This window comes from Bordetella ansorpii, assembly GCF_900078705.1.
In the GTDB taxonomy this organism is placed as follows: Bacteria; Pseudomonadota; Gammaproteobacteria; order Burkholderiales; family Burkholderiaceae_B; genus Bordetella; species Bordetella ansorpii_A.
Genome location: NZ_FKIF01000001.1, coordinates 461373 through 517624, shown reverse-complemented (window position 1 = coordinate 517624; position 56252 = coordinate 461373). Strand labels below are relative to the sequence as shown.

The 56252-nt window shown below is 68.2% G+C and carries 51 protein-coding genes and 1 tRNA gene (2 of these 52 cut by a window edge); 33 read left to right on the top strand and 19 right to left on the bottom strand.

All coding sequences use genetic code 11. From position 1 onward, the window contains the following. Together A6745_RS02090 and A6745_RS02085 are read left to right on the top strand one after the other, a co-directional pair. Positions 1 to 1547: the 3' portion of an MHYT domain-containing protein gene (locus tag A6745_RS02090; RefSeq protein ID WP_082852851.1), read on the top strand. Its footprint begins 1429 nt before the window's first position; 1547 of the gene's 2976 nt are visible here — the last part of the coding sequence; the start codon falls outside the window, past its left edge; its stop codon occupies positions 1545 to 1547. Beyond that, positions 1544 to 2563, top strand: a complete 1020-nt coding sequence (locus A6745_RS02085; protein WP_066122953.1) for a response regulator — start codon at positions 1544 to 1546, stop codon at positions 2561 to 2563. Before A6745_RS02090 ends, A6745_RS02085 begins: the two co-directional genes overlap by 4 nt. Here A6745_RS02085 and A6745_RS02080 read toward each other — a convergent pair. The 5 genes from A6745_RS02080 to A6745_RS02060 form a co-directional block, all read right to left on the bottom strand. After that, a complete protein-coding gene (locus A6745_RS02080; protein ID WP_066122951.1) occupies positions 2480 to 4018 on the bottom strand; it encodes a diguanylate cyclase in 1539 nt (512 codons plus the stop codon). The genes A6745_RS02085 and A6745_RS02080 overlap by 84 nt on opposite strands. Before the next feature lie 172 nt (positions 4019 to 4190). Then, positions 4191 to 4832 carry a glutathione transferase gene (yfcF, locus tag A6745_RS02075; RefSeq protein WP_082852849.1) on the bottom strand — a complete coding sequence of 214 codons (642 nt, stop codon included), beginning with the start codon at positions 4830 to 4832 and terminating at the stop codon, positions 4191 to 4193. Between the two features lie 146 nt (positions 4833 to 4978). Beyond that, complete coding sequence (locus A6745_RS02070) at positions 4979 to 5308, bottom strand: DHCW motif cupin fold protein (RefSeq protein ID WP_066122949.1); 330 nt, start codon at positions 5306 to 5308, stop codon at positions 4979 to 4981. A gap of 24 nt (positions 5309 to 5332) precedes the next feature. Continuing rightward, positions 5333 to 5623, bottom strand: coding sequence for a DinB family protein (locus tag A6745_RS29180; protein WP_066122948.1), 291 nt, complete (start codon positions 5621 to 5623; stop codon positions 5333 to 5335). 10 nt (positions 5624 to 5633) lie between these two features. Continuing rightward, positions 5634 to 6119, bottom strand: coding sequence for a GNAT family N-acetyltransferase (locus tag A6745_RS02060; RefSeq protein ID WP_066122946.1), 486 nt, complete (start codon positions 6117 to 6119; stop codon positions 5634 to 5636). 209 nt (positions 6120 to 6328) lie between these two features. Between A6745_RS02060 and A6745_RS02055 the strand changes: the two genes are divergently transcribed. Continuing rightward, positions 6329 to 7246 carry a DnaJ C-terminal domain-containing protein gene (locus A6745_RS02055; protein ID WP_066122944.1) on the top strand — a complete coding sequence of 306 codons (918 nt, stop codon included), beginning with the start codon at positions 6329 to 6331 and terminating at the stop codon, positions 7244 to 7246. Positions 7247 to 7263: 17 nt separating this feature from the next. Here A6745_RS02055 and A6745_RS02050 read toward each other — a convergent pair whose 3' ends face one another. Both A6745_RS02050 and A6745_RS02045 read right to left on the bottom strand, forming a co-directional pair. Continuing rightward, positions 7264 to 9186, bottom strand: a complete 1923-nt coding sequence (locus A6745_RS02050; protein ID WP_066123735.1) for a PhoX family protein — start codon at positions 9184 to 9186, stop codon at positions 7264 to 7266. A gap of 221 nt (positions 9187 to 9407) precedes the next feature. After that, positions 9408 to 11381, bottom strand: a complete 1974-nt coding sequence (locus tag A6745_RS02045; RefSeq protein WP_066122942.1) for a PhoX family protein — start codon at positions 11379 to 11381, stop codon at positions 9408 to 9410. A 313-nt stretch (positions 11382 to 11694) separates the two neighbouring features. Here A6745_RS02045 and mog point away from each other — a divergent pair, with 313 nt between their 5' ends. From mog to A6745_RS02030, 3 genes are all read left to right on the top strand, one after another. Continuing rightward, positions 11695 to 12327: a molybdopterin adenylyltransferase gene (gene mog / locus A6745_RS02040; protein WP_066122940.1), complete on the top strand. Its 633-nt coding sequence runs from the start codon at positions 11695 to 11697 to the stop codon at positions 12325 to 12327. 79 nt (positions 12328 to 12406) lie between these two features. Beyond that, positions 12407 to 12745, top strand: a complete 339-nt coding sequence (locus A6745_RS02035; protein WP_066122935.1) for a hypothetical protein — start codon at positions 12407 to 12409, stop codon at positions 12743 to 12745. Positions 12746 to 12771: 26 nt separating this feature from the next. Beyond that, on the top strand, positions 12772 to 13626 hold the full coding sequence (locus tag A6745_RS02030; protein WP_066123734.1) for a M23 family metallopeptidase: 855 nt from the start codon (positions 12772 to 12774) through the stop codon (positions 13624 to 13626). An 18-nt stretch (positions 13627 to 13644) separates the two neighbouring features. Here the strand turns inward: A6745_RS02030 and A6745_RS02025 are convergent, their stop codons facing one another. The 3 genes from A6745_RS02025 to A6745_RS02015 form a co-directional block, all read right to left on the bottom strand. Continuing rightward, a complete protein-coding gene (locus A6745_RS02025; RefSeq protein ID WP_066122933.1) occupies positions 13645 to 13932 on the bottom strand; it encodes a hypothetical protein in 288 nt (95 codons plus the stop codon). A gap of 85 nt (positions 13933 to 14017) precedes the next feature. Further along, complete coding sequence (gene infA / locus A6745_RS02020; RefSeq protein WP_066122931.1) at positions 14018 to 14284, bottom strand: translation initiation factor IF-1; 267 nt, start codon at positions 14282 to 14284, stop codon at positions 14018 to 14020. Positions 14285 to 14769: 485 nt separating this feature from the next. Beyond that, positions 14770 to 15177, bottom strand: a complete 408-nt coding sequence (locus tag A6745_RS02015) for a GFA family protein (protein WP_066122929.1) — start codon at positions 15175 to 15177, stop codon at positions 14770 to 14772. A gap of 257 nt (positions 15178 to 15434) precedes the next feature. Here A6745_RS02015 and A6745_RS02010 point away from each other — a divergent pair, with 257 nt between their 5' ends. From A6745_RS02010 to A6745_RS01990, 5 genes are all read left to right on the top strand, one after another. Next, positions 15435 to 17495, top strand: a complete 2061-nt coding sequence (locus A6745_RS02010; protein WP_066122927.1) for a putative bifunctional diguanylate cyclase/phosphodiesterase — start codon at positions 15435 to 15437, stop codon at positions 17493 to 17495. Positions 17496 to 17632: 137 nt separating this feature from the next. Next, on the top strand, positions 17633 to 18697 hold the full coding sequence (fba, locus tag A6745_RS02005; RefSeq protein WP_066122925.1) for a class II fructose-bisphosphate aldolase: 1065 nt from the start codon (positions 17633 to 17635) through the stop codon (positions 18695 to 18697). 304 nt (positions 18698 to 19001) lie between these two features. After that, positions 19002 to 19883 (top strand): phosphoribosylaminoimidazolesuccinocarboxamide synthase, encoded by an 882-nt coding sequence (locus A6745_RS02000; protein ID WP_066122921.1) that lies wholly within the window; start codon positions 19002 to 19004, stop codon positions 19881 to 19883. Between the two features lie 196 nt (positions 19884 to 20079). Beyond that, positions 20080 to 20238, top strand: coding sequence for a hypothetical protein (locus A6745_RS28915; RefSeq protein WP_197488076.1), 159 nt, complete (start codon positions 20080 to 20082; stop codon positions 20236 to 20238). Between the two features lie 10 nt (positions 20239 to 20248). Continuing rightward, complete coding sequence (locus A6745_RS01990) at positions 20249 to 20797, top strand: disulfide bond formation protein B (RefSeq protein WP_066122919.1); 549 nt, start codon at positions 20249 to 20251, stop codon at positions 20795 to 20797. Positions 20798 to 20825: 28 nt separating this feature from the next. Here A6745_RS01990 and A6745_RS01985 read toward each other — a convergent pair whose 3' ends face one another. The 3 genes from A6745_RS01985 to A6745_RS01975 are packed head-to-tail and all read right to left on the bottom strand — an operon-like array spanning position 20826 to position 25346. After that, complete coding sequence (locus A6745_RS01985) at positions 20826 to 22238, bottom strand: efflux transporter outer membrane subunit (RefSeq protein ID WP_066122918.1); 1413 nt, start codon at positions 22236 to 22238, stop codon at positions 20826 to 20828. Further along, a complete protein-coding gene (locus tag A6745_RS01980) occupies positions 22235 to 24184 on the bottom strand; it encodes a MacB family efflux pump subunit (RefSeq protein ID WP_066122916.1) in 1950 nt (649 codons plus the stop codon). Before A6745_RS01980 ends, A6745_RS01985 begins: the two co-directional genes overlap by 4 nt. A 1-nt stretch (position 24185) precedes the next feature. Beyond that, a complete protein-coding gene (locus tag A6745_RS01975; RefSeq protein ID WP_066122915.1) occupies positions 24186 to 25346 on the bottom strand; it encodes an efflux RND transporter periplasmic adaptor subunit in 1161 nt (386 codons plus the stop codon). Between the two features lie 262 nt (positions 25347 to 25608). Between A6745_RS01975 and A6745_RS01970 the strand changes: the two genes are divergently transcribed. The 6 genes from A6745_RS01970 to A6745_RS01945 all read left to right on the top strand — a co-directional run bounded on the left by A6745_RS01970 (position 25609) and on the right by A6745_RS01945 (position 32175). Next, the gene (locus A6745_RS01970) at positions 25609 to 26340 is read left to right on the top strand and encodes a response regulator (RefSeq protein ID WP_066122913.1); all 732 of its coding nucleotides are present in this window, start codon (positions 25609 to 25611) and stop codon (positions 26338 to 26340) included. 5 nt (positions 26341 to 26345) lie between these two features. Next, positions 26346 to 27734: an ATP-binding protein gene (locus A6745_RS01965; protein WP_197488074.1), complete on the top strand. Its 1389-nt coding sequence runs from the start codon at positions 26346 to 26348 to the stop codon at positions 27732 to 27734. A gap of 190 nt (positions 27735 to 27924) precedes the next feature. Continuing rightward, positions 27925 to 28440, top strand: coding sequence for a 5-(carboxyamino)imidazole ribonucleotide mutase (gene purE / locus A6745_RS01960; protein ID WP_407922712.1), 516 nt, complete (start codon positions 27925 to 27927; stop codon positions 28438 to 28440). Further along, on the top strand, positions 28437 to 29636 hold the full coding sequence (locus A6745_RS01955; RefSeq protein ID WP_066122906.1) for a 5-(carboxyamino)imidazole ribonucleotide synthase: 1200 nt from the start codon (positions 28437 to 28439) through the stop codon (positions 29634 to 29636). The genes purE and A6745_RS01955 overlap by 4 nt, the downstream gene beginning before the upstream one ends. A 16-nt stretch (positions 29637 to 29652) precedes the next feature. Then, entirely contained in the window at positions 29653 to 30729 is a 1077-nt protein-coding gene (locus A6745_RS01950) for an L-threonylcarbamoyladenylate synthase (RefSeq protein ID WP_066122905.1), read from the top strand. 54 nt (positions 30730 to 30783) lie between these two features. Next, positions 30784 to 32175: a GntP family permease gene (locus tag A6745_RS01945; protein WP_066122898.1), complete on the top strand. Its 1392-nt coding sequence runs from the start codon at positions 30784 to 30786 to the stop codon at positions 32173 to 32175. Positions 32176 to 32263: 88 nt separating this feature from the next. Here the strand turns inward: A6745_RS01945 and A6745_RS01940 are convergent, their stop codons facing one another. Beyond that, the gene (locus tag A6745_RS01940; protein WP_066122895.1) at positions 32264 to 33466 is read right to left on the bottom strand and encodes a GAF domain-containing sensor histidine kinase; all 1203 of its coding nucleotides are present in this window, start codon (positions 33464 to 33466) and stop codon (positions 32264 to 32266) included. A 277-nt stretch (positions 33467 to 33743) separates the two neighbouring features. Here A6745_RS01940 and A6745_RS01935 point away from each other — a divergent pair, with 277 nt between their 5' ends. The 3 genes from A6745_RS01935 to A6745_RS01925 all read left to right on the top strand — a co-directional run bounded on the left by A6745_RS01935 (position 33744) and on the right by A6745_RS01925 (position 37135). Further along, positions 33744 to 34766: an amino acid ABC transporter substrate-binding protein gene (locus A6745_RS01935; RefSeq protein ID WP_066122893.1), complete on the top strand. Its 1023-nt coding sequence runs from the start codon at positions 33744 to 33746 to the stop codon at positions 34764 to 34766. Between the two features lie 183 nt (positions 34767 to 34949). Next, positions 34950 to 36512, top strand: a complete 1563-nt coding sequence (locus A6745_RS01930; protein ID WP_066122891.1) for an acetolactate synthase large subunit — start codon at positions 34950 to 34952, stop codon at positions 36510 to 36512. Between the two features lie 179 nt (positions 36513 to 36691). After that, on the top strand, positions 36692 to 37135 hold the full coding sequence (locus A6745_RS01925) for a MaoC family dehydratase (RefSeq protein WP_066122887.1): 444 nt from the start codon (positions 36692 to 36694) through the stop codon (positions 37133 to 37135). 325 nt (positions 37136 to 37460) lie between these two features. On the opposite strand, the gene A6745_RS01915 is transcribed toward A6745_RS01925, so the two are convergent. Next, complete coding sequence (locus A6745_RS01915; RefSeq protein WP_066122881.1) at positions 37461 to 38654, bottom strand: acyl-CoA dehydrogenase; 1194 nt, start codon at positions 38652 to 38654, stop codon at positions 37461 to 37463. A gap of 113 nt (positions 38655 to 38767) precedes the next feature. Next, entirely contained in the window at positions 38768 to 40468 is a 1701-nt protein-coding gene (locus A6745_RS01910) for a thiamine pyrophosphate-binding protein (RefSeq protein WP_066122879.1), read from the bottom strand. Between the two features lie 135 nt (positions 40469 to 40603). On the opposite strand from A6745_RS01910, the gene A6745_RS01905 reads away from it, so the two are divergent. From A6745_RS01905 to A6745_RS01885, 5 genes are all read left to right on the top strand, one after another. Continuing rightward, a complete protein-coding gene (locus A6745_RS01905; RefSeq protein ID WP_066123733.1) occupies positions 40604 to 41494 on the top strand; it encodes a LysR substrate-binding domain-containing protein in 891 nt (296 codons plus the stop codon). Between the two features lie 78 nt (positions 41495 to 41572). Next, positions 41573 to 42502 (top strand): site-specific tyrosine recombinase XerD, encoded by a 930-nt coding sequence (gene xerD / locus A6745_RS01900; protein ID WP_066122877.1) that lies wholly within the window; start codon positions 41573 to 41575, stop codon positions 42500 to 42502. A gap of 91 nt (positions 42503 to 42593) precedes the next feature. After that, positions 42594 to 43082: a Cys-tRNA(Pro) deacylase gene (gene ybaK / locus A6745_RS01895; protein WP_066122876.1), complete on the top strand. Its 489-nt coding sequence runs from the start codon at positions 42594 to 42596 to the stop codon at positions 43080 to 43082. 312 nt (positions 43083 to 43394) lie between these two features. Continuing rightward, positions 43395 to 43973: a DJ-1/PfpI family protein gene (locus A6745_RS01890; RefSeq protein ID WP_066122874.1), complete on the top strand. Its 579-nt coding sequence runs from the start codon at positions 43395 to 43397 to the stop codon at positions 43971 to 43973. Between the two features lie 90 nt (positions 43974 to 44063). Continuing rightward, positions 44064 to 44444 (top strand): ribbon-helix-helix domain-containing protein, encoded by a 381-nt coding sequence (locus A6745_RS01885; protein WP_066122873.1) that lies wholly within the window; start codon positions 44064 to 44066, stop codon positions 44442 to 44444. 63 nt (positions 44445 to 44507) lie between these two features. On the opposite strand, the gene A6745_RS01880 is transcribed toward A6745_RS01885, so the two are convergent. Continuing rightward, positions 44508 to 45392, bottom strand: a complete 885-nt coding sequence (locus A6745_RS01880) for a LysR family transcriptional regulator (protein ID WP_066122871.1) — start codon at positions 45390 to 45392, stop codon at positions 44508 to 44510. A 121-nt stretch (positions 45393 to 45513) separates the two neighbouring features. Between A6745_RS01880 and A6745_RS01875 the strand changes: the two genes are divergently transcribed. The 4 genes from A6745_RS01875 to A6745_RS01860 all read left to right on the top strand — a co-directional run bounded on the left by A6745_RS01875 (position 45514) and on the right by A6745_RS01860 (position 48449). Beyond that, positions 45514 to 46146 carry a glutathione S-transferase family protein gene (locus A6745_RS01875; RefSeq protein WP_066122870.1) on the top strand — a complete coding sequence of 211 codons (633 nt, stop codon included), beginning with the start codon at positions 45514 to 45516 and terminating at the stop codon, positions 46144 to 46146. Positions 46147 to 46178: 32 nt separating this feature from the next. Beyond that, a complete protein-coding gene (locus A6745_RS01870; protein WP_066122868.1) occupies positions 46179 to 46949 on the top strand; it encodes an enoyl-CoA hydratase/isomerase family protein in 771 nt (256 codons plus the stop codon). A gap of 72 nt (positions 46950 to 47021) precedes the next feature. After that, positions 47022 to 47687, top strand: a complete 666-nt coding sequence (locus A6745_RS01865; protein ID WP_066122866.1) for a peroxiredoxin-like family protein — start codon at positions 47022 to 47024, stop codon at positions 47685 to 47687. A 45-nt stretch (positions 47688 to 47732) separates the two neighbouring features. After that, a complete protein-coding gene (locus tag A6745_RS01860) occupies positions 47733 to 48449 on the top strand; it encodes an SDR family oxidoreductase (protein WP_066122865.1) in 717 nt (238 codons plus the stop codon). A gap of 113 nt (positions 48450 to 48562) precedes the next feature. On the opposite strand, the gene pbpG is transcribed toward A6745_RS01860, so the two are convergent. Together pbpG and A6745_RS01845 are read right to left on the bottom strand one after the other, a co-directional pair. Continuing rightward, on the bottom strand, positions 48563 to 49855 hold the full coding sequence (pbpG, locus tag A6745_RS29175) for a D-alanyl-D-alanine endopeptidase (RefSeq protein WP_407922715.1): 1293 nt from the start codon (positions 49853 to 49855) through the stop codon (positions 48563 to 48565). 305 nt (positions 49856 to 50160) lie between these two features. Beyond that, positions 50161 to 50235 (bottom strand) — tRNA-Arg (locus A6745_RS01845). A gap of 200 nt (positions 50236 to 50435) precedes the next feature. Here A6745_RS01845 and A6745_RS01840 point away from each other — a divergent pair. From A6745_RS01840 to A6745_RS01830, 4 genes are all read left to right on the top strand, one after another. After that, positions 50436 to 51641 carry an MFS transporter gene (locus tag A6745_RS01840; RefSeq protein WP_066122863.1) on the top strand — a complete coding sequence of 402 codons (1206 nt, stop codon included), beginning with the start codon at positions 50436 to 50438 and terminating at the stop codon, positions 51639 to 51641. A gap of 4 nt (positions 51642 to 51645) precedes the next feature. Beyond that, positions 51646 to 51777 (top strand): hypothetical protein, encoded by a 132-nt coding sequence (locus A6745_RS29495; protein WP_269148878.1) that lies wholly within the window; start codon positions 51646 to 51648, stop codon positions 51775 to 51777. 153 nt (positions 51778 to 51930) lie between these two features. Next, positions 51931 to 54612, top strand: a complete 2682-nt coding sequence (locus A6745_RS01835) for a PD-(D/E)XK nuclease family protein (RefSeq protein ID WP_066122861.1) — start codon at positions 51931 to 51933, stop codon at positions 54610 to 54612. Positions 54613 to 54640: 28 nt separating this feature from the next. Continuing rightward, positions 54641 to 56252, top strand: the start of a protein-coding gene (locus tag A6745_RS01830) for a UvrD-helicase domain-containing protein (protein WP_066122859.1). The gene runs 1838 nt beyond the window's last position; 1612 of the gene's 3450 nt are visible here — the first part of the coding sequence; the start codon lies at positions 54641 to 54643; its stop codon lies beyond the right edge, outside the window.

Below are 56252 nucleotides of genomic sequence, written 5' to 3'. Positions count from 1 at the left end.
TCGATTTCTCGCTGAAAGACCTGGCCGGCCACATCGAGGCCTCGCTGTCGCTCAGCGCGAACTCCAAGGGCCTGATGCTGCAGACCGACTACCCCGACGACATGCCGCAGTATTTCAAGGGCGATCCGCTGCGCATCCAGCAGGTGCTGACCAACCTGATCGGCAACGCCATCAAGTTCACCGAGCAGGGCTACGTCGAGGTCATGTTCCGGCTGGACGGCGAGCGCGTGCACATCCAGGTGCGCGACAGCGGCATCGGCATGAGCAGCGAGCAGCTGGACACCATCTTCGCGCCCTTCTCGCAGGCCGATGCGTCCATCAGCCGGCGTTTCGGCGGCTCGGGGCTGGGCACCACGATCGCGCGCCAGCTGGTCGAACTGATGGGCGGCACGATCGACGTGCAGAGCACGCTGGGGGTGGGCAGCGTCTTCCACGTGTATCTGCCGCTGGCGCCGGGCAACAAGCCCGGGGCGCCCGTGCCCGAAGTGGGGGCCGCCTCGCTGCCGCGGCTGAACGTGCTGGTGGCCGACGACGTGCCCCAGAACGTCGAGTTGCTGGCCCTGACGCTGGAAGAGCGCGGCCACCGGATCATGGTGGCCAACGATGGCGACGAGGCCATCGCGCTGTTCATGGCGCATTCCTTCGACCTGGTGCTGATGGATATGCACATGCCGCGCACCGACGGCCTGCAGGCCACGCGCCGCATCCGCCAGTACGAACAGGCCAGCGGGCTGCCGGCCACGCCGGTCATCGCCCTGACGGCCAGCGTGATGGAGTCCGACCGGCGCGCCGCGCGCGACGCGGGCATGAGCGGATTCGCCACCAAGCCGCTGGATACGCCGCGCCTGATGAACGAGATCGCGCGCGTGCTGGGCCACAACTCGACCGTTGCCTATGGGTCACGCCAGGCCGCGGGCAAGGTCGAGAGCCACCGCACCCTGATCGACTGGACGTCGGGCATTGCGCTGTGGGGCAACAAGGGCCGGCTGGCGCAGGCCCTGCAGACCTTCCTGGCCGAGGCCATGATGCGCCATCCCTTGCCCGCCGAGGATGTCGCCGAGATCGACTGGGATGCCACGCTGTTCAGCCTGCACGGCTTGCGCGGCGCCGCGGGCAATCTGGCGCTGCCCAAGGTGACCGAGCTGGCGGGGGGGCTGGAAGAGCGCATCAAGGGCGGCGCGCGCGACGACATCCGTCCGCAACTGGCCGAACTGCGCCAGTTGCTGGCCAGCGCCGCCGAAGAGCTGCGCCAGTTCAATGCCGCGGCGCCCGCGCCTGCCCCCGCGCCTGCCCCCGCGCCGGCGGCGCCCGTGGCGCCGCCCCAGAACCTGCAGCCGCACCTGAGCGAGCTGCTGGACGGCCTGCAGCGCAGCGAACTGCCGGCCACCGCCCTTGACGTGGTCAGCCAGCACCTGCGCGCCCAGGGCCAGAAAGACCTGCACGATGCGCTGCACGAGGCCATCGATGCGTTCGATTTCCAACAGGCCCGCCTGCTGCTGAGGCAATGGCAGCCCGGCATGCTCGCCGATACCGGCACCGAGAAATGAAAAAGCCTATCGACCCCCGTCCCACCTTGCTGCTGGTGGACGATGAGCCCACCAACCTCCAGGTGCTGAGGCACACGCTGCAGGACGACTACCGCCTGTTCTTCGCGCGCGATGGCCGCAAGGGCATCGAACTGGCCCGCATGGAGCACCCCGACCTGATCCTGCTGGACATCATGATGCCGGACATATCGGGTTACGAGGTCTGCGCCGCGCTGAAGCAGGACGAGGCCCTGCAGACCACGCCGATCATCTTCATCACCGCGCTGGCCAGTTCGATGGACGAGCAGTACGGCTTCGACATGGGCGCGGTGGACTACATCACCAAGCCGTTCAGCCCGGCCATCGTCCGCGCGCGCGTGCGCAACCACCTGTCGCTGGTGCAGGTGCAGGCCCTGCGCGACACGCGCCTGCAGATCATCCAGCGCCTGGGTGCGGCGGCCGAGTACAAGGACAACGAGACCGGCCTGCACGTCATCCGCATGAGCCACTATGCCAAGGTGCTGGCGCTGGCGGCGGGTTACTCGCAGACCGCTGCCGAAGAGGTCCTGCACGCCTCGCCGATGCACGACATCGGCAAGATCGGCATCCCCGACGCGATCCTGAAGAAGCCCGGCAAGCTGACCGACGAAGAATGGGCGGTGATGCGCCGCCATCCCATCATCGGCGGCAAGATCATCGGCGACCACCGTTCGGGCCTGCTGCGCATGGCGCGCATCATCGCCGAAGGCCACCACGAGAAATGGGACGGCACCGGCTATCCACGCGGACTGAAGGGCGAGCAGATTCCCCACGTGGCGCGCATCGTGGCGCTGGTGGACGTGTTCGACGCGCTGACCAGCGAACGGCCGTACAAGTCCGCCTGGCCGGTGGACGAGGCGGTGGACTACATCGTCCAGGCCAGCGGGACCCACTTCGATCCCGAACTGGTGCCGCTATTCGTGGAGTGCCTGCCCGAGCTGCTGGCGATCCGCGACCAGTGGGGCGACACCGCCAACAACCGCATGCAGCTCTTCTGAGGGCGCGCCTTCGCGGTGGTGGGGCAGCCACAGGTTCAGCAGCCAGCCGTTTGCCATCAGGGTTTCTTCCACGCGGTACACGTTGCCGTCGTGCATGGGCTGCAGGAAACTGCGGTGCGGCTGGCGGCGGCGCTGCGTATCGGCGATGGACAGCCAGGTGCGCAGGCTTTGCGTCTCGATGCGCGGGCCGCAGCGCAGCCGATGGCAGTGGTGGATGATGTCGGCGAAGGTGCGCGCCTTGGGCGGCACGCAGTACAGTCGGCGGAAGGCTTCGTTGGCCCACGCCATGCGGTCTGAAGGATCGAAGATGGCGGCCGCGATATTGCCCAGTTCCAGCCCGACCATCAGCCGCCGTTCCAGCGGCAGCAGCGGTTGAGACGCGCCGCGCGGCGGCTCGGGCAACTGCGGCTCGGGCGCGTCCTCGCCCGCGATCACCACGCAGTTGCGGCCCTGGTCCTTGGCGCGATAGAGCATGGCATCGGCCTGTTTCAGCCAGGCGCCGTGGCTCTCGAGTTCGGGCGACAGGGCAGAGATGCCGATGCTGATGGTCACCGGCCGTTCATCGATCAGGGGCTCGTCACGGATGCTCTGCTGCAGGCGGCGCATGAACAGGCCGGCGTTGCGGGCCGACGTGTGCGGCATCAGCACCACGAATTCTTCACCGCCGTATCGGCCGGGGGTGTCCGAGCTGCGCAGGCTGAGCTGCAGGCGCTTGGCGAACTGGCGGATGGCCTTGTCGCCCACCGGGTGCCCCAGGTCGTCGTTGATGCGCTTGAAATGGTCGAAGTCGATCAGCACCAGGGCAGCCGGTTCGGCGTGGCGGCGGTAGCGCTGGAATTCGGATTGGATGACCGCATCCATGTGCCGTCGGTTGTGCAGGCCGGACAGGGCGTCGTGCAGGCTCAGTTGCGACAGGTCTTCGCGCTGCTCGCGCAGCTCGTTCAGCGCCAGATAGGCGATGCGCCCGGCCACGGCCGGGTAGATCAGCAGCAGGGGCAGGCAGGCCAAGATCTCTTCCGGGGTCGGGACGGGCCGCCAGTCGATGCCGAACGCCAGCAGGCCGATGACGACGCCCGCGAGGTGGGCGCCGATGCCACGCAGGAACTGCCGCCAGCCGCCCGCGATCATGCTGTCCATCAGCAGCAGCGCCAGCATCGCGATGCTGAGCAGGGCGTTGAAGGCGATGCCCGCTGCCCAGCAGCCGGCCGCGAAATGGTCGATCAGCAGGTTGCGGCGGTTGGCTGCCGTGGGCTGGTCCGTGTGAGCCGACAGGCGCCAGGCGGCGTAGGGCCACGCGAAGGCGTGCGCCGCGTAGAGCAGCCATTGCCACCCGGGGGCGTCCAGTTGCCTAAGGATGGGGACGACCGCCAGGAACGTCAGGCCCAGCGCGAGCGCCCGCGATGGGTAACTGCCGCGCACGAAGCTTGCCCAGGCTTTGCTGGTCAAGACCGGCACGCGGACCTCGTCGTCACGCGCGAGGGGTGGGGGAATGCCTGGTGGCGGACATCGGAGCGCATCTGGTGAGGAACGCCGTGGTAATCCCGTTGTTGTTCTACGATGACTTCCGCGGATTATAGACGCGGATAGCGGCCCGGCAGAATGGGAATCAGACCGATTCGGCGGGGGATCAGCCGCGGGCGTGGGCGTGGTGCCGCACCCAGAGCTGGATGGAGGCGCGTTGCCATTGCGCGTCGGCATAGCTGCGCAGTTCGGCGGGCAATTCGTCGCCGTTGCGTGCCAGGCGCTGCAGCATCATCGCCAGATCGGTGTCCGCGATGCACCAGTCGCCGAACAGGTTTGGTCCGCCGTGCGCCAGCAGGGCCTGTGCGACCCGCACCAGCCTGGCCGCCGCGGCGTGGCCGGCATCGCTGAGCGGGGCGTGCGTGGGGTGTTCGAAGACGGCTTCGGTGGGACGGTCGGCGCGCAGCGCCTGCAGGTCCGAGCGCAGCCAGGCCTGCATTTGCCGGGCCTGCGCGCGGCTGCGCAGATCGGGAGGATACAGGGCCGGATACCTGGGGGCGGGAAAGGCTTCCTCCAGGTACTGCGAGATGGCACACGATTCCGCCAGATGGAACTCTTCGTGCGTCAGCGCCGGCACTCGGCCGGTGAGCGAGCGCGCCAGGTAGGGCCGCATGCGTTGCTCGCCACAGCCCAGGTCGACGGGACGCAACTGCATGGGCAGGCCTTTCTCGGTCAGCGCCACGAAGGCCGACATGGCGTAGGGGCTGAGAAAGGCGGCGTCGACGTAAAGGGTGAGGGGGGCAACCACGAAGCATCTCCGGCAATGCCGCGAAGGCGGGCAGTCCCCCCACGCTCCGGCAAGGGTACCAGCAATTGCCGGGCGGCGCGGCGGGGCGCCCGCGTGGTGTCGCGGGAACGACACGCGGGCGGGACCAGGGGCGCCCAGACGGCCGGTCAGTCCACGATGAAGAGTTTCGCGCCTGTGCGGGTGCTGGAGCGGTGCGGTTCCGCGCCGTCGGCCACCTGGTAGCTCATGCCGGGGCGCAGCACGAAGGTGCGGCCGTCTTCCAGTTCGGTGTGCAGTTCGCCTTCCAGGCAGAGCAGGATGTGGCCCTTGGTGCACCAGTGGTCCGCCAGGTAGCCGGGCGTGTATTCCACCATCCGCGCGCGGATCGACCCGAACTGGCGGGTGCGCCAGTAGGCCCGGCCGGTATCGCCGGGGTGTTCGGTGGCGGGGATTTCGGACCAGTCGGTGGTGCCGAAGGGAATGTCCTGCATCTGCATGGCTTGCTCCTGGGGGGCGGCGCGTCAGTCGGGCCGCGAGGTGTCGGGAATGCGCACCAGCAGGCCGGTCACGCCGGTGTCCACGCCGGCTTGCGTCAGCAGCGTGGAGGCCTGGCCGCGATGGTGCGTCTGGTGATTGAAGAAATGCAGCAGCAGGCTGCCGAAATGGCGTTCGGACACGATGCCCAGCCGGTTGGCGTAGCGCGGCACGTGGTCCAGTTCGGCCTCGGACAGCTGGGCGGCGGCCGCGCACAGTTGCCCGTTCATCCAGGCGCTGTAGCCGGCCATCAGGCGGATGTCGCGGCAGTCGGGCATGGCGGTGCGCTCAGTCGGCCAGTTTCTTGTGCCAGAAGACGGCCCGGCCGTTGGCATCCTGCAATTGATAGGCCTCGTAGCCCATCTTGCGGTACAGCGCCTGGGCGGGGAGGTTGCCTTCGAGCACCTCGAGCGTGATCTTGCAACAGCCCAGCCGGCGGGCCGAGGCGTCGAGGGCATCGAGCAATTGCCGGGCGATGCCCTGGCCGCGAAAAGGCGCGGACACCATGAAATCGTGCAAATTCACCAGCGGCCGGCAGGCGAAGGTGGAGAAGCCTTCGAAGTAGACGGCCAGGCCCGCGGGTTTGCCATCGGCGTAGGCCAGCAGCGCGTGCGCCCAGGGCCGCGCCGCCAGGGCCGCCGGCAACTCGCGGCAAGCCCGTGCGGGCAGGGTTTCGCCACTGCCCATGTCGCCGCTGGCGTACTCGTTCAGCAGCGCGATCAGGTCGCGCGCGTGGTCGGGGTTGGCGAAATCGACGTCGATGATGTCCGGCATGGCGCGGGTGGGGGGATGGCGGGAAACGGGAGGGGCCGGGCACGGTTTCCTTCGGGATGCGTGGCGGCTTCATGCCGCAGCAGTATAGAAGAGCCGACCGGCGCGGCATTGAATATCCGCTGGCCCGCCCCCATCTGCAATCCATCCCCGGGATGCCGCCGCGTCCGTCGCCCGCGTGCCTCCCCCCACTTTCTGAAAGCGAGCCGTTCATGGAGTTCAAGGACTACTACGGCATCCTCGGCGTGGCGCGCACGGCTTCCAACGAAGACATCCGGCGCGCCTACCGCAAGCTTGCCCGCAAATATCATCCCGACGTCAGCAAGGAGCCCGACGCCGACGCGCGCATGCGCGACATCAACGAAGCCAATGAAGTGCTGGGCGACGCCGAGAAGCGCGCCGCCTACGACCAGGTGCTGGACGGCGGCCATCGCCAGCCGCCGCCCGGTTGGGAGCGCGACTTCGCCTTTCGCGGCGAGCAAGGCGGCGCGGATGAATTCAGCGAATTCTTCTCGTCGTTGTTCGGCGCGGGCCAGGCCGGCTCGCGCGCGTTCCGGGCGCGTGGCGAGGACCACCATGCCGTCATCGACGTCGATCTGGACGACGCCCTGCACGGCGCCACGCGCGAAGTCAGCCTGCGCGCCGTCGAGGCCGATGCCCAGGGACGGCAGCAGATCCGTACCCGCACGCTCAGCGTACGCATCCCGCCCGGCGTGCGTGAAGGCCAGCAGATCCGCCTGGCCGGGCAGGGCATGCCCGGCATGGGCGGCGCGGGCAATGGCGACCTGCTGCTAGAGGTACGTTTCCGGCCGCACCGGCTGTACCGCGCCGAGGGGCGCGATCTGCACATGACCGTGCCTGTCACCCCCTGGGAGGCCGCGCTGGGCGCGTCGGTGCGGGTGCCCACGCCCGGCGGCGCGGTCGAGATCACGGTGCCGCCCGGTTCCAATGCCGGCCGCAAGCTGCGCCTGAAGGGACGCGGCCTGCCCGGCAAGCCCGCCGGCGATCTGTATCTGTCGCTCGAGGTGGTCCTGCCGCCAGCCGACAGCGAACGCGCGCGCGAGCTGTATGAACAGATGGCGCGCGACCTGCCTTTCGATCCTCGCCGCGCCGCGTTCGGTACGGCCTAGGGCCTGTAGAAGCCGAATCAGGTCCCTCTGGCGCGCAGGTCCACCCCCGTGATGTACCCGACGCTGGCGCCGTAGCGGTCCTTGTAGTTGGCCTTCACCAGTGGGTCGAGCTTGTCCTTGACCTTGTCGTGGAAGCCCTTCTTGTCCCAGTCGCCGGCGTGCTGGAAGTTGCTCATGATGTAGGTCCAGCCGTTGATCTCGTCCACGGCGTGCAGGCCGGTGGATTCGGCGCCGGCCGGCGTCGACAGGATGCGCGACAGTTCCTTGGTGTCGACGTTGTAGGCCCACAGGAAGTTGTTGACGTGGTTGCCGCTGTCCTCGCCGATGAACAGGGTGCGCAGCTTTTCCGAGAACTTCAGGTTGTCGGGGCTGGCGATGTGGTCCGGGTGGGCGGTGTTGCCCAGTTCGTCGGCGGCAATGTCCTTGCCCGTCAGCAGGGTGGACGAGACCGTGGGCACCCAGTCGCTGCGGATCGGCTGGCCCTTGGTGTCCTTCTGGCCGCCCTGCATTTTGTGCGCCAGGATGCCGCCGGCCTGCAGTTTCCGGTCCAGCGCGATGCCGCTGCCTTCATACCAGCCGCGCCCGCCCTTGACCATCGAGTCGACCACGTTGGCCAGCGCCGAATAGGCGATCTTGTCCTTGATGTTGACGGTGGTGCCTTCGTTCTTGGTCAGCGCCATGCTGGCGCCCACGCAGGCGGCGTAGCGGTGCGTTTCGAGAAAGGCTGCTGCCTTCTCCATGTTGGGCTTGATGCGGATCCAGTTCGGCTGGCCGTTGTAGTGGATCGCCGTGTAGCTGGCGTCGTTCGGGTCCTGGATGGCGACGTCCATGATGTCGCCGATGGTCAGCTTCGCGGCCAGCGCGCGGATCTCGTCGCTGGTGGCGTGGCCCAGCCGGATCCACTGCATCGTGCCGGCGCCCACGCCCTGCGACGAAGTCTGCGTGTAGCGGGCCACGTACAGCGTGCCGGCTGAAAGATCGGCCGCCTTGTCCGCCACGAACATGAACAGGCCGCCATTGGTGGCGTCGTCGCCCATCAGCGCGGTGCGCTGGTCGGGCATGACCTGGATCAGCTCGTGCGAGATGCGGCCCAGGCAGTAGTGCTTCTCGATGCTGCCGGTGCCGTCGGGATGCACGGTGACTTCGGGCAGGTGGCCGTAGTCGTAGGGATTGGCCGCGTGGTCCGCCGTGCCGTAGAGGTTGGCGCCGAACGCCTTCAACTGGGCGCTGCCGGGTTTGGCGCCATCGGGTTCGTACTCTTCGCTGGACAGGTGGGTGTTCCACGGCGACAGGCTGGCGCCACAGGTGATCCACAGGCCCTTGACCTTGGAGGTGTCCACGTTGTGGTATTTGACCAACGTCAGGGCGCCGGTTTTCGGGTCCTGGTCCAGCGTCAGCACGGCGATGGGCGAGGGCAGGCGGCCGTACATCTCGTCGCCCTTCAGGTTGCGGGTGGTGTATTCGAACTGCACCACCGCGAACACGGTGTTGCCTTTCACGCCTTTCACGGCCGGGCGCGCCAGCCGGATCAGCGACGAGCCATCCGGGCAGTCCGAATAGAACTGGCGCGGCGTGGGGCCCGAGGTGTCCATGATGGGCTTGTTGTGGATGTCGTAGTAGCCGCCGGCCAGCGTCTGGCCGCCATGGCCGTCGGGCACCTGGTCGCCGGTGGTGAAGAAGGACTCGTAGCCCAACTGGTAGGTTTGCTTGCTGCCGTCGCTGTACGCGATTTCCAGGGCGGACCTGACCAGCGTAGTGGCCATTTCCTCGGGCTTGGCCAGCGTCGGGGCGGCCATGGGGACGAAGCGGGCGGAGGTGAGGGTGGCGCCTTTCGGGGCAGCCCAGGCGGGGGCGGCGCCGAAGGCGCCCACGGGCAGGAGCGGCGCGCCGGCCAGCAGTTTCAGGGCGCGGCGGCGCGAGGAAGAGGTCGTCTCAGGCATGTCGAAGTCCGATTGCGAAAGAATGGGGGCGGATCGCTGGCCCACCATGCGCACGACCCGGCAGGCTACGCCATGTTCGGCCTGCGACGTGAAAGCAAAATGACATGAAAAAGCGCGAACACATCGCGCATCGACCTGGAGGAGAGGAGACCGGTCGATGCGCGGCGGTTCGCGCCGTAGCCGTGAGGCGGGCCGTCCGGGGACGGCCGGGGGTTATTGCCTTACTTCTTTTCGCTCATGGTCAGGCCGGTGATGTAGCCGACGGAGGCCGAGAACTTGTCCTTGTAGGCGGCATCGATCAGGGGTTCGATTTCGCTCACCAGGCCGGCGGGCATGGTGCCCAGGAAGTCGCCGGCGTGCTGGAAGTTGCTCATGATGTACGTGAAGCCGTTCAGTTCGTCCACGGCGTGCAGGCCGGTGGATTCGGCGCCGGCCGGCGTCGACAGCAGGCGCGCGAACTCCTTGGTGTCGACGTTGTAGGCCCACAGGAAGTTGTTGACGTGGTTGCCGCTGTCTTCGCCGACGAACAGGGTGCGCAGCTTTTCCGAGAACTTCAGGTTGTCGGGGCTGGCGGGGAGTTCGGGGTCGCAGGTGTTGCCCAGCGAGTCGGCCGAGATGTCGCGGCCCACGAACAGCGTCGTGTAGGTGTGCGGCACCCAGTCGCTGTTGATGGCCACGGCATCGGTGTCGGCCTGGCCGCCGCCCATCGTGCTGGCCATGACGCCGCCCGCATTGATGCGGGTGGTGACGCCGACGCCCGTGCCCGGGTTGGCGGCGTTGCCGGTGAGCATGGAGTCACGGATGTTGGCCAGAGCCGAATACAGCACCTTGTCCTTGATGTTGACCGTGGTGCCTTCGTTCTTGGTCAGCCACATCGTGCCGCCGACCAGCGCGGCGTAGCGGTGTGTTTCCAGGAACGCGGCAGCCTTTTCCATGCCCGGGATCACGCGCACGTACTCGGTTGCGCCGTTGTACTTGATCTGCGTGAAGCCTGCGGCAGCCGTGACGGATTTCTCCATGATGTCGGCGAATTCCAGGCTGCCAGCCAGACCGCGAATTTCTTCGCTGGTGGCGTGGCCCAGGTTGACCCACTTCAGGGTGCCGGCGCCAGCGCCAGTGTTGCCGGTCAGCGTGTACTGGGCGACATACAGCGTGCCCGACGACAGGTCCTTCTCGCGGTCGGCGATGAACATGAACAGGCCGCCGTTGGTGGCGTCATCACCCATCAGCACGGTACGCTGGTCAGGCATGACCTGCACCAGTTCGTGCGAGATGCGGCCCATGCAGTAGTGCTTGACGACCGTGCCCGTGCCGTCCGGGTGGACGGTGACTTCGGGCATGTGGCCGTAGTTGTAGGCGCGCGCACGGGCGCCCGAGTTGGCATACAGGTTGTTGCCGAAGGCGGTCAGTTGGGCATTCGTGGCGGCCGAGGCGTCGGGCTCGTACTCTTCGCTGGACAGGTGGGTATTCCAGGGCGACAGGCTGGCACCGCACGGAATCCAGATGCCGTTGGCGGCAGAAGTGTCGACGTTGTAGTACTTCACCAGCTTCAGTTCGCCGGTCTCCGGATTCTGGTCCAGGGTCAGCACGGCGTAGGGCGAGGGCAAGCGGCCATAGACGCTGTTGCCGGCCAGGTCGAAGTCGGTGTATTCGAACTGCACGACGGCGAACACGGTGTTGCCGGTGACGCCAGCAACCGTGGGGTTGTCCAGTTTCAACAGCGACGTGCCGTCGGGACAGCCGGAAAAGAACTGTCGCTGCGTCGACGTCGAGCGGTCGATGATGGGGTTGTTATTGATGTCGTAGTAACCGCCGGCCAGGATCGTGCCGCCGTTGCCGTCGGGCACCATGTCGCCGGTATTGAAGAAGGTGTTGTAGCCCAGTTGGTACGTCACGGTGGTGCCGTCGTCGTACGTGACTTCCATGGCGGACTTGACCAGGGTGGTGGCCATGTCGGCGGCGGTCGACGGGGCGGCCATCGGCACGAAGCGGGCCGACACGAACTGGGCGCCGGGCGCCGGCGTGGGCTGCCCGGGCGTGCCGGGGTTGTTGGACGTATCGTCGTCATCGTCGTCGCTGCCGCCACAGGCGGCCAGCAGAACGGAGGAGCCCATGGCGGTGCCCAGCGGCAGCAGGGGAGCGCCCGACAGGAACTTGAGGGCGCGGCGGCGGGAGAGTTGGGTCTGGTCGGTCATGGTCTGGTCCGATGGCTGTAGGGAGCTTAAAAAAAGATGTCGCCGGCGTGAGCGGGCGACCGGAGAAGAGCAAAACGAAAGGAAAAAACAAAAATCGGTGCTGCGAAGACAGATAGGGAAATGAAAACTCACGGAATGATGAGACGGAAAGATGAAAGCTAAATGACACCGACCTGTCTGGAGGGTCAAAAGCGACGTCATCATGAGGTAGCATTCAGTGGTTAACCGTGCCTGCGCGGGCGCTTGCCTTTGCTGCCATCTTCCCGCGCATGGCCTCGCACGCCTCCCCTGTCCGCCTCTTTCACACGCCGCCATGACCGACGCTTCGCGCCTAGTCCGCCGCCATCCCGACGAATTGCTCGTCGGCCTGGTTTCCGTTTCCGACCGTGCTTCCACCGGCGTCTATCAGGACCAGGGCCTGCCTGCCCTGCGCGAATGGCTGGACGGTGCCCTGGCTTCGCCATGGCAGGGCGTCGAGCGGCTGATCCCCGACGAGGCGGCCGGCATCAGCGCCGCCTTGGCCGATCTGGTGGACGTGTGCGGTTGCGACCTCGTGCTGACCACGGGCGGCACCGGGCCGGCGCGCCGCGACGTCACGCCCGAGGCCACGCTGGCCGTCGCCACGCGCGAGATGCCGGGTTTCGGCGAACAGATGCGGCAGATCAGCCTGCGTTTCGTGCCGACCGCCATCCTGTCGCGGCAGGTGGCCGTGATCCGCGAGACGGCCGATCACGCGGCGCTGATCATCAATCTGCCGGGGCAGCCCAAGGCTATCCGCGAGACGCTGGAAGGCTTGCGCGGCGCCGACGGCGGGGTGCTCGTGCCGGGCATCTTCGCGGCGGTGCCGTACTGCATCGATCTCATCGGCGGTCCCTACGCCGAGACGCGGCCCGAGGTGGTGCGCGCCTTCCGGCCGAAGTCCGCGCAGCGACCGCCCGCGTCTTGAGGGCGGCGGGGCCGCTGCCGTGGGCCTGCCGCGCGTTGCGCTATAGTGGTCCGCACTTTTACAGAGACGTTTCCTACCCATGAGAATCCGTATCGCCGCCATGTTGGCGCTGGGCCTGGCCGTTGCCGGCTGCGCCAGCGTCGACTCCGTCAGCAGCCTCGATCCCACTTTCTTCGGCAGCACCCCGCGTACCGCCAAGGACTACAGCGAATGCGTGGCCGAAGCCTGGAAAGGCCAGGGCTTCTCCGTGGAAACCACGCCGATCCAGGACGGCTTTCGCGTGGCGGGCAGCAGCAGCATCAGCGTCGAGGGCGTGCTGTCGGTGATCTCTTACCGCGGCAAGACCGACATCAAGATGTCGACCCGGCTGCCCGCGCGCGGCCAGTCGATGATCGAAGCGGCCAACCTGTGCATGTGATGGACGGGGCGAGCACGCGTGCGGCCATGCTGCGCGGCCTGCGGGCCGCGGCATTCGGTTTGGTGGCGCTGGCCGCCGCGGCCACGGCGCAGGCCCAGAGCTACATCAGCCGCAAGCTGAACGCGCCGGTGCCCGGCGGCGTGGCGGTGATCTCGCTGGGCGAGGGCGCGCAGGCGCCGCAGGCCAGCTTCGGCGGGCACCGGGTGCTGGTGGTGCGCGAGGAAGGCAGGCAGTGGATCGCCATCGTCGGCATTCCGCTCAGTGCCACGCCCGGCAAGGCGGCGTTGCAGGTGCGCGACGCCGCCGGCGCGCGCGACGTGCCGTTCTCGGTGGGCAGCAAGGAATACGTGGCGCAGCACATCACGCTGAAGAACAAGCGCCAGGTCTCGCCCAACCCCGATGACCTCAAGCGCATCGAGCGCGAGCTGGACGAGCAGACCTCGGCCTATGCCGTCTACCGTGCCGACGTCACGCCCAGCAATGTGGTGCTCGATCGCCCGGTGGCGGGCGGCCGCCTGTCCAGTCCCTTCGGGCTGCGCCGTTTCTTCAACGGCGAAGCGCGCAATCCGCACTCGGGCCTGGACTTCGCGGTGCCGGCGGGCACGCCGATCAGGGCGCCCGCGGCCGGTCGCGTGGTGCTGGTGGGAGATTATTTCTTCAACGGCAAGACGGTGTTCGTCGACCATGGGCAGGGCATGATCAGCATGTTCTGCCATCTGTCGGCCATCGACGTGAAGGTGGGCGATGAGCTGGCGCGCGGTGCGCCGGTCGGCAAGGTGGGGGCCACCGGCCGCGCCACCGGTCCGCATCTGCACTGGAACGTCAGCCTGAACAACGTGCGCGTCGATCCGGCCATCTTCATCGGGGCGTTCAAGCCCTGATATGGCGCCAAGCCGGCGTCAGGCGTCGGCTTTCTGCAACTGCTGGCACAGCGAGGCGTACGCCCTTTCGGCGTATTGCAACTGGTGCTTTTCCTGCAGGTGGATGCGCTGCTGCTCGTCGATGCAGTTGTCGTATTTCACGCGGGCCTGCGAGTAGGTCAGGCCCGTGTTGCGCAGGCTGTTGATGAACGCCGTGCGCGAGCGGCGCAGCATGAGCAGGCCTTTTTCGCCGCGCTCGAAGGCGCGGCGGGCCTTTTGCAGGCGGTCTGCCGCCTGCCGGAGTGCGTCGCTGCTGTTTTCTGACATGGCCAATCTAAGGAAGGCGGGGTGGACGCCGGACGTAAGGCACTACGGCCGCGGCCGGCGCGGATTTTACCCCGCCCTCGATGGATCAGCGACGATACTGCTGGGGACGGGAGCCCGGTGCGGGGCCGCGTTCGTCCTTGTGGCGGAAGTTGATGCGGCCCTTGGTCAGGTCATAGGGCGACATCTCGAGCGTGACGCGGTCGCCCGCCAGGATGCGGATGCGGTGCTTGCGGATGCGGCCGGAGGCATAGGCGCCCACTTCGATACCATTGTCCAGCTTGACGCGGTAGCGGCTGTCGGGCAGCACTTCGTCGACGATGCCGTCCAGTTCGATCAGTTCTTCTTTCGCCATGATGACTCCTTGATTGTGATGCGCAGGCGCCGCGCGAACGCGGCACGGATGCCGGATGTCCAAGCGGTGGACCGGCCGCGGACGCATAAGCGTGGCGAACCGGCTCGGGTACGGGTCATGGCCCTGGATAGGGATAGGGACGGGTACGCTGGCCGCGAGGGCAGTGTGCGCCAGAGGCGCGGCTTGGTCGCGACGGTTTGCCTGTGCGGGGCAGGCCGCCGGAAGAAGCGTGTTTTTCTTGTTGAACGGAGCCGGGCAGCGCCGGCGGCGGACATGCAAGAGACAAGAAATTCGATACTGCGCGGTACTGCGGGTTTGCCTTGGGCCTGCCTCGGGTTCGCCAGCCCGCCGTTGCCAACCCGCTGTTTGTTGCCAACTTGTTGCCAACCGCTGTTGCCAACCGCTGTTGCCAACCGCTGTTGCCAACATCAATGGCAAAAATTACTCGGGCAGAAAATAACTATAACTTATTACAAGGGTTTTTGCTAGTATCCGGTGTCCTGCCCCTGAGGGTGCCGGGGCAGGTCGTCGGCGATGTCGTGCCAGGGTGCCTTGCTGTCGACGTGTACGTGGCGTTCGGGCTTGATGCCGGGATCGTCATCCAGGGCGCCCAGAGGCAGGCCATACACATCGGGCATCTGGTCGAAGCGGCTCAGCAGCGGGGTACCGCAAGCGCTGCAGAACCCGCGATAATTGCCGGGCGACGAGGCGTACCAGGTGATCTGGTTCTCGCCCTGGGTCCAGGCGAAATCCTTGGCCAGTACCGTGGCGCGAGACCGGAAGGCCGCGCCGTGCGCCTTGCGGCACATGCCGCAATGGCAATTCAACGCATCGGAAAGAGGGCCGTTCACCGTGTATGCGATGCGGCCGCATAGGCAAGAACCGTGAAGCATGGCAGTCCCGAAGTGGCAAGGGTTCTTCAATATATACCTGCCGGCTGTAACGGTTCCCCTTTCCCGGCAACCGCGGCTACAATTGTTCCGCTTTTTTTACATATGGCTACCATAACGGAGCCTTGGCAAGACCGCCCCGGCCCCAATCTTGCCGGGGACCGACTGCTCACGGATGCCATCGCCTCAACGCATTCCGTCTGCAGATTGACGACCCAGAACCGATTCCTAGAGTCGGATACAGGCGGGATGTCGGAACGATGTTGAACGGCAGCTACGAATTGGCAACGGTGGCCGTGTCCATATTGGTCGCGGTCTTCGCCTCTTTGACTTCGTTCGAACTGGCAAGCCGTATCGACAGTGCCCAGGGCGCCGCGGGCCGCTATTGGCTGGCGGGCAGCGGGTTCGTGCTCGGCCTGGGCATCTGGTCCATGCATTTCATCGGCATGCTGGCCTTCAGCCTGCCCATTCCCATCGGCTACGACGTCACCATGACGGCGGTCTCGCTGCTGATCTCGGTGGCCGGGGCCTTGCTCGCCTTGCACTTCGCCGGCCGGCCGCACTTGACGGCGGGCATGCTGGCGCTGGGCGCGCTGCTGATGGGCGGCGCGGTGCTGGGCATGCATTTCATGGGCATGGCCGCGATGCGCATGTCACCCGGCATCATCTACCTGCCCTCGCGCCTGGCCGCCGCCGCGGCCATTTCCATCGGCTGTTCGGCGCTGGCGCTGTGGATGGCCCATTGGGTGCGGCGCCAGGCCCGGCAGAAGCTGCGGTACCGGCTGGCCGCGGCGTCCGTCATGGCGGCCGCGGTGTGCGGCATGCACTACACCGGCATGGCCGCGGCCATGTTCCCGGCCGGCAGCGTCTGCCTGGCGGCGGTCGATGGGCTGTCGGCGCAATGGCTGGCGGCGGCGGTGGCGGTGGTCACCTCGTGCATTTTCGCCATGGCGCTGGTGGTGGCCGTGCTGGATGCCCGGCTCGAGTCGCGCACGGCCGTGCTGGCCCGGTCGCTGGCGGGCGCCAACGAAGAACTGCTGCGGCTGGCCCTGCACGACAACCTGACCAAGCTGCCCAACCGCATCCTGCTCGAACAGCAGGTCAAGCAGGCCATCGAGACCGCGCGCCGCGCCAACGGCACCTTCGCGCTGCTGTTCCTCGACCTGGACGGGTTCAAGTCGGTCAACGATGCCTACGGACACCATACCGGCGATGCCCTGCTGGTGGAACTGGCCGGCCGCATCCGCCGCCAACTGCGCGGCGCGGACACGGCGGCCCGGCTGGGCGGCGACGAGTTCGTCGTGCTCAGCGAGGTGACCGAGCCCAATGATGCGGCGTCCGTGGCGTCGCGGCTGATCAAGGTGCTGTCGCGGCCCGTCACCGTGATGGGCCACCGCGTGGCTGTCTCCGCCAGTTGCGGCATCGCCCTGTATCCCGCCAATGGCGACAGCGCCCGCACGCTGATGCGCAACGCCGATGCCGCCATGTACCACGCCAAGCGCATGGGCCGGGCGCGCTTCAGCTATTTCGAACCCTCCATGAACAGCAATGCGCAGGAACAGTTGCGCATGCTGCAGGACCTGCGCCAGGCGCGCGCGCGCAAGCAACTGGTGCTGCACTACCAGCCCAAGTTCCGGCCCGACGGCGAGATCATGGGCGCCGAGGCGCTGATCCGCTGGCTGCATCCCGAGAAGGGCCTCATCCCGCCCGACCGCTTCATTCCGCTGGCCGAGCGCTCGCGGCTGATCGTATCCATCGGGGAATGGGTGCTGGACGAGGCCTGCCGCCAGTTGCATCTGTGGCATCAGGCCGGCCACCAGGGCTGGACCATGTCGGTCAACCTGTCCACCGCGCAGTTCGTGCATGAAGGCCTGTATGACCTGGTGCAGCAGGCCCTGGAGCGCCATTCGCTGCCGCCGCGCAGCCTGATCCTGGAGATCACCGAGTCCACGGCCATGCGCGACGCCGAGATCACACTGGCGCTGCTGCGCCGCCTGGTCGACCTGGGCGTGCGCATTTCCATCGACGATTTCGGCAGCGGCTATTCCAGCCTGCTGTACCTCAAGCGCCTGCCCGCCACGGAACTGAAGATCGGGCGCGGTTTCGTGCGCCAGTTGCAGGGCGATACGGAAGACGCCGCCGTGGTGTCCGCCATCGTGGCGCTGGGGCAGAAGCTCAAGTTGAAGGTGGCGGCCGAGGGCGTCGAGACCGCCGAACAGCAATCGTTCCTGACCGATCTGGGTTGCGATTCGCTGCAAGGCTTCCTGCTGGGCAAGCCCATGCCGCCCGAGCAGTTCGAGACCAGCGTGGGACGCCTCTGAGCGCGTCCGTCCGCCTGTCCCGAACCGCCCCGCCAGGTCTTGCAACGGATCCTCACAAGACCCTCGCCGCATTCCCGTAAAATCCCGCTGTTCAGCATGAATTCAATCCGATAACACCAAGCTTCCAGGAGTCCTCCATGGCCCTCGTTTCCATGCGCCAGTTGCTCGACCACGCGGCCGAGCACGGTTACGGCATCCCCGCCTTCAACGTCAACAACCTGGAGCAGGTCCAGGCCATCATGGAAGCCGCTGCCGAGACCGACAGCCCGGTGATCATGCAGGCCTCGGCCGGCGCGCGCAAATACGCGGGCGAAGGCTTCCTGAAGTACCTGATCCAGGCCGCCGTCGAGTCCTACCCGCACATCCCGGTCGTCATGCACCAGGATCACGGCCAGTCGCCCAAGGTCTGTCAGGGTGCCATCGACCTGGGCTTCTCCAGCGTGATGATGGACGGCTCGCTGAAGGAAGACGGCAAGAGCATCGCCGACTACGACTACAACGTCGACGTCACCCGCAAGGTCGTCGACATGGCCCACAAGGTCGGCGTCACGGTCGAAGGCGAACTGGGCTGCCTGGGCTCGCTGGAAACCATGGAAGGCGACAAGGAAGACGGCCACGGCGCCGACGGCAAGCTCACCATGGACCAGTTGCTGACCGATCCCGAGCAGGCCGCCGACTTCGTGCGCCGCACGCAGCTCGACGCGCTGGCCATCGCCATCGGCACCAGCCACGGCGCCTACAAGTTCACGCGCAAGCCCACCGGCGACATCCTGTCGATCTCGCGCATCAAGGAAATCCACGCCCGCCTGCCCAACACCCACCTGGTGATGCACGGCAGCTCCAGCGTACCGCAGGAACTGCTGGCCGAGATCCGCGAGTTCGGCGGCGACATGAAGGAAACCTACGGCGTGCCCGTCGAGGAAATCCAGGAAGCCATCAAGTTCGGCGTGCGCAAGATCAACATCGACACCGACATCCGCCTGGCCATGACCGGCGCGATCCGCCGCTTCATGGGCGAGAACCCCTCGAAGTTCGATCCGCGCGAATACCTGAAGCCCGCCCGCGCCGCTGCCCGCGCCGTCTGCGTGGCCCGCTACCAGGAATTCGGCACCGCCGGCAACGCCAGCAAGATCAAGGCGGTCCCGCTGGATGAAATGGCCCAGCGCTACGCCGCGGGCAAGCTGGAGCAGGTCGTCCAGTAAGGCGTGACGGGCCGCTGCGGGCGGCCCTCATGTCCCGGAAAGGCTCCGCAAGGAGCTTTTTTGCTTTTTTCGGGGTGTTCCGGCGGCGATGAGCCGCGCCGCGGTCCAGAGGCTGGCGCGCGCCCGGAAGCCCTCGGCATCGTCCGGCGAGCCTGCGCGCGACTTCGTACGGGAGGCCCGGGTTTGCAGTAACCTATGCGTTTTGCGCGAACCGGCGCCACCGCCCCGCGCCCATTCCCGATTCCTCCTGACTCCCGCTGCGGGCCTCCCGAGCGGGAATCGTCTTTTCTGCCAGGCCCCATCCGTGATCTCCGCTCTGCACGAATCCAACATCAAGTCCTTGCCGCTGCTGGGTCGCGGCAAGGTGCGCGACATGTACGCCGTGGGCGACGACAAGTTGCTGATCGTCGCGTCCGACCGTATCTCGGCGTTCGACGTCATTCTCGACGATCCCATCCCCGGCAAGGGCCAGGTGCTGACGGAACTGACCGAGTTCTGGCTGAAGAAGCTGGCGCACGTGCTGCCCAACCACTCCACCGGCGTGGCCGCCGAAGACGTGGTGGCGCCCGACGAAATCGATCAGGTGCGCGGCCGCGCCGTGGTGGTCAAGCGCCTGAAGCCCGTGCTGGTCGAAGCCGTGGCGCGGGGGTATCTCATCGGTTCGGGTTGGAAGGACTACCAGGCCACCGGCTCGGTGTGCGGCATCGCGCTGCCCGCCGGCCTGCAACAGGCCGACAAGCTGCCCGAGCCCATCTTCACGCCGGCCGCCAAGGCCGAGTTCGGCATGCACGACGAGAACGTCGATTTCGCCCACGTCGTGGCCGAAGTGGGCCAGGAGATGGCCGAGCGCATCCGCGACGTCACGCTGCGCCTGTATGGCGAGGCGGCCGCCTTCGCGGCCACCAAGGGCATCATCATCGCCGACACCAAGTTCGAATTCGGCCTGGACGACGACGGTGCGCTGTACCTGATGGACGAGGTGCTGACGCCCGATTCGTCGCGTTTCTGGCCCGCCGACGGCTATCGCGTGGGCATCAGCCCCCCGTCGTTCGACAAGCAGTTCGTGCGCGACTGGCTCGAGACCCAGACCTGGGACAAGACCCCGCCCGCGCCGCGCCTGCCGGCCGAAGTGCTGGAGAAAACCGCTGCCAAGTATCGCGAAGCGCTGGACCGCCTGATGGCCTGATGGCCTCGACGGCCTGATCGCCACGAGCCCGGGGCGCCGATGTCGGCGCCCTTGTGTTTCTGGCGGCAGCTTCCTGTCGGACGCCCCGCCGGGCGGGTAGATACCCGCATTCACAGGAAATTCATTTCCCGCGCGTTGCTTTGATTTCCAGTTGTTACCTATACTTCCGTCCCGTGAGGTGTCTACGGAGTGAGAAATGGGTTTGATGTTGCCGTTCGTGGTTGGCGCGGCGGCCGGGTGGTACGGCTTGCTGGGCAGACGGCCCGCCTGTTTCCTGCTTTGGGTGGCGACGTTCATCCTGTTCGGGGTCGCGGCTTATCCCTACCTGGCGGCACGGCTGCCGTTCGTGCTGTAGGAGGCCGCGCATGCTTTTCGTACACAATGCGGGCGGCCGCTCGCGCCTGGGCAGTTCGCTGGCGCTGCTGCTGCTGTCCTGCGCGCTCATCCTCACACTGGCCTGGCAGGTGATCCACCCCGGGCCGTCGTGCCCGCTCTGCCTGCTGCAGCGCGGCGCGCTGGTGCTGGCGGGCATGGGGCTGCTGCTGAACGTGCGTCTGGGCCCGTCGCCGATGCACTACTCCATGGTCATCCTGTCCTCGCTGGCGGGGTTCGCCCTGGCCGCGCAACAGGTGCTGATGCAGGTCGTGCCCGGCGCCGCCGTCTCCACCGACACGCTGCTGGGCCTGCGCTGGCCGACCTGGTCGGCGGCGGGCTTCCTGGCGTTGATCCTGTTTTCGCTGCTGATGCTGATCGTCGACCGCAAGTGGGGCGACAACGCGCTCAAGCGTCCCGTGGGCCTGCCCGGCATGATCATCATGGGGCTGTTCCTGGCCGCGGTGCTGTCCGGCATGGCCGGAGCCGTCCTGCAATGCGGCGTGGGCGCCTGCCCGGCGCCGCGCACGGCCGGCTTCTGACGTTCGCGAGCCTGGCCGTCAGCCGGGCTCAGCCCGGATCGCCGCCCAGCGCCAGGAACAGCGTCACGTCGTTCAGCCGCTGATTCTGGCGTACCTGCGCCAGCGACAGTTCCGCCTCGCGCAGCGTCTGCTGCGCATCCAGCCACGTGCGCAGCGTGGCCGCTCCCACGCGATAGCGCACGCCATACATGCGCTCGACATCCTGCGCCGCCTCGAACGAGCGCTCGGTCGCCTCGCGCTGTTCCGCCAGCCGGGCGCGCGCGCTCAGGGCATCGTCGACGTCCTTCAATGCCGAATACAGCGTGCCGCGGAATGTGTTGGCGGCAATCTCGTACCCGGTGCGGGCGATGTCGTTGTCCAGCCGCATGCGCGGCACATTCAGGAACGGCAAGGCCAGGCCCGCGCCCAGGGCCGCCACGGGATTGGCCAGCAGGTTCGACAACGACGTGCTGCTGGTGCCGGCGCTGCCCGTCAGCGTCAGGGCCGGATAGTAGCTGCGCGCGGTGGCGTCGATGTTCGCCAGGGCTTCGCGCAGGCGCAGCTCTGCGGCGCGCAGGTCGGGCCGGCGGCCCAGCAATCCGGCGGGCAGGCCCGGGCGCGGCGCCGGCGTGGCCGCGCCGTCCAGCCGCGTGGGTTCGTCGGCCCGCGGCCAGGCCTGGCCGCCCAGCAACACCGTGATGGCGTTGCGCGCCTGCACGCGCTGTTGCTCCAGCTGGCTTTGCGCGGCCAGTTGCGCCTGCAGGTTCTGCTGTGCGTCGCGCACGTCCAGCAGCGACACGCTGCCCGCGCCGAACTGCACCTGCACCAGTTGCAATGTGCGCCGCAACTGGTCGATGCGGGCCTGGCCGGTCCCGATGGCGTGGTTCAGGTAGGCCAGCGTCCAGTATTGCCGGCAGGCTTCGCCGGCCAGCGCCAGCGCGGTGTTCTCGCGGTCTGCGGCGCTGGCCCGGGCTTCCCATTGCGCGGCGTCGCGCGCGGCGCGCAGGCGGCCCCACAGGTCGATCTCCCAGCTCAGTGACAGGCTGGTGGTCCCGCTGCGCTGCGTCGTGGCGTCGCCGGACAGCGCGTGATTGCCGTTGGCGGTCACGCTGCCGCTGGGTTGGGGCCACAGGTCATTGCTCGCCAGCCCCGCCTGCAGCCGGGCTTTGCGCAAGGTCAGGCCCGCGGCGGCCAGGTTGGGGTTGGCGGCCAGCACCCGTTCGACCAGCCGCGACAGGCGCTCGTCGTCGAAGGCCCGCCACCAGGCCTGTTCCGCGGTGTTGCGCACGGGATAGGTGGAATTCAGTTCGACCTTGTCGTGCGCGGGCTCGGCCGGTCCGCCGGCTGCGTAGCGCGCGGGGACGCGCAGCTCGGGCGTGGCGGGCGAGGTGTTGCCGGCGCAGGCGCCCAGCAGGGCGCAGCAGGCAACGATAGGAATCGATCGCAGGGCAGGCTTCGTCATTCTCTTGCCAGGGCGTCCACAGGGTCCAGCCGCGCGGCATTGCGGGCGGGTAAAAAGCCGAAGGCCACGCCGATCAGGGTCGAGCAGGCAAAGGCGGCGATGATCGACAGCGGGGAGAAGGAAAGCGTGTAGTTCGCGCCCGCCGCGCGGATCAGCGCGCCGCCGCCCAGGGCACCCAGCACGCCCAGCACGCCGCCCAGCATGCACACCAGCACCGCCTCGATCAGGAACTGCCGCATGATGTCCGCGCGCCGCGCGCCCACGGCCATGCGCACGCCGATCTCGCGCGTGCGCTCGGTGACCGACACCAGCATGATGTTCATCACGCCGATGCCGCCCACCACCAGCGAGATCATGGCGATGGCGCCGATCATCAGCGTCATCGTCCGCGTGGTCTTCTCGATGGTTTCGCGGATTTCGGCGGTGTTGTTCAGGAAGAAATCCTGCGTGCCATGGCGCAGCAGCAGCACTTTCGAGATGGCGGCCTCGGCCGCCGTCATCGGCGTGGCGTCGTCCACGCGCACGGTGATGCTGGAGACATGGGATTGGCCCAGCATGCGGTGCATGGCGGTGGTGTAGGGCACCCAGACGCGCAGGTCGCTGCTGCTGCCGAAACCCGTGGTCTGCTTCTGCGACACGCCGATCACGGTGCAGGGCACCTGGCCCAGCAGCAGCACGCGGCCGATGGGGTCTTCGCCGTTCGGGAAAAACGTGTCGCGTGTATTGGGATCGATGACCACGCTGCGCTCCAGGGCCGCCACGGCGGCGGCGTCGAAGGCCATGCCCTGCGCGATCTTCAGGCCCTTCACCCGGAAGTACTGGTCGCCCACGCCGTAGACCTGCGTGGTGGCGGCGATGCCGCCCAGGCGCGCCGTCACCGAGGTCGATACGTTGGGCGTGGCGCTGTCCACGTAGCTCTGCTCGGCCAGCGCCGCCACGTCGGCGTCGCGCAGCGTCTGCACGCGTCCCGAGCGCAGGTCGCCGAAGCCGGCGCCCGGGAACACGTCGATGGTGTTGGTGCCCAGCGCGTTGATGTTGCTCAGCACCTGCTGCTGCGATCCGCGCCCCAGCGCCACCACCAGCACCACCGATGCGATGCCGATGATGATGCCCAGCATGGTCAGCAGGGTGCGCAGCTTGTGCGCGGCCATGGCCAGGCAGGCCATGCGGAACGCTTCGGTGAAACGGTCCCAGAGCGGCAGCCAGCCGCGCCGCGCGGCCTGCCGCGTCTGGCGCGCGGGCCGCGCCTGGGCGGGGGGCGTCCCGCGCCGGTCGGCCACCACCGCGCCGTCATGCAGCTCGATGATGCGCTGCGCGTGTCGGGCGACGGACATGTCGTGCGTCACCAGGATGATCGTGTGGCCCTGCGCGTGCAGCTCCCGCAGGATGCCCATCACTTCCTCGCCCGACCGGCTGTCCAGTGCGCCGGTGGGTTCGTCGGCCAGGATGACCTGGCCGCCGTTCATCAGGGCGCGGGCGATGCTCACGCGCTGTTGCTGTCCGCCCGACAGCTGTCCGGGACGATGCCCGGTGCGGTCCGCCAGGCCCAGGCGCGCCAGCAGTTGCCGGGCCCGTTCGCGCCGGGCGGCACGGGCATGGCCGGCGTAGACGGCCGGCACTTCGACGTTGCCCAGCGCATCCAGGTCGCCCAGCAGGTGATAGCGCTGGAACACGAAGCCGAAATGCTCGCGCCGCAGTTGCGCCAGTTCGTCGGGCGCCATGGCGCCGGTCTCGCGGCCCGCCACGCGGTAGGCGCCGCGGCTGGGCCGGTCCAGGCAGCCCAGGATGTTCATCAGGGTGGACTTGCCCGAGCCGGATGCGCCGACGATGGCGACCATTTCGCCCGCGGCGATGTCCAGGTCGATCTCCTTGAGCACGTCCAGCGTGCCTTCGCCCGCGGGAAAGCTGCGCGCCAGGCCGCGCAGTTGCAGCAACGCATAGGCCATGTCAGAAGCCCATGGGCGGCGGACCGCGGCGGTTGTTCTGGGGCACGGCGGGCGCGGCGCCGGCCTGGCCCACCACCACGCGTTCGCCTTCCCGCAGGCCGGACAGCACCTGCACGCTGGCCCGGTTGTTGATGCCTGTCTCGATGCGGCGGGTTTCCGGCCGGCCATCCCGGCCTTGCACCTGGACGCTGGCCGTGCCGTCGTCGCGCTGGGCGCTCAGCGCGGAGGCGGGGATGACCAGCGCGTTGGCCGCGCGCCCCAGCACGACGTGCACCTCGGCCGTCATGTAGGTGCGCAGTTCGTTGGCGCTGTTGTCCACGTCGAACACGCCGTTGTAGTAGATCGCCGTGCTGCTGGTCGAAGAGGAACTGGAGGACTTGGACGTGCTGGACGTGTCCTCGTCGGTGATGGATTCCGGCGCGGGTTCGATGCGGCGCAGGGTGCTGCGATAGCGCTTCTTCGTATTGCCCAGGATCGTGAAGTAGACCTCCTGGCCTTCCGCCACCTTGACCACGTCCGCCTCGGAGATTTCCGCGTAGACGGTCATGGTGCTCACGGCGCCCAGCATCACGATGGTGGGCGTGGTCTGGTTGGCGTTGACGGTCTGGCCCTGCCTGGACACCACGGCCAGCACGGTGCCGTCGATGGGCGCGGTGATGCGGGTGTAGCCCAGGTTGGTCTGGGCGGTGGAGACGCTGGTCTGCTGCACCTTGATGGACGCGTCCAGCGCGCGGATCTGCGCCTGGGTGGATCTCAGGTTGGCCAGCGCGGTGTCGTAGTCGGCCTGCGCCGAGGCCTGCGCGGCCAGCATGATGCGCTGGCGCTTGTATTCCTGCTCGTACTGGCGCAAATTGGCCGTCTGCACGTCGCGCAGGGCGCGCGCGTTCTCCAGGTTGGCCTGCGCGCTCTGCAAGGTGTTGACCTGGGTGCGCGAATCGATTTCCGCGATCAGGTCGCCGGCTTTCACGCGGTCGCCCAGCGCCACCTTCAGCGATTCGATGCGGCCCGACACCTGCGCGCCCACGCTGACCAGGTTCGATGGCTTGATGGTGCCGGTGGCCACCACCGCGTCCTCGATGTCGGCGCGCGTCACGGGCGAGGTGGCCAGTTGCGGCGGGGCGGGGCGGGGCCAGAGCAGCATCGCCGCCAGGCCGGCCGCCATGGCGGCGCCGGCGATCAGCCAGCCGCGCCGGCTTGCAGAAAGAGAGAGGCTCACGTCGTCGAGTAGGGAGGCTGAACCCCCCGTGCAATCAGGAAAGCCCCGCAGTCTGGATAGCCTGGCCAGGGCTGGCAACGCTCTAAAGATGTCGCCGTGTACCAGGTGGGCCGCACGCATGTCGTTGTGTGTCGGCGCGTCCTCCCGACACGCTGCGACACGAAATTCCGCGTGCGCAACGCACGAATAAAATGAATCATCCCGGTCCATGAACCTCAAGGACATACGCGTGCACCATCTGCTCATCGTCGACGACGATGCCGACATCCGCAATCTGCTGGCCGAACAGCTGGGGCGGCTCGGCTATCGGGTCAGCACCGCCGCCCAGGGGGTCGAGATGCGCGCCATACTCGGCCGCGAGCACGTCGACCTGATCGTGCTCGACCTCAACCTGCCGGGCGAGGACGGCCTGACGCTGTGCCGCGACCTGCGCGCGCAGTCGCAGACCCCGGTCATCATGCTGACCGCGCGCGGCGAAGCCTTCGACCGCGTGCTGGGCCTGGAAATGGGGGCGGACGACTACCTCACCAAACCCTTCGAGCCGCGCGAATTGCAGGCCCGCATCCGCAACGTGCTGCGCCGCACCGAGGCGCTGCCGGCCAGCATGGAGCCGCTGTCGATCCGCCGCGCGCACTTCCTGGATTGGGTATTCGACCTGGAACGCCGCCACCTGGTGGACCCCGGCGGCCGGGTCATCGTGCTGTCGGGCGCCGAATTCCGCCTGCTGCGCACCTTCGTCACCCATGCCAACAAGGTGCTCAGCCGCGAGCGCCTGATCTCGCTGTCCTCGCGCCGGGAATACGAGGGGCAGGAGCGGGCCATCGACCTGCAGGTCAGCCGCCTGCGCTCCAAGTTCGGCCAGGGCGGCGGGGGGGAAAGCCTGATCAAGACCGTGCGCAACGAGGGCTACGTGCTGGCCGCCGCCGTGACGCTGGAATGAGTCGCGTGCGGCGGTTCTTCTCGACCATGGCGGGCAGGCTGTTCCTGATCCTGCTGCTGGGCATGTCCGCCGCGGCGATGCTGGCCACCGTGCTGGCCGAGGGCCGGCGCGCCCGCGAGATCGAGCACCACGACCTGCTGCGCACCGCCGACCGCCTGAACGGCTATGTCGGCATGCTGGACGACAGCCAGGGCGAGCTGCGCGAGCGGTTGCTGGAGCTGGGCGGGCCCGGGATCCAGAGCGTGCCGCCCGGCACGCCGACCCTGGGCAGGGATACGGCCTTCACGGAACTGCTGCAGGCGCAGTACTCGCGTTTCGCCGGCGTGGTGGCGCGCACCGCCGACGAACAGGATTGCCGGCCGCGCATGCCGGATTTCATGGCGCCACCCATGCGGCACGGCCTGCATGGCGGCGATGGCGGTCCGCAGGGGGGATGCCGGGTGGTCAACGTGCGGTTGCGCGACGGTACGCCGCTGACGCTGGCGCTCGGGTCGCCCCCGGTCACGCATCCGCCCGCGCTGGCCGCCGACCTGGTCTACCTGTCGCTGCTGGCCGTCTGCGTCGGGCTGCTGTCGTTCGTGGTGGCGCGCCTGGCCAGCCAGCCGCTGCGCCGGCTGGCCGATGCGGCGGACCAGCTCGGCCAGAACCTGAAGGGCCGGCCGCTGTCCCTGGACGGCCCGCTGGAGGTGCGGCGCGCCTCGCATGCCTTCAACGTCATGCAACAGCGCCTGCAGCGCCACCTGGCGGAACGCACGCAGATGCTGGCGGCCATCACCCATGACCTGCAGACGCCGCTGACGCGCCTGCGGCTGCGGCTGGAGGACGTGCCCGACGAACCGCTGCGCGAGCGGCTGATCGGCGATCTGGCGGCGATGGGCGCCCTGATCCGCGAAGGCCTGGACCTGGCGCGCAGCGCGGCCACCTCCGAGCCCTTCGTGGCGCTGGACCTGGATTCGCTGCTGGAAAGCGTGGTCGAGGATGCGGCCGAGACCGGCGGCAATGCCGTGTTCGAGCAGGGTTGCGCAGCGGTGCTGATGCTGCGTCCGCTGGCCATGCGCCGGCTGTTCTCGAATCTGGTCGACAATGCCCTGAAATACGGCCGCACGGCGCGGGTATCGACCCATGTCAGCGCGGATGGCGTCACGGTCTACGTGCGCGACGAAGGTCCGGGGATGGCCGAGGAAGAGCTGGAGACGGTGTTCCAGCCCTTCGTGCGGCTGGAAACCTCCCGTTCGCGCGAGACCGGCGGCGCGGGGCTGGGCTTGACCATCGCCCGCGACCTGGCGGGCAACAACCACGCCACGCTGGTGCTGCGCAACCGCAAGGAAGGCGGCCTGGAGGCCGTGGTGCACTGGGCCGAACCGCCGCACGCGAAGGGCCAGGCGGGCGCCTAGCGGCTGCCCCGTGGATGCGCCGATGCAAAACGCGCCGGTCGTGGCCAAGGGAAAGTCCGCAGAGACGGGCCGCAGGAAGGGGAAGTGGGCACGGTCCCGCATGGCGGTAAAATCCGGTGTTTCCCCCCTGCAAATCGGGCCCGGTCCGCCAGGCTCCCGCAAATCCATTCCAACGGTTATGACTGCCTCAATGCCAAACTCGTCTTCCGATAAGCCGCTGGTCGGCGTGATCATGGGTTCCTCCAGCGACTGGGAAGTCATGAAGAACGCGGTGGCCATGCTCGAAGAGTTCGGCGTCGCTTACGAGGCGCGCGTCATCTCGGCGCACCGCATGCCCCAGGACATGGCCGATTACGGCGCCGTGGCGCAATCGCGCGGCCTGCGCGCCATCATCGCCGGCGCCGGCGGCGCGGCCCACCTTCCCGGCATGATGGCCGCCCTCACCGAAGTGCCGGTCTTCGGCGTGCCGGTGCCCTCCAGATACCTGCGTGGCGAAGACTCGCTGCTGTCCATCGTGCAGATGCCCAAGGGCGTGCCGGTGGCCACCTTCGCCATCGGCGAGGCAGGCGCGGCCAATGCCGCCCTGCATGCCATCGCCAACCTGGCCACCACCGACGACGCCCTGCGCGCCCGGCTGGTGGCCTTCCGCGCCCGCCAGACCGAGGCCGCCCGCGCGATGGCCCTGCCGCCCGGAGGCCAGGCATGAGCCGCAACGCCAACGACCCCGCGCAAGCCGTGACGCCCATTCCTCCCGGTAACTGGCTGGGCCTGCTGGGCGGCGGCCAGCTGGGGCGCATGTTCTGTCATGCCGCGCAAAGCATGGGCTACAAGGTGGCCGTGCTGGATCCCGGCGCCGATGGCCCGGCCGCCATGGTGGCCGACCGCCACATCCAGGCCGCCTATGACGATCCCGATGGCCTGGCCGAACTGGCCAGCCTGTGCCGGGCCGTCACCACCGAATTCGAGAACGTGCCCTCGGACAGCATGCACGCCCTGTCGGCGCGCTGCCGTGTCAGCCCGGCCGCCCAGGCCGTGGCCATCGTGCAGGACCGCATCGCCGAGAAGGCCTTCATCGCCGCCCAGGGCATCGACGTGGCGCCGCACGCGGCCATCCACAGCGCGGCCGAACTGCGCGCCGCGCCCGCCAGCCTGTTCCCCGGCATCCTGAAGGTGGCCCGCCTGGGCTACGACGGCAAGGGCCAGGCGCGCGTGTCCTCGCTGGAGGAGGCGCTGGAGGCCTTCGCCGGCTTCGGCGGCGTGCCCTGCGTGCTCGAGGCCCTGATGTCGCTGGACTACGAGATCTCGGTGGTGCTGGCGCGCGGCTTCGACGACCGGGACGTGGTCTTCCCGGTGGCGCGCAACGTGCACCGCGACGGCATCCTGGCCGTGTCCACCGTCGCCGACACGTCGTCGCATGCGCAGTACTACGACGCCGCCACCCACGCGGCGCGCACCATCGCGCGCGGCCTGGGCTACTACGGCGTGCTGTGCGTCGAGTTCTTCGTGCTGACCGATGGCAAGCTCGTGGTCAACGAGATCGCGCCGCGTCCGCACAACAGCGGCCACTACACCATGAACGCCTGCGTCACCAGCCAGTTCGAGCAACAGGCGCGGGCCATGGCCGGCCTGCCGCTGGGCAGCGCGCGCCTGCTGGCGCCCTCCGTCATGCTGAACATCCTGGGCGACATCTGGTTCCCCGATGGCGCCGAGTCGCCCCGCGAACCCGACTGGGCCGCCGCGCTGGCGGCCGCGCCCGAGGCCAAGCTGCACCTGTATGGCAAGCGCGAGGCGCGCCGTGGCCGCAAGATGGGCCACATCAACCTGGTGGGCGAAACGCTGGACGACGCGCGCGCCGCGGCGGCCCGCGTGGCGGCCGTGCTGGGCATGGCGGCGCCGGAATAACACCGCTTTTCCCGCCATGACCCAACCAGACTTTCCGCCCGCCGACGCCATCGAGGCGGCGGCCCGCCGCCTGCTCGACGGCGGCCTGGCGGCGTTTCCCACCGAAACCGTCTATGGACTGGGCGCCGACGCCGAGAACGCCGCGGCGGTGGCCAGCATCTACGCCACCAAGGGCCGGCCGTCCAACCACCCCGTCATCGTGCACCTCGCGCCCGAGGGCGACGTGGCTTACTGGGCGGCCGACGTGCCGCCCGAGGCCCGGCAACTGATGCAGGCCTTCTGGCCCGGTCCGCTGACCCTGATCCTGAAGCGCGCCCCGCACGTGGGCACCTGGGTGACCGGCGGGCAGGACAGCGTAGGCCTGCGCTGCCCCTCGCATCCTGTCGCCCAGGCGCTGCTCAGCGCCTTCGCGCGCGGCAAGCCCGGCGGGCAAGGCGGCCTGGCGGGGCCATCGGCCAACAAGTTCGGCCAGGTCTCGCCGACGCGGGCCGAGCACGTGCGCGCGGAGTTTCCCGACGAAGTCGCGCAAGGCATGCCCGTGCTGGACGGCGGCGCCGCCGAGGTCGGCATCGAATCCACCATCGTCGATCTGTCGCGCCTGGACCAGGGCGTGGGGCCGGTGCTGCTGCGCCCCGGCCACGTCAGCGCGGCGCAGATCGCCGCGGTGCTGGGCCGGCCCGTGTCGCGTCCCGACGCCGCCGCGCCGCGCGCCTCGGGCACCCTGAAAGCGCACTACGCGCCGCATACGCCGCTGGAACTGGTCGACGACGCCCGCCTGGCGCGGGCGCTGGCCGGCGAGGGCCTGCCGGCGGGCCGCGTGGCGCTGGTGGCCTATGCCGCCCCTCGCGCCTCGGCAGGCAATATCGAATGGCATGCGGTGCCCGGCGATCCGGCCCGCTATGCCCAGGCGCTGTACGCCCGCCTGCGCGACCTGGACGGGCAGGGCTACGCGCGCATCCTGCTGCAGGCGCCGCCGCTGTCCGCCGAATGGGATGCCGTGAATGACCGCATCGGCCGCGCGGCGGCCGCGTTCAGCCTGGAAACGACTGGCCTGCAGGACAATACCGTGGCAGGCGGCCCGCGAGACCACTGATCCGGTGGCTGGGCCGCATGCGTATTCTTTCAATAAGTATGGGTTCACAGGCACATGAGTACCGGAGACATTCAACTGTTGGCCACCGCGCTGGCCAGCGTCCTGATCCTGGTTGCGCTGATCGTTTCGCGCATCCGCCTGCATCCCCTGTTGGCCCTGCTGGTGGTGGCGGTGGGCGTGGGCCTGGTCACCGGCATGCCCGGCGATCACCTGGTCAAGGCCGTCACCAACGGCGCGGGCAAGACCCTGGGCGTGGTGGGCCTGGTCGTGGCGCTGGGCGCCATGCTGGGCAAGATCCTGGCCGACAGCGGCATCACTGAAAGCATCGCCAATTTCATTCTTGCGCGCGCCTCCGGCCGCACCCTGCCCTGGGCGATGGCCCTGGTGGCCTTCGTCATCGGCATTCCGATGTTCTTCGAGGTGGGCCTAGTGGTGCTGCTGCCGCTGATCTTCAGCGTGGCGCGCAAGCTCGAGGAAGAAGGGCGGCTGCGCGGCTCGGCCTATGCCTACGTGGGCGTGCCCGTCATCGCCGCGCTGGCGGCCATGCACGGCATGGTGCCGCCGCATCCCGGCCCATTGACCGCCATCGCCACGCTCAAGACCAGCGTGGGTCCCACGCTGATCTACGGCTTCGTCGCCGCGCTGCCCGCCATCGTGCTGGCCGGCCCGATCTACGCCGCCTTCATCGCGCCGCGCCTGAAGGTGCGGCCCGACGACACGCTGATCGCCCAGTTCTCGTCGGCGCAGCCGCGCCAGAGCGTGCCGGCGTCGTCGCCCAGCATCGCCCTGGGCCTCGTGGCCGCGCTGCTGCCGGCCCTGCTGATGCTGCTGCACGCCGTCAGCGAACTGGTTTTCGAGAAGACGTCGCCCGTGATGCACGTCACGGCCTTCCTGGGCAATCCCGTCATCGCCATGCTGATCGGCGTGGTGTTCGCGGCCTGCGCGCTGGTCTACGGCCGCCGCGGCGACGCCGAGCACCTGCGCGAATCGCTGTCGGCCAGCCTGAAGCCCATCTGCAACGTGCTGCTGATCATCGCCGGCGGCGGCGCCTTCCAGCAGGTGCTGACCGACGCCAGGGTGGGCGATGCCATCGTCAGCCTGAGCCATCAGTTCACGCTGTCGCCGCTGGTGCTGGGCTGGATCATCTCCATGCTGCTGTCGGTGTCCACCGGCTCGGCCACGGTCGGCATCGTCGGCGCGGCCGGCTTGCTGGTGCCGCTGGCGGCGTCGGATCCCTCTTTGAACGTGCCGCTGCTGGCCCTGTCCATCGGTTGCGGCTCGCTGTTCTTCAACTACGCCAACCACGCCGGTTTCTGGCTGGTCAAGGAGTCCTTCGGCATGACCATGGGCGAGGCCACCAAGACGATTTCGGTGGTGCAGTCGATCGTGGCCGTGGTGGGCCTGATCATGGTGCTGCTGCTGAACCTGCTGCCGCCGCTGGCCTAGTGCGATGTCCCGCGATGCGCCGGCACGAAACGCGCCGGTCGTGGCCATGGCGCCGCCCCCCTGGGCAGCACACTGGCGTCGACCGGTATCAGTGCCGGCAGGGCATCGTGAAGGTGAACACGGTGGCGTCCGGCGTGGAATCCGCCCGCAGCGTGCCGCCGTGCGCCAGGGCGATCTGATGCGCGATGTACAGGCCCAGCCCCAGCCCCTGGCGGCTGGGCTGGTCGGCCCCCCGGAAGAACGGCTCGAACAGCTTGGCCAGCACGGCCGGTGGAATCGGCGTGCCGCGGTTGGCGACCGACAGGGCCAATTGCTCGCCGTCGTTCGACAGGCGCACGACGACGGGGCTGTCGGCCGCGCCGTGCGTCAGGGCATTGGCCACGAGATTCGACAGCAACTGCCCAATGCGGGCGGCGTCGCAGTAGAACGGCTCTCCCAGCGCGGCCTCGAACCGGATGTCGCGGCCGGGATGGCCCGAGCGCAGCTCGTCGACCACGTGGCGCAACGAGGACTCGACGGACTGCTCGATACGCAGGTCCATGGATAGCCCCGAGCCCATCCGGCCCCGCGCGAAATCCATCACGTCGTCGATCAGTCCGCTCATGCGCCCGACGCTTTGCTCCATGCGGGTCATGATCGGCAGCGCGGCGGGATCGGATATCCGCTTGCGCAGCAGGGTGGTGCCCGCCAGGATCGACCCCAGGGGATTGCGCAGGTCGTGCCCCAGCACGGCGATGAATTGTTCGCGCAGTTCCGACGCTTCGCGCTCCAGGGCCAGGTCGGCCTCGCTCTGCGCCAGGCGCGCCTGGGCGTCCACATGCTTGCCGATCAGGTCCGCGAACAGCCGGAACATGCCGAGAATGGTCGGCGTACTCAGTTTGCGGGGCCGCGAGTCGACGGCGCACAGGGTGCCGAAGAAAGCGCCGTCATGCCGGAAGACGGGCATCGAAATGTAGCTCTGCAAACCGTAGCGCCGCGGGGTGTGATGCGAACGGTATCGTTCGTCCTGCGCCACGTGATCGATCACCACCATCTGGTGATGCCCGCGGATCTCGTCGCAGATGGTCGATTGCAGTTCGAGTTCTCCGCCGGGCCGCAAGCCGAACGAGACGTCGTCGCGCACCTGGCAGGCGATCCACTGCGTGTCCGTGACCCGCGCGACGGCGGCGAAGCCCATGCCGGTCACTTCGCAGATGACGTCCAGGATGGTGGGAACGGCGGCGATGCGTGAAACGAGCGCGACGTCGGGATGCGGCGCGTGGGGCAGGGACGGCTTTGCTTCGGTCGTCATGGTGATTCCTTGTTCCTATTCTCGACGCCGATCGCGGGGCGCCGGGCGCGAGCGCACGGCGATCAAAGCAGGGTCGTTCCATCGCGGCAGTGTACCGGTACGGCGGCCTGCAGGGGGATGCGTGGACATGGCGGGCGGAACCGGCCAGGGTCCGCCGCCAGTTGCCGCCGCGGCCCCGTTGGCGTAATCTGCCCCGCCGTCCCTATCCGTGGACGGCCAGGCCGAGGCGGCCCCATCCGGGCGGCCTCGGCGACTACCTATCCAGGAGATCAGTGCTATGAAGCGGCAAATTGCCATGGTGGTGGGGGCTATCGCGCTGGCTTGCGGCGCCCAGGCGGCGCATGCGGGTCCGACGCTAGATGCGGTCAAGAAAAAAGGTTTCGTCCAGTGCGGCCTGACCGACGGCGTGTCCGGTTTCAGTTCGGTCGACAGCAAGGGCGTCTGGTCCGGCATGGACGTGGACATCTGCCGCGGCGTGGCCGCCGCCGTGTTCGGCGATCCGCAGAAGTTCAAGGGCCTGGCCCTGTCCACGCAGCAACGCTTCACGGCGCTGCAGTCGGGTGAAGTCGACGTGCTGCTGCGCACCGTGACCCTGACCCAGACGCGCGACACCTCGCTGGGCCTGTCGGCCGTGGCGGCCAGCTTCTACGACGGCCAGGGCATCCTGGTGCGCAAGTCCCTGGGCATCAAGAGCGCCCGCGAACTGGACGGCGCCACCGTCTGCGTGCAGCCGGGCACCACCACCGAACTGAACCTTTCCGACTGGTTCCGCGCCAACGGCATCAAGTTCACGCCGGTGGTGATCGACAAGGTGTCGGAGGTCGTGCGCGCCTTCGAATCGGGCCGCTGCGATGCCTTCACCGACGATGCCTCGCAACTGGCCGCCGTGCGCGCCACGCAGGTGTCCAAGCCCGACGACTACGAGATACTGCCCGAGCGCTTCTCGAAAGAGCCGCTGGGCCCCATGGTGCGCCAGGGCGACGAGAACTGGCTGGGCATCGTGCGCTGGACGCTGTTCGCCCTGATGGAAGCCGAGGAATACGGCATCACCCAGAAAAACGTCGACGAGATGTTGAAGAGCAACAACCCCAACGTGCTGCGCATCCTGGGCGTGACGCCCGGCGCCGGCAAGAACATGGGGTTGGACGAGAAGTGGGCCTACAACGCCATCAAGGCGGTGGGCAACTACGGCGAGATCTTCGAACGCAACGTCGGCAAGAACAGCAAGCTGGGCCTGGCGCGCGGCACGAATGCGCTGTGGAACCACGGCGGCGCGATGTACCCGTGGCCGGTGCGTTGATCTAGGTGTTTATACGGACGTGGGCGCTGGCCGCCCCGTCCGATCCGCGCTGTCCGGGAATGGTTCCATCTTCCGGGCATTCAATGGTTCCATCGCGGGGAACCGTCTGTCCCTATCATCGACGCAAGCCCGCTGCGGCCTTGCGGCCGCGGCGTTTCCTCCTCCTCTTCTTTCGCGAATCCCATGAACGGCGCCGACAGCCTCTGCGACACCCTGCTTGCCAACGATATCGACGTCTGCTTCGCCAATCCCGGCACGTCTGAGATGCACTTCGTCGCGGCGCTCGACCGCAAGCCGCGCATGCGCTGCGTGCTGGGCCTGTTCGAGGGCGTGGTGACCGGCGCGGCCGACGGCTATGCGCGCATGGCCGGCAAGCCCGCCGCCACGCTGCTGCACCTGGGGCCGGGCCTGGGCAATGCCCTGGCCAATCTGCACAACGCCAAGCGCGCGCGCACGCCCATGGTCAACGTGGTGGGCGATCACGCCACCTATCACGTGCAGTACGACGCGCCGTTGACCAGCGACGTCGAGGCCGTGGCGCGTCCGATGTCGCACTGGGTCGGGCGTATCGAGGACGCCGCGTCGCTGTCGGCACGGGCCGGCGAGGCCATCCGCGTGGCGCGCCGCGCGCCGGGCAACATCGCCACCCTGATCCTGCCCGCGGACGCCGCCTGGACCGATCTGCCCGACGGCGCGCCGGCGCCGGCCGCCGTGCCGCTGGAAGGGCCCAAGGCCCCCGATGCGCAGGCCATCCGCGCCGCCGCCGATGCCATCCGCAGCGGCCAGACGACTCTGCTGCTGCTGGGCGGCACCGCCTTGCATGGGCGCGCCCTGGCCGCCGCCGGCCGGATCGCGCACGCCACCGGCGTGCGGCTGGCCTGCGAGACGTCGAACCGCCGCGTCGAACGCGGCATCACGCGCACGCCGCTGCCGCGCCTGCCGTATCCGGTGGACATGGCGGTGGCCTTCCTGCGCGACGTGCGCCACCTGGTGTTGATCGGGGCCAGCCGGCCCGTGGCATTCTTCGCCTATCCCGGCAAGCCCAGCCTGATGGCGCCCGAGGGCTGCGGCATCCAATCCATGGCGTCCGTCGAGCATGACCTGGATCATGCCCTGGAATGGCTGGCCGAAGAGCTGGGCATCGCCTCCGATGCGCCGCAGATACAGGGGCCCGTGCTCGACAGCAGCGATATCCCGCAAAGCGGCAGGCTGACCAGCGCCGCCGTCAACCGCATCGTCGCGCACCTGCTGCCCGAGCACGCCATCGTGTGCGACGAGTCCATCACGCAGGGCCGGGAACTGAGCACCTTCGGCATGTCGGCGCGGCCGCACGACTGGCTGCAACTGACCGGCGGCGCCATCGGCATCGGCCTGCCCATGGCGGCCGGCGCGGCCATCGCCTGCCCCGAACGCAAGGTCGTGACGCTGCAGGCCGACGGCAGCGGCATGTACACCGTGCAGGCGCTGTGGACGCAGGCGCGCGAGCAGCTCGATTGCGTGACCGTGGTCTATGCCAACCGCACGTACGCCACGCTGCATGGCGAGATGAAGAACGTCGGCGTGCAGCAGATGGGCGAGAACGCGCGCCGCATGCTGGACCTGGACAATCCCAGCCTGGACTGGGTGCACCTGGCGCGCGGCATGGGCGTCGAGGCCGTGCGCGTGGAGACGGTCGAGGACTTCACCCGCGCCCTGCGGGGCGCCTTCGGCCGCAAGGGCCCGTACCTGATCGAAGCGCTGATCTGAGCGCATGGCGTCCCGGGCGGCTTCAAGCACGGTTTCCCCTTGTCCGCCAGCCGCAACACTACCCATGCGGGCTTGCGCGTATTGGTCTATGCTTGATTTTGCTGCGCTGCAACGTAGCCCGGTCCCGCGCCATGTTTTCATACGAGCGGCGGGCCGTACGACCAACAAGGAAGGAAGCAATGAAATTCGCCGAATTGCGCGAAGGCATGGTGATCAAGGGCGGCCCGCTCAAGGTCACCGAAGAGGAAGTCCTGGATTTCGCCCGCAAGTTCGACCCGCAGTGGTTCCACACCGACGTCAAGCGCGCCCAGGAGGGCCGCTGGGGCGGCCTGATCGCCAGTGGCTGGCACACGTGCGCCATGGCCATGCGCATGGCGGTGGACAGCATCCTGCACGATTCCGAATCGTTCGGCTCGCCCGGCCTGGGCGAAGTGCGCTGGCGCGTGCCGGTACGGCCCGGCGACGAACTGCGCCTGGAAGCCCGCGTGCACGCCGCCCGCGTGTCGTCGTCGCGCGACGACCTGGGCATCGTCAACTGGGGCTGGGTGATCTACAACCAGCACAACGAGGCGGTGCTGGAGCTGGACGCGACCAGTTTGTTCGATCTGGAGGGCGGTGACTAGCCCGCGGTTTTCAGGAAGGGTATTGCTGCCGGGCGTGCAGGACGGTCACGACCTCGATAGCCTGTTCCGTGACCTGATGGACGAGAACGTAGTTGGGAAGCACCACGACCTCCCGCGTGCCAGGCACGCGCCCGGTTCTGTACAGAGGGGATGCTTCGCCGCGGGTGCGCCAAGCCGGCACGGGACCGGGCAAGGCGGTCATCTGGCTTCGCGCACGCAACGGTCGCAACGCACCGTCATCGTTCCCGTCTGGTACGGCGGCCCATGAAACGACGGGCGGCCATCGATGCCGATGGCCGCCCGCTCCATACGTGCTATCGAACGATCAGCTGAACGCCTGGATGCCGGTCTGGGCGCGGCCCAGGATCAGGGCGTGCACGTCGTGCGTGCCTTCGTAGGTGTTGACCACTTCCAGGTTGACCAGGTGGCGGGCCACGCCGAACTCGTCGGAGATGCCGTTGCCGCCCAGCATGTCGCGGGCCAAGCGGGCGATGTCCAGCGCCTTGCCGCACGAGTTGCGCTTCATGATCGAGGTGATTTCCACCGCGGCCGTGCCTTCGTCCTTCATGCGGCCCAGGCGCAGGCAGCCTTGCAGGCCCAGCGTGATCTCGGTCTGCATGTCGGCCAGCTTCTTCTGGATCAGCTGGTTGGCGGCCAGGGGGCGGCCGAACTGCTTGCGGTCCAGGGTGTACTGGCGGGCGGTGTGCCAGCAGGCTTCCGCGGCGCCCAGGGCGCCCCAGGCGATGCCGTAGCGGGCCGAGTTCAGGCAGGTGAAGGGACCGCGCAGGCCGGACACGCCGGGCATCATCTGGTCGTCCGGGATCTCGACCTCGTCCATCACGATTTCGCCGGTGATCGAGGCGCGCAGGCCGACCTTGCCGTGGATGGCGGGGGCGGTCAGGCCCTTCATGCCCTTCTCCAGGATGAAGCCGCGGATCTTGCCGTCGAACTCGCCGCCGACGCACTTGGCCCACACGACGAACACGTCGGCGATGGGCGAATTGGTGATCCACATCTTGTTGCCGCTGACGCGGTAGCCGTCGGCCGTCTTGGTGGCGCGGGTTTCCATGCCGTTGGGGTCGGAGCCGTGGTTGGGCTCGGTCAGGCCGAAGCAGCCGATCCACTGGCCCGAGGCCAGCTTGGGCAGGTACTTCTGCTTCTGCGCTTCGCTGCCGAATTCGTTGATCGGCACCATCACCAGCGAGGACTGCACGCTCATCATCGAGCGGTAGCCCGAGTCGACGCGCTCGACTTCACGGGCGATCAGGCCGTAGCTGACGTAGTTCAGGCCGGCGCCGCCGTATTCGACCGGGATGGTGGCGCCCAGCAGGCCCAGTTCGCCCATTTCGGCGAAGATCGCCGGATCGGTCTGCTCGTTGCGGAAGGCGTTCAGCACGCGCGGGCCCAGCTTGTCCTGCGAGTACGCGGCGGCGGCGTCGCGCACCATGCGTTCTTCGTCGGTCAGTTGCTGGTCCAGCAACAGGGGGTCTTGCCAGTGGAAAGAGGGCGAGGAGGACATACGTAAGGCTCCGTGAGGAATCCAGGAAAGTTGAAATCTGAACTATTTGTGCGGCCCGCGCGTGTCGGGCGAGCCGCATCTGGCCGGCCGTCGCTGGCCGGCCGCGGACGAGGTCAGCCCTTCGCTTGCAGGGCGGCCGCGCGGATCTTCTCCAGCGTGGTGCTGGGGCTGATGGTTTCGGGGTCGATGAGCAGATGCAGGATGGCGGGCTTGCCGCTGGCCATCGCGCGTTCGAGCGCCGGCGCGAATTGCTCGGTGGTCTCGACGCGTTCGCCGTAGCCGCCGAAGGCTTGCGCGTAGGCCGCGAAGTCCGGGTTCTTCAGCACGGTGGCCGAGACGCGGCCGGGGTAGTGCTTCTCCTGGTGCATGCGGATGGTGCCGTACATGCCGTTGTCGATCAGCAGCACGATGATGGGCAGGTCGTATTGCACCGCCGTGGCGAATTCCTGGCCATGCATCATGAAGCAGCCGTCGCCCGCGAAGCAGATCACGGTTTTCTCGGGCTGCACGCGCTTGGCGCCCACGGCGGCCGGCAGGCCGTAGCCCATCGAGCCCGAGGTCGGGGCCAACTGCGTGCCGTAGTTGTTGAAGCGGTGGAAGCGGTGCAGCCAGGTGGCGTAGTTGCCCGCGCCGTTGGTCATGATGGCATCGGCCGGCAGCACTTCTTCCAGGTGGGCCATGACGGCGCCCAGCTGCAGCTTGCCCGGCGTCTGGATCAGCGTCGGGTCGCTCCATTTCAGGTAGGACTCGCGCATGGCCTTGGTGCCTTCGGCCCAGGCCGGCGTGGCCGTCGGGGCGGGCAGTGCGGCCAGCGCGTTGACGAACGCCGTGGGCGAGGTGTTGATGGCCAGGTTGGCTCGATAGACGCGGCCCAGTTCGGCGGCGTCGGGATGCACGTGAATCAGCTTCTGGCGCGGCACCGGGATGTCCAGCAGCGTGTAGGCCTGGCTGGGGTTCTCCGACATGCGGCCGCCGATCAGCAGGATCAGGTCGGCCTCTTCCACGCGCTTGAGCAGGGCAGGGTTGATGCCCAGGCCCACGTCGCCGATGTAGCAGGGGTGGTCGGCCGGGAACAGCATCTGGCGGCGGAACGAGACGCCGACGGGCAGCGCGTGGCGCTGCGCGAAGTCGGCGAACTGCTGCACCGCGTGGGCATCCCAGCGGGTGCCGCCCAGGATGGCGACGGGGTTGCTGGCGCCCGCCAGCAGGATTTCCAGTTCCTGGAGCTGGCCTGCCGCGGGGGCGGTCTCGATGACTTCGTAATGGGGCGCGTCGGGCACGCTGGCCATTTCGGTCAGCATGTCTTCCGGCAACGCGATGACCACGGGGCCGGGACGGCCCGAGGTGGCGATGTGGAAGGCGCGCGAGATCAGTTCGGGGATGCGCTCGACCTGGTCGATCTCGGTGGCCCACTTGCACTGCGTGCCGAACACCGCCCGGTAGTCCATTTCCTGGAAGGCTTCGCGCTCGCGCATGCCGCGTTCGATCTGGCCCACGAACAGGATCATCGGGGCCGAATCCTGCTGGGCGATGTGCACGCCGGCCAGCGCGTTCGAGGCGCCGGGGCCGCGCGTGACCATGCAGATGCCCGGTTCGCCGGTAAGCTTGCCATAGGCATCGGCCATCATGGCCGCGCCGCCTTCCTGGCGGCACACGGTGACTTCGATCTGGGCATCGTGCAGGCCGTCCAGCACGGCGAGATAACTTTCGCCGGGAACGCAGAAGACATGTTTGACGCCGTGGGCGGCCAGTTGGTCGACCAGGATGTGTCCACCCAGACGGGCGGCTTGCGCGGAGTTGGCTTGTTGAGTCATGGCGGCACAGGAATAGGACGTTCGAGCATAGTGTGCCTTCCATGCACAATGCAATTGATAAAATCGCACAATGTTTTGATCTACGCGAACGTCGAGAGCGTGCTGCGCCGCACCACCGGCGCCGCCCCCACCAGCATGAGAAACGGCATTCCCAACCTGAGCGCCCTGCAGGCGTTCGAAGCGTCCGCCCGCCTGGGCAGCTTCTCCCGCGCCGCCGAGGAACTGGCGTTGACGCACAGCGCCGTCTACCGCCAGGTGGCCAGCCTGGAGGCGCGCCTGGGCGTCCAGCTGTTCACGCGGGTGCGGCGCCGCATCGTGCTGACCGACCACGGCGCCGAATACGCCGGACGCATCCGCCATCACCTTGACCAGATCGAGAAGGACACCTTCGGGCTGGTCAGCCACACCGGCATGGGCCGCGGCATCCACATTGCCGTGGTGCCCACGCTGGCCACCACCTGGCTGATTCCGCGGCTGGCCGCCTTCCAGCGCCAGCATCCGGACATCACCGTCAGCCTGTCGGCGCGTACGCTGCCGTTCCAGTTCAAGGATCACCCCTTCGACGCGGCGCTTTACCACGGCGACGGCCTGTGGCCCGGCACGCAGGGCGCGCTGCTGTTTGCCGAGGGCGAACTGGTGCCCGTGTGCGCGCCGGCGTTGGCCGACGGGGCCAAGGCGCGCGGCGGCACGCTGGCCCTGCCTCACCTGCACCTGGCGTCGCGGCCGGATTCCTGGCGGCGCTGGTACGAGGCCAATCAATTGCCCTACGGTCCGCATGCCGCGGGCGGGCCGCGCTATGAGCTGTTTTCCATGGTGATGGCCGCGGTGCAGGCCGGCCTGGGCGTGGGATTGATCCCACGCTTCCTGGCACGGCCCGCGCTGGACGCGGGCACGCTGGCCATGCCGGTGCCGTATGCGCTGGCGGTGCCGCAGGGCTATTTCTTCTGTTATCCGCAGACGGATGAGCGGTCCGAGGCGCTGCGCGTGTTCGAATCCTGGCTGAAGGCCGAGGCTGCCACGCCGTAGAATGCGTCGTGTGCGGCAGGCCCTGCCGGTCGTTCTTGCAGGCCGCCTCCCATCCACGGCTGCGCCCGATTCCCCATCATGTCCGCCAATGCTCCGCTGGCCTCGCAGGCCGATATCGATGCCTTCATCGACGCCGTCTGGCTGGAAGACGGCCTGGCCGCCAATACCCTGGCGGCCTATCGCCGCGACCTGACCGCCTTTGCCGCCTGGGCCGGGAACCCCGCCGCCAGCGGCTGGCCCGCCCCCGTCACCCTGGCGCAGGCCGAGGCCGTGCATATCGAAGGCTGGTTCGCGGCGCGGTTCGAGGACAGCCGGCCCACGACGTCCAACCGGCGGCTGGCCGCATTGCGGCGTTTCTATGCGTGGGCATTGCGCGAACACCGCAGCCCGCGCGATCCCTGCCTGACCCTGGTGGCCGCCAAGCAGCCGCCCCGCCTGCCCAAGACCCTTTCCGAGGCGCAGGTCGAGGCGCTGCTGAAGGCCCCCGATCTGGACACCGCGCGTGGCCTGCGCGACCGCGCCATGCTGGAGACCCTGTACGCCACCGGGCTGCGCGTGACGGAACTGGTCGAGGTGCATGCCCTGAACGTCAGCCTGAACGAAGGCGTGGTGCGCGTGGTGCGGGGCAAGGGTGGCAAGGACCGCCTGGTGCCGCTGGGCGCCGAAGCGGCCCACTGGATCGAACGCTACCTGCGCGAGGCGCGCCCCGAATTGGCGGGGGCGCGTCCCTGCGATGCGCTGTTCGTCACCGCGCGCGCGCAAGCCATGACGCGGCAGGCGTTCTGGCAACTGGTGAAGAAGTACGCCAGGCTGGCCGACATCCATGCGCCGCTGTCGCCCCACGTGCTGCGCCATGCGTTCGCCACGCACCTGTTGAATCATGGCGCGGATCTGCGCGTGGTGCAGATGCTGCTGGGACATGCGGATATCTCCACCACGCAGATCTACACGCATGTGGCGCGCGAGCGCCTGAAGGCGCTGCATGCGGCGCATCATCCCCGGGGGTGATGCGCCATTTGCACCCGCCATGTCTCCTGCCTACACTCTGCGGCAACCCTCGCGGTCGCACGATGCCCGCCGACTCCTGATCCGAACGCCCATGAGCAAAGCCCGCCACGTCTCCGAAACGCCCGCCACCCAGTTCCTGAAGCAGCACAAGGTGGCCTTCACCGAGCATCCTTACGACTATGTCGACCACGGCGGCGCGGCGGAATCGGCGCGGCAACTGCAGGTCGATCCGCACATCGTGGTCAAGACGCTGATCATGGAAGACGAGGACGCGCGTCCGCTGGTCGTGCTGATGCATGGAGACCGTGAGGTCTCCACCAAGAACCTGGCCCGCCAGGCCGGCCTGAAGAAGGTCGTGCCCTGCAAGCCGGAGGTGGCGCAGCGGCATTCCGGGTATCAGGTGGGGGGCACCTCGCCGTTCGGCACGCGCAAGCGCATGCCGGTGTGGGTCGAGGCCACCGTGCTGGAGTGCCCGCGCATCTACATCAACGGCGGGCGGCGCGGGTATCTGGTCAGCCTCGATCCGCGGGTATTGGTGGCGTTGCTGGACGCGAAGTCCGTGAGCGTGGCGCTGGAATAGGGCACGGAGGTTTTTTGCTGGTGGCCGATTCGGCTCTTCTGGTCGCCGCAGTTGTCCCTGCGAAGTCTCGTCCTCGCGCTGCGAGTGCAACCGCCGCGCTGCGGGCGCGACTTTTCCGGAACGGCTGAGGCTGGCAGCCGGGCTGTTCGGGGCATGCTTGCCTGCGTGGACTGCGCCCGTATCTGGCTGAGGTATTCCCATACCACCCAATTGTCCGGGCTTCGGCGGACAATGGGTCGAGCGATGAAACCAAGAAAAAATCGCGCTCTTTCGCGGCGTTTCCTCGCCGCGTCCACCGCTCCCGGAGACGACATGAGCAAGAAACTGCTGATGCTGGTCGGCGACTACGCCGAAGACTACGAAACCATGGTGCCGTTCCAGACCCTGCTGGCCGTGGGTCATACGGTCCATGCCGTGTGCCCCGACAAGAAGGCCGGCGACACCATCGCCACCGCGATCCACGATTTCGAAGGCGCGCAAACCTACAGCGAGAAGCCTGGGCACCGCTTCCAGCTGAACCACGATTTCGACAAGGCCGATCCCGGGAACTACGACGGCCTGGTCATCCCCGGCGGCCGCGCACCCGAGTACCTGCGCCTGGATCAACGCGTGCTCGACATCGTGCGGCACTTCGATCAGGCCAGGAAGCCCATCGCGGCCATCTGCCACGGCGCGCAACTGCTGGCGGCCGCGGACGTATTGAAGGGCCGCAAGTGCTCCGCCTATCCGGCCTGCGCGCCCGAAGTGCGTCTGGCGGGCGGCACGTATGCCGAGATCGGCATCGACCAGGCGCATACCGACGGCAACCTCGTCACCGCGCCGGCCTGGCCCGCGCACCCGGCGTGGATGGCGCAGTTCCTGGAAGTGCTGGGCACGCGGATTTCGCACTGAGCCGCCAGGCGTGCGGGACGGGGTCATCTTGCCGCGCGTCCCGCAAAAATCGTACAGTGGCCGTCGAGATCCCCGCGCCAGGAGCCACCCATGTGCGAAATCTTCATCCGCGCCGATCCGCGCTCGTATGCCCCCGAATCCCGCTCGCTGCGGCTGCATGGCGCGGCCACCAGCGTGCGGCTGGAACGGCTGTTCTGGGAGGTGCTCGAAGAGCTGGCCGAACGCGACGGCATGCGCGTCACGCAACTGATCGAGCGGCTGTACGACGAACTGATCGCCTATCGCGGGCAGGCGGCCAACTTCACCTCGTTCCTGCGGGTGTGCTGCCTGCGCTATCAGCTGTTGATGGCGCAGGGGCGCATCCCGGTGGACGCGGGCGTGGCGATCCGTTCGCTGGACGTGCGAGAGGTGCTGCGCGGCCTGGCCGATGATGTGTGCGAGGACACCGCGCCGCAGGCACGCGCCGCTTGATCCGTGCCGAGGTTGCCACGGTTGCTGGGGCACGTCTTGGCGGCAACGAGGCGTCAATCCGTGTCAGCCGCCGTTTTGCATCACGTCCTCAACGAACTCGGCGAACGAACGGGCCTTTGCCGTGGCGAGGCGTCCCGTCGGGAACACCGCCCACAGGTCGATGTCGGGAAGCGACCAGCCTTCCAGCAGGCGGAGTATCCGGCCATCGGCCAGTTCAGGTGCAAACATCCAGTCCGAGGCGATGGCCAGCCCCATGTCGGCAAGCACGGCAGCGCGGATGCCTTCGGCGGCGCTGAAACGCGCCCGACCCCGCACCAGCACCGAGACCTCCGTGCCGTCGCGGCTGAAGTTCCACACATTGCTCGATTGGCTGAACACGACCGTTTCGTGATCGGCCAGGTCTGCCGGTACGCGCGGCACGCCGGCACGCGCAAGGTATCCGGTGGTGGCGAGTACCGAGCGCGGCGATGACGCCAGCTTGCGCGCCATGACGCCCGAATCGGCCAATGCTCCCATTCTCAGCGAGACGTCGATTCCCTCGGCGATCAGATCGATCGTGCGGTCGTCCAGCACCACGTCCACCTCAAGGTCGGGATGCGCGGCCAGAAAGCGCGGCAAATGCGGGATGACGTGCAAGCGCGCGAATGTAGGCGCTGCCGAGATGCGCAGCCGCCCGGACAGGCCCGCACCCTCACCCCGTGCGGCCAGGTCCGCCTCGTCCGCCTCTTGTATGGCGACGCGCGCGCGCTCGTAGAAGCGCAAGCCCGCTTCCGTGGGCGTCAGCCCGTGCGTGGAGCGCAGCAGCAGCTTCACGCCCAGCCGTTGTTCCAGTTGAGCGACGGTCTTGGACACCGCCGGCTGCCCGACTTCCAGGACGCGGGCAGCGCCGGAGAAGGAACCGGCCTCCAGTACCCGCACGAAGGTACTCATCGCCAGCAAACGATCCATGCTATTCCTATAGAGAATAGAGATTATAAAAAAATCATAGCTACCATTCCATTCGGGTGCCATCCAGAATCTCGATCAACGCCTTTCGGGGCAAATCCCCAGGCTCCCCCCAGGAAAAAACATGATCGAGGTCTACGCCTACGCCACCCCCAACAGCATCAAGGTGCCCATCGCGCTGGAAGAGCTAGGGTTGGACTACACCCTGCATCCCGTCAACGTGAAACAAGGCGCGCAAAAGCGGGAGAGTTTTCGCACCCTGAACCCGAATGCCAAGGTGCCGGTGCTCGTGGACACCCGTCAGGCCGGTGAGCGGCTGGTGTTGAGCGAATCGGCTGCGATTCTGGTGTACCTGGCCGAAAGCCAGCAGCAGTTGCTGCCCGCCACGCGCAACGCCCGCGCCTGCGTGTTCGAGCAACTGTTCTTCCACGCCTCGGCCATCGGTCCGAGCTTCGGCAACGCGGGCTTCTTCGCCAAGCTGGCCGCCGAACCGCAACCGCTGGCGCAACAACGGTTCAGCGCCGAAGCCCAGCGCGTGACCGCGTTGCTCGATGGGTTGCTTGCCGAGCGAACCTTCGTTGCCGGCGACGAGTACAGCATCGCCGACATTGCGCATTTCGGCTGGTTCTGGCGGCGTGCCTTCGCGGGCGTGGCGCTGGATGCCTACCCGAACCTTTCCCGCTGGTACGCCAGCGTCGAACAACGGCCCCCCGTGCAACGCGCCATCGCGCGCGTCAATGCGCTCGCCGCTGCTTGAAACGTCGTCACCTCAACCCGAAGGATTCCACCATGTCCCGCTTCAACGACTACCAGAATATTTATCCCAACGCCCGCCTGGAGCGCTCGCCTGAAGGTGTGCTTGAGATCGCCCTGCACACCGACGGCGGCAAGCTGGTCTTCAACGGGCATACGCACGAGCAATTCGTCGATCTGTTCCATGACGTCGGCAGCGATCCCGACAACCGCGTGGTGATCCTCACCGGCACCGGCGATGCCTTCATGGACGCGATCAGCCCCGAAGGTTTCGACTTCTTCACCCCGCGCGGCTACGACAAGATTTTCCGCGAAGGCAAGAAAGTGCTGATGAATCTGCTCGACATCGAGGTACCGCTGATCGCCGCGCTCAACGGGCCGGTGCTGCTGCACTCGGAATACGCGCTGCTGGCCGACATCGTGCTGGCCACGCCGGAAACGGTGTTTCAGGACAAACCACATTTCGACTTCGGCATCGTGCCTGGCGATGGCGTCAACCTGCTGTGGCCCGAGGTCATCGGCAGCGTGCGCGGTCGCCATTTCATCCTGACCCGCCAGCAGCTCGATGCGCAGACCGCCAAGGATTGGGGCGCGGTCAACGAAGTCGTGCACGCCGATCGCCTGCTGGCGCGTGCCCGCGAGATCGCGGGCGAGCTGGCGAAATTGCCGCCGCTGACCAGCCGCTACACCCGCATCGCCCTGACGCAGAAGCTGCGCCGGATCATCGACGAAGGCGCTGGCTACGGCTTGGCACTGGAAGGCATCAGCGCCGCCGAAGTGGCGCGCTCAATGAATCCGTCCGCCTGATCTTCGTGGCAAGTCGTCCGCGCCGCGCACCACTTGCTTCTCCCATTCCCATTTTTTTCCGAGAGCCTTCCCATGTCATTGCAAGACAGACTCGACGCCTTCAAGGCCGACTTCCAGGCCGGCAAGCCACCGTACAACGTGCCGCCTTCGGTCATCGAAACCATGCACCGCGCCACCTCCGAACTGATCGCCTCCGGCGCTGCGCAGAAAGCCTTGAAGGCGGGCGACAAGGCACCGGCCTTCACGCTCAACGACCCTGACGGCAAGCCGGTGTCGTCCGCCGATCTGCTGCGCCAAGGCCCGTTGGTGGTGACCTTCTACCGTGGCGTCTGGTGCCCCTACTGCAATATGGAATTGCAGGCACTGCAAGCGGCGTTGCCGGAAATCCGCGACGCTGGTGCCCGCGTGGTCGCGATCTCGCCGCAGGTGGCGGCCAACAGCCGCAAGTCGGTGCGCCAGAACGCGTTGGCGTTTCCGATCCTGTCAGACGTGCACAACGACGTGGCCGCCGCGTTCGGCCTGCGCTTCGCGTTGCAAGGCTACCTGATCGAACTCTACAAGTCGTTGAAGAACGACCTGCCTGCGTTCAACGCAGACCCGAGCTGGACGCTGCCAATGCCGGCGCGTTATGTGATCGCGCAAGACGGCACCATCGTCTATGCCGAGGTCAATCCCGACTACACGCGCCGTCCCGATCCGTCAGAGATGTTGCCGGCCATCCGCAAGGCTGCGGCCTGAACCACTGAATGCCGCTGGCGCAAGGCAGGCGGCGAAGGAGCAAGCATGTCCCGTACTTTTCTCGTCACCGGCGCCAGCAAGGGCATCGGCCTCGCGCTTTCGACGCGGCTTGCCGCCGCCGGGCATCACGTTGTCGGCCTGGCGCGCACCGCGCCGGGCGAGTTTCCAGGCACCTTCGTCCCCGTCGATCTCGGCGATGACGATACCGCGCGCGCCGCGCTGGACAGCATCGCCCAACGATTCGCGTTGGACGGGGTGGTGAACAACGTCGGCGTGGTCCATCCCGCCATGCTGGCCGATGTGACGCTGCCCGCGTTCGATGAGGTCATGCGCGTCAATCTGCATCCTTCTCTGCTGGCTGCGCAAGCCGCATTGCCGGGGATGAAGGCGCGTGGCTGGGGCCGCATCGTCAACATTTCCAGCCTGACCGTCCTTGGAATGCCGCAACGCACGGCGTATGCTGCAGCGAAGGCCGCATTGGTCAGCTTCACGCGCAGTTGGGGGCTGGAACTGGCCGACACCGGCATCACGGTCAACGCCGTGGCACCCGGCCCGACCGAAACCGAACTATTCCGCGCCAATAATCCACCGGGCAGCGAAGGCGAGCGGCGCTATCTGTCGGGAGTACCGATGGGACGTTTCGGCAAGCCGGACGAGATTGCCGCGGCCATCGCGTTCCTGTTGTCCGACGATGCGGCATTCATGACCGGTCAGACGCTGCATGTCGATGGCGGCGCGTCTCTCGGACGCGCCGCGTTTTGAAGGTACGCGACACGCCGTGGGCGTGGCGTTCCGCGCCTGCATCGGGCTTGGGCGTAGTCCGGCGAAGTTCGGTTTCGGATTCACGCGCCCATGCCGGGCACGACCCAAATGCCCTACAGCATCGCCACCTGGCTCTGCACGATGCGGCGGATGCGCACCGCATCGCCGATGCGCGACAGCTTGCCCTGCGAATCCAGCAGCACGATGGCGACGTCGCGGCCGTCGATGCGGGCCATCATCACCAGGCATTCGCCGGCTTCGCTGATGTAGCCGGTCTTGGACACCTTGATGTCCCAGTCGGGCTTGCGCACCAGCAGATTGGTGTTGCGGAAGGTCTGCGTGCGCGTCTTGACCTCGACGTCGTACTCGGTGTCGGTGGAATAGCGGTGGATCAGCGGACGCTGCGAGGCGGCCCGCACCAGGCGGGCCAGGTCGCGCGGCGAGGACACGTTGCTGCTGGACAGGCCGGTGGGCTCGACGAAGTGGCTGCTGGACATGCCCAGCGCCTGCGCCTTCTGGTTCATGGCCTTCACGAAGGCCGGCAGGCCGCCCGGATAGTTGCGGGCCAGCGCGTGCGCCGCGCGGTTCTCGGACGACATCAGCGCCAGGTGCAGCATGTCGCCGCGGTTGAGCTGCGTGCCCACCACCAGGCGCGAGCTGCTGTGCTTGAGCGTGTCGACGTCGTCTTCCGAGATCTCCAGCATCTCGTCCATCGGCAGGTTGGCGTCCACCACCACCAGCGCGGTCATCAGCTTGGAGATGGAGGCGATCGGGCGCACCACGTTTTCGTTCTTGGCGAACAGCACGTCGGACGTTTCGAGATCCTGGACATAGGCGGTGCTGGAACGCAGCGCGGCGATGTCGGCCCGCGGGTTCGCGGCGGCGGCCACCTCGGTGGGATCGGCCACGGCCTTGTGCGCGATGGCCTTCATGCGCGGCGAGGACTTCGATGCGGGTTCGGCGGCGCGCTTGGGCTTGGCCGCGGTCTTGGGCGGCGTGTAGTCGTCGCGGCTCATCGTCGCGCTCATCACCGGCTTCCCGGCGCGGGACCGTGGCGAGGTCTTGGACGACGCGGTCTTGCGGGATGCCGCCTTCGTGGAAGCGGCTTTGGTGGACGCGGTCTTGTTGGCGGCAGCCTTGGACGCGGCGCCGTTCTTCGAGGAAGACTTGGAAGGACTGCTGGCGGCCGTCTTCGATTCGGTCTTGGCTGAAGCCTTTTCCTTCTTGGCGCTCTTGCCGCCGGTGGCCTTGCTGGAACTGGCCGACGGCGATTTGCCGGAAGAGGACTTGCCGGAGGCGGACTGTTCCTGCTTATGCTTCTTGCAGGCCGTGGAAGACGGCTTGCTCTTGCATGGATCCGGGGTGGCGGCCTGCGCCTGCCCCGCAAGGAACGCGCCAGTGGCTATCGACAGGGTGGCTGCCGCCGTCGCGATGACGCGAATCCATTGAGAAGCCATAGTGTAAGCAGACCCGGAACCTGTATTGAAATGTTGCGCCACCGGTGCCCGGGTATGAGTGAAAATTTCCAGGCAAATTAGTGAGTTACGTGCGGAATTTAAACAGACTTTTTAGCTGTTCCGCAAGCATGCCGCACATCATTGCACACTTTTAATCGGGTCCGTATTGCAAATGCGTAAAAGCGTCCCGCTCCGCGGAAGGCGGCCGGTGGGAGGTCAGGGGAAACGGGGGGAGGGACTGCGTGGAGGCGGGATGGCCTCGCCGGGTGGAATCGAACCACCAATTGACCCTTAGGAGGGGCCGGTTATATCCATTTAACTACGGCGAGACTGCGCGCGAGGCCGCGCGGAAAGACCGCAAGTTTACCAGCACGTCCGGCCGCGCGTCCGGCCGGGCGTCCAGGCGCGCGACAGGGGCATCCCGCGCCCGGCCCGTGCGCGGCGCTATGATGACGCTCGTCCCGTTCGCCGCCGGGGCCGCTCCGAGGAGGGAGCGCCGCCGAATCACAACATCCACAAGGCTGGTGTCATGCCGCAATCCGAATCCGCCTCGCTGCGCGTCGTCGCGCTGGGCACGCTCGTCGTCCTGCTGGCCATGGGGGTGCGAGCCACCTTCGGGCTGTTCATGCCGCCCATGGGGCTGGCGCATGACTGGGGGCGCGAGGTCTTTTCCATGGCCTTCGCCCTGCAGAACCTGGTGTGGGGCGTCGCCTGCATCTTCATGGGCATCATGGCCGACCGCTACGGCTCGGGCCGCACCATCGCGCTGGGCGCGGTGCTGTACGCGCTGGGCATGATCGGCACGCGCTATGCCGGCGACGAGTTCTCGCTGTACCTCAGCGCCGGCCTGCTGGTGGGGCTGGGCCAGGCCGGCACGACCTTTCCGGTGATCCTGCCCATCGTGGCGCGGTCCGTGCCGCCGGCGCACCGCAGCACCGCCATGGGCATCGCCAGCGCGGGCGGCTCGATGGGGCAGTTCGTGGTGGTGCCGTCGGGCCAGTTCATGATCGATGGCCTGGGCTGGCAGCCCACGCTGTGGATCCTGTCGCTGTTCGTGGCCGCGGCGGTGCCGATGGCATGGTATCTGCGGGGCCGCGCCACCCACACGGCCACGGGGCCGCAGCAGTCGCTGGGCGCCGCGGTACGCCAGGCCATGGCGCACCCGTCGTTCCACTTCCTGTTCTGGAGCTACTTCGTCTGCGGGTTCCATACCGCATTCGTCACGCTGCACCTGCCCGCCTTCGTGCAGGACGCGGGCCTGAACGCCGGCCACGGCGCCACGGCCATCGCGCTGATCGGCCTTTTCAATATCTTCGGCTCGTTCTATGCCGGCAAGCTGGGCGGGCGGTTCAGCAAGAAGCGGCTGCTCTCCATCGTCTATTTCGTGCGGGCCTTCGGCATCATGCTGGTGCTGGCCATGCCCTTGACCCCGGTCGTGCTGTACGTGTTCGCGGCCTGGATGGGCCTGTTCTGGCTGGGCACCGTCCCGCTGACGCAGGGCCTGATCGGGCAGATCTATGGCCTGCGCTATGCGGCCACGCTGTCGGGCATCGTGTTCCTGGGCCACCAGATCGGCAGTTTCATCGGCGTCTGGCTGGGCGGCTACGTGTATGCGCGTAACGGCAACTACGACCTGGTGTGGTGGCTGTCGATCGCCCTGGCGATCATGGCCGCCCTGCTGTGCCTGCCGGTGAAGGAACAGCCCGTCGGCCAGTTGGCCGCGCGAGGGGCCTGACGCCATGCGCGCCCGGGCCTGGCGCTGGGTCGGCGGGGCGGCACTGGCCGCCGTGCTGGCACTGGCCTTCGTCGGCCATCTCACGCCCAGCCTGCGCGTCAGTTGGGAGACGCTGGCCGCGCTCTGCGGGTTCTAGCGGGATGTTCCATGGATACGCCGGCGCACCGCGGCGGTATCCTGTCGGTTTTGCCATGTCGTCCGCGATGCCCGCCGGTATCGCCAGGACGTGCGACGCCGCCGCCCTGCGGCGCGTTGCATGCCGGCGCATGCCTCCTGACCGCAACCCGCCATGATCCACGACCCCTCCGCGCGCGCCGCCATCGGCCTGGACGAAACCGCCGCGCTGCCCGCCGCCGACACGCTGGTCCTTACCGTCAACAACCGCCTGGCGCGCCGTCTGGTGCTCGATCTTGCCGGCTTGCTGCGGCGCGACCGCCAGGTCAGCGAACTGCCGCGCGTGATGCCGCTGTCGGCCTGGCTGGGCGAGGCCGCCGATGAGCTGGCGTTCGTGGACGGCGCCGTGCTGCCGGCGTATCGCCTGGATGCCTTCGCGGCGCAGATGATGTGGGTCGATGCGATCGACCACGAAGAGGCCGGCCGCGTGCTGCTGGACACCGTGCAGGCCGCGCGGCTGGCGGCCGATGCCGATGCCTTGATGGACGAATGGCGCCTGCAGGTGCCGCAGGGCGCCGATACCGACGAATACCGCGGCTTCTCGCGCTGGCGGGCGCGCTATCGGCAACGCCTGGACGAGATCGACGCGGAGGATGCCAGCCGCATCTACGAGCGCGTGCTGTCGGCGCTGCAGGACGGCAGCTTGCCGGCCCCGCCTCATGTCGTGCTGGCGGGTTTCACGGAAGTGTCGCCCCGCTTCGAGGCCCTGCTGTCGGCCTTGCTGGCGGGGGGATCGCGATTGCTGTGGCTGAGCGACGCGCGGCGCGACGCCGCCACCCCGAGCCGATTCGGCGCGCACGACCGTGGGGCGCAGTGGCGCGGCGCCGCTGCCTGGGCCGCGCAGCGCCTGTCCGAGCATCCCGGCGGGCGCTACGCCATCGTGTCCGCCCAACTCGAGGATGAGTCGCCGTTCGCGCGCCGCGTGCTGGGACGGGCGCTGGCGCCGGGCGGATTCGCCTTCAACGTGGCAGTGGGCCGGCCCTTGTCGGAATGGCCCGCCGTGCGCGCGGCGCTGGCATGGCTCGAAGCGCTGGCCCGCATGGACGAGGCCGATGGCGCCGAGACCGCCGTGATGGGCGCGGCCCTGCTGGCCGGTCATTGCGCGGGCGACGCGCGCGAGGCGGCCTGGCATGCCGGCGCCGATGCGCGCTGGCGGCGCAATGGAGTGCCGATGCTGTCCCAGTCGCGCTGGCTGCGCGACATGGCCGGCAGTGCGCTGGCCGAGGCCTGGCCGCGCGCCATGGAAGCATGGCGCGCCGTGCCGGGCGGCAAGGGCTTCGCCACTACCGACGCCTGGATGCCCGTGATGCGCGCGGCGCTGGGCGCGCTGGGCTATCCGGGCGAGCGCGCATTGGACAGCGTGGGCTATCAGGTGGTGGGGGCCTTCGGCGAACTGCTGGGCCGCTTCGGCGCCCTGGCGCCGGCCGCCGGACGCCTGGGCGCCATGGCGGCGGTGCGCCTGTTGGCGCGCGCGGCGGACGCCACCACGTTCCAGCCGCAGCGCGATCCGATGGCGCGGCTCGACGTGCTGGGGCTGCTCGAAGCCGAGGGCGGGTCGTGGGACGGCATCTGGATCCTGGGCCTGACCGACGACGTGCTGCCCGCTTCGCCCAAGCCCAACCCGCTCTTGCCGCTGGCCGTGCTGCGGGCCGCGGGCGCGCCGCGCGCCACGCCCGAGCGCGAGCGCCAATGGGCCGAGACCCTGTATGCCGCGCTGTGCACCTGCGCGGCCGAGATCATCGTCAGCCACGCGCATACCGAAGGCGAGCGCGAGTTGCGCCCGTCCCCGTTGATCGCCGATCTGCCCGAGACCGGATGGCGACCCGGCCTTGCCGCCGCCGACGCCGTGCTGCCGCAGCAATCGCTGGACGACGAGCGCGGTCCGCCGTTGCCCGCGCCCGCGGGCGATGGGCCGGCGGCCGGCGCGCGGGGCGGCCTGGACGTGCTGGACACGCAGGCGCGCAATCCGCTGTGGGCCTTCGTGCGCCACCGCTTGGGCGGCCGCGCGATGGAAGACTACGCCGAAGCCTCGGCCATGAGCGTGCGCGGGCAGTTCCTGCATGGCGCGCTGGAGCAGGTATGGCGCATGGTGCCGGATCAGGAGCGCCTGCATGAACTGATCGCCGAAGGCCGCCTGGCGGCGCTGGTCGACCAGGCGATCGCCCAGTCCGCCGGCCAGACGCTGAACGACTATCCGGAGGCGCTGCGCACGCTGGAGTGCGCCCGCGCCGCCACGGTGCTGGGCAACTGGCTGGACGTCGAGGCGCAACGCACGCCGTTCGGCATCGATCAGGTCGAGGGCGAGCACACCTGGTCGCGCGGCGCGCTGACGCTGAAGGTGCGGCTGGACCGCATGGACCGCCTGCCCGACGGACGCGGCGTCATCGTCGACTACAAGACGGGCATGTCGCCCGGCAATCCCGAATCCGACTGGTCGCGCGCGCGGCCCGTGAATCTGCAGTTGCCGTTTTATGCAGCCGTGCTGTCGGGCGAGCAGCCCGAGGCCGGCGTGGCCGCCCTGGTGCTGGCGCAGATCCATGCCCGCCAGGTGGCCGCCCAGGGCCTGACCGACGCCGACCTGGGCCTGGAGGGCATGACCGCCGCCGAGGCCAGCAAGGCCTTCGAGGGCCAGACCTGGACCGGCATCCTGGCGCGCTGGCGCGGGGCCATCGAGGGCCTGGCCGATGAGTACGCCAGCGGCTACGCCGCGAACTTCGCGGCGCGGCCGGATGATCTGAAGTACTGCGATGCCATGCCGTTCCTGCGGCTGAACCTGGAAGCGGAGGACGAGGCATGACCCGTCTCGCGCAAAGGAGGCCGCCCCGATGAGCCCGCGCCAGCCTTCCGATCACCTGGCCCGCGCCCGCGCGCTGGATCCCACGCAATCCTTCCTGGTGCAGGCGCCCGCGGGCTCGGGCAAGACCGAACTGCTGACCGACCGCATCCTGGCGCTGCTGGCCACTGTCGAGCGGCCCGAGGAGATCGTCGCCATCACGTTCACGCGCAAGGCGGCCTCCGAGATGCACGCGCGCGTGCTGGGCAAGCTGCGCGACGCCCTGTCCCCGCCGCCCGACAGCGGGCATGGCCGGCGCAGTTGGGAGCTGGCCCGCGCCGCCCTGGCGCGCGACGAGGAGAAGGGCTGGAAGCTGCTGCGCCATCCGGCGCGGCTGGCGATCCGCACCATCGACTCGTTCTGCGCGGGCCTGGTGCGCGGCATGCCGTGGCTGTCCGAACTGGGCGGCATGCCGCAGATCGCCGACGACCCGGCCGCGCACTACGACGCCGCCGCGCGCGCCACGCTGGATCTGGCCGGGGATTTCGAGGCGGTGCGCATCCTGCTGGCGCACCTGGACGTGGACACGCTGGCCGCGCGCGAGGCCCTGGCCGGCATGCTGGGCCAGCGCGACCAGTGGCTGCCGCTGCTGCTGCACGGCAGCGATCGCGAGGCCCTGCAGGATGCCCTGGCGCAAGCCGTTTCCGAAGACCTGGACGCCGCCTTGAAGGCCATGCCGCGAGGCTGGCAGGCGGCGCTGAGCGGCCCCGCGCGGCTGGCCGCCGCCGCCCTGGACGAGGGGGGGCCGCACCATCGCCTGGCCGCGCTGCGCGACTGGGATGGCGAGCTTCGTGCGGATGCCGGCATGCTCGATGCCTGGCAGGCGCTGGCGCACCTGCTGCTGACGGCGGACGGCAAGCTGCGCAGCCCGCGCGGCGTGAACAAGAACCTGGGCTTTCCGGCCAAATGCGACCACAAGGCGCCGTTCACCGATTGGCTGGAGTCTGCCGATCCGTCGGCCGGCTGGATCGGCGCGCTGGATGCCTTGCGCACCGTGCCGCCCGCGCAATTCACCGACGAACAATGGCGTGTGCTGGGCGCGCAGCTGATGACGCTGAAGCTGGCCGTGGCGCAGTTGCACCTGCGTTTCGCCGAGACGGGCGAGGTCGATTTCATCGAGATCGCGCAGCGCGCCGCCATGGCGTTGGGCACCTCGGACGATCCCGGAGAGTTGCTGCTGAAGCTGGATGCCTCCATCCGCCATCTGCTGATCGACGAGTTCCAGGACACCAGCGTCACGCAGAACCACCTGCTGTCCACGCTGACCGCGGGATGGCAACCCGGCGACGGCCGCACGCTGTTCCTGGTGGGCGACCCCATGCAGTCCATCTACCGTTTCCGCAAGGCCGAGGTGGGCCTGTTTCTGCAGGCGGCGGAAGTGGGCATAGGGGAAATCCAGCCGGACTTCCTTCATCTGACGGACAACTTCCGTTCGCAGGCCGGCGTGGTCGAGTGGGTCAACGACGTCTTCCGCACGCTGCTGCCCGCCGAGAGCGACGCGGCCGCGGGCGCCATCTCGTACACCGATTCCCGGGCATTCAACGATGCGCTGGACGGGGAGGCGGTGCGGTTCCATGGCGCGTTCGGCGCGCCCGGGACCGGGC

What these genes read in the sequence shown, in the direction of transcription:
- A6745_RS02010 (WP_066122927.1), top strand. Translation starts at nt 15,435, where the DNA reads ATGTTGAACGGCAGCTACGAATTGGCAACGGTGGCCGTGTCCATATTG.
- xerD (WP_066122877.1), top strand. Translation starts at nt 41,573, where the DNA reads ATGTCCGCCAATGCTCCGCTGGCCTCGCAGGCCGATATCGATGCCTTC.
- A6745_RS01905 (WP_066123733.1), top strand. Translation starts at nt 40,604, where the DNA reads ATGAGAAACGGCATTCCCAACCTGAGCGCCCTGCAGGCGTTCGAAGCG.
- A6745_RS01860 (WP_066122865.1), top strand. Translation starts at nt 47,733, where the DNA reads ATGTCCCGTACTTTTCTCGTCACCGGCGCCAGCAAGGGCATCGGCCTC.
- infA (WP_066122931.1), bottom strand. Translation starts at nt 14,284, where the DNA reads ATGGCGAAAGAAGAACTGATCGAACTGGACGGCATCGTCGACGAAGTG.
- A6745_RS02025 (WP_066122933.1), bottom strand. Translation starts at nt 13,932, where the DNA reads ATGTCAGAAAACAGCAGCGACGCACTCCGGCAGGCGGCAGACCGCCTG.
- purE (WP_407922712.1), top strand. Translation starts at nt 27,925, where the DNA reads ATGCCAAACTCGTCTTCCGATAAGCCGCTGGTCGGCGTGATCATGGGT.
- A6745_RS01835 (WP_066122861.1), top strand. Translation starts at nt 51,931, where the DNA reads ATGATCCACGACCCCTCCGCGCGCGCCGCCATCGGCCTGGACGAAACC.
- A6745_RS29495 (WP_269148878.1), top strand. Translation starts at nt 51,646, where the DNA reads ATGCGCGCCCGGGCCTGGCGCTGGGTCGGCGGGGCGGCACTGGCCGCC.
- A6745_RS01930 (WP_066122891.1), top strand. Translation starts at nt 34,950, where the DNA reads ATGAACGGCGCCGACAGCCTCTGCGACACCCTGCTTGCCAACGATATC.
- A6745_RS28915 (WP_197488076.1), top strand. Translation starts at nt 20,080, where the DNA reads ATGGGTTTGATGTTGCCGTTCGTGGTTGGCGCGGCGGCCGGGTGGTAC.
- fba (WP_066122925.1), top strand. Translation starts at nt 17,633, where the DNA reads ATGGCCCTCGTTTCCATGCGCCAGTTGCTCGACCACGCGGCCGAGCAC.
- A6745_RS02045 (WP_066122942.1), bottom strand. Translation starts at nt 11,381, where the DNA reads ATGACCGACCAGACCCAACTCTCCCGCCGCCGCGCCCTCAAGTTCCTG.
- A6745_RS01840 (WP_066122863.1), top strand. Translation starts at nt 50,436, where the DNA reads ATGCCGCAATCCGAATCCGCCTCGCTGCGCGTCGTCGCGCTGGGCACG.
- mog (WP_066122940.1), top strand. Translation starts at nt 11,695, where the DNA reads ATGACCGACGCTTCGCGCCTAGTCCGCCGCCATCCCGACGAATTGCTC.
- A6745_RS01910 (WP_066122879.1), bottom strand. Translation starts at nt 40,468, where the DNA reads ATGACTCAACAAGCCAACTCCGCGCAAGCCGCCCGTCTGGGTGGACAC.
- A6745_RS02055 (WP_066122944.1), top strand. Translation starts at nt 6,329, where the DNA reads ATGGAGTTCAAGGACTACTACGGCATCCTCGGCGTGGCGCGCACGGCT.
- A6745_RS01870 (WP_066122868.1), top strand. Translation starts at nt 46,179, where the DNA reads ATGTCCCGCTTCAACGACTACCAGAATATTTATCCCAACGCCCGCCTG.
- ybaK (WP_066122876.1), top strand. Translation starts at nt 42,594, where the DNA reads ATGAGCAAAGCCCGCCACGTCTCCGAAACGCCCGCCACCCAGTTCCTG.
- A6745_RS01980 (WP_066122916.1), bottom strand. Translation starts at nt 24,184, where the DNA reads ATGGCCTATGCGTTGCTGCAACTGCGCGGCCTGGCGCGCAGCTTTCCC.
- A6745_RS01970 (WP_066122913.1), top strand. Translation starts at nt 25,609, where the DNA reads ATGAACCTCAAGGACATACGCGTGCACCATCTGCTCATCGTCGACGAC.
- A6745_RS01885 (WP_066122873.1), top strand. Translation starts at nt 44,064, where the DNA reads ATGTGCGAAATCTTCATCCGCGCCGATCCGCGCTCGTATGCCCCCGAA.
- A6745_RS02015 (WP_066122929.1), bottom strand. Translation starts at nt 15,177, where the DNA reads ATGCTTCACGGTTCTTGCCTATGCGGCCGCATCGCATACACGGTGAAC.
- A6745_RS01955 (WP_066122906.1), top strand. Translation starts at nt 28,437, where the DNA reads ATGAGCCGCAACGCCAACGACCCCGCGCAAGCCGTGACGCCCATTCCT.
- A6745_RS01990 (WP_066122919.1), top strand. Translation starts at nt 20,249, where the DNA reads ATGCTTTTCGTACACAATGCGGGCGGCCGCTCGCGCCTGGGCAGTTCG.
- A6745_RS02085 (WP_066122953.1), top strand. Translation starts at nt 1,544, where the DNA reads ATGAAAAAGCCTATCGACCCCCGTCCCACCTTGCTGCTGGTGGACGAT.
- A6745_RS01935 (WP_066122893.1), top strand. Translation starts at nt 33,744, where the DNA reads ATGAAGCGGCAAATTGCCATGGTGGTGGGGGCTATCGCGCTGGCTTGC.
- A6745_RS01880 (WP_066122871.1), bottom strand. Translation starts at nt 45,392, where the DNA reads ATGGATCGTTTGCTGGCGATGAGTACCTTCGTGCGGGTACTGGAGGCC.
- A6745_RS02070 (WP_066122949.1), bottom strand. Translation starts at nt 5,308, where the DNA reads ATGCAGATGCAGGACATTCCCTTCGGCACCACCGACTGGTCCGAAATC.
- A6745_RS01865 (WP_066122866.1), top strand. Translation starts at nt 47,022, where the DNA reads ATGTCATTGCAAGACAGACTCGACGCCTTCAAGGCCGACTTCCAGGCC.
- A6745_RS01945 (WP_066122898.1), top strand. Translation starts at nt 30,784, where the DNA reads ATGAGTACCGGAGACATTCAACTGTTGGCCACCGCGCTGGCCAGCGTC.
- A6745_RS29180 (WP_066122948.1), bottom strand. Translation starts at nt 5,623, where the DNA reads ATGCCCGACTGCCGCGACATCCGCCTGATGGCCGGCTACAGCGCCTGG.
- A6745_RS01925 (WP_066122887.1), top strand. Translation starts at nt 36,692, where the DNA reads ATGAAATTCGCCGAATTGCGCGAAGGCATGGTGATCAAGGGCGGCCCG.
- A6745_RS02035 (WP_066122935.1), top strand. Translation starts at nt 12,407, where the DNA reads ATGAGAATCCGTATCGCCGCCATGTTGGCGCTGGGCCTGGCCGTTGCC.
- A6745_RS01890 (WP_066122874.1), top strand. Translation starts at nt 43,395, where the DNA reads ATGAGCAAGAAACTGCTGATGCTGGTCGGCGACTACGCCGAAGACTAC.
- A6745_RS02030 (WP_066123734.1), top strand. Translation starts at nt 12,772, where the DNA reads ATGCTGCGCGGCCTGCGGGCCGCGGCATTCGGTTTGGTGGCGCTGGCC.
- A6745_RS01915 (WP_066122881.1), bottom strand. Translation starts at nt 38,654, where the DNA reads ATGTCCTCCTCGCCCTCTTTCCACTGGCAAGACCCCCTGTTGCTGGAC.
- A6745_RS02050 (WP_066123735.1), bottom strand. Translation starts at nt 9,186, where the DNA reads ATGCCTGAGACGACCTCTTCCTCGCGCCGCCGCGCCCTGAAACTGCTG.
- A6745_RS02060 (WP_066122946.1), bottom strand. Translation starts at nt 6,119, where the DNA reads ATGCCGGACATCATCGACGTCGATTTCGCCAACCCCGACCACGCGCGC.
- A6745_RS01975 (WP_066122915.1), bottom strand. Translation starts at nt 25,346, where the DNA reads ATGGCGGCCGGCCTGGCGGCGATGCTGCTCTGGCCCCGCCCCGCCCCG.
- A6745_RS01950 (WP_066122905.1), top strand. Translation starts at nt 29,653, where the DNA reads ATGACCCAACCAGACTTTCCGCCCGCCGACGCCATCGAGGCGGCGGCC.
- A6745_RS01940 (WP_066122895.1), bottom strand. Translation starts at nt 33,466, where the DNA reads ATGACGACCGAAGCAAAGCCGTCCCTGCCCCACGCGCCGCATCCCGAC.
- A6745_RS01985 (WP_066122918.1), bottom strand. Translation starts at nt 22,238, where the DNA reads ATGACGAAGCCTGCCCTGCGATCGATTCCTATCGTTGCCTGCTGCGCC.
- A6745_RS01875 (WP_066122870.1), top strand. Translation starts at nt 45,514, where the DNA reads ATGATCGAGGTCTACGCCTACGCCACCCCCAACAGCATCAAGGTGCCC.